This is a genomic window from Streptomyces sp. NBC_00341, assembly GCF_041435055.1.
Classification (GTDB): Bacteria; Actinomycetota; Actinomycetes; order Streptomycetales; family Streptomycetaceae; genus Streptomyces.
Map to the genome: position 1 here is coordinate 341,503 of NZ_CP108002.1, position 56,485 is coordinate 397,987.

At 69.7% G+C, this 56,485-nt stretch carries 56 protein-coding genes and 4 pseudogenes (2 of these 60 running past the window's edge); 30 read left to right on the forward strand and 30 right to left on the reverse strand.

Features of this window, described 5'->3' with window-relative positions; genetic code table 11:
- The 3 genes in view from OG892_RS01555 to OG892_RS01565 are tightly spaced (at most 10 nt apart) and all read left to right on the forward strand, a layout consistent with a single transcriptional unit that may run on beyond the window.
- On the forward strand, positions 1-807 hold the 3' portion of the coding sequence (locus OG892_RS01555) for a GDSL-type esterase/lipase family protein (RefSeq protein WP_371628235.1). Its footprint begins 354 nt before the window's first position; the window shows 807 of its 1,161 coding nt (coding positions 355-1,161); its start codon lies beyond the left edge, outside the window; its stop codon occupies positions 805-807.
- A gap of 10 nt (positions 808-817) precedes the next feature.
- The gene (locus OG892_RS01560; RefSeq protein WP_371628236.1) at positions 818-3,250 is read left to right on the forward strand and encodes a polysaccharide lyase 8 family protein; all 2,433 of its coding nucleotides are present in this window, start codon (positions 818-820) and stop codon (positions 3,248-3,250) included.
- 4 nt (positions 3,251-3,254) lie between these two features.
- Positions 3,255-4,229 carry an acetylxylan esterase gene (locus OG892_RS01565; protein ID WP_371628237.1) on the forward strand — a complete coding sequence of 325 codons (975 nt, stop codon included), beginning with the start codon at positions 3,255-3,257 and terminating at the stop codon, positions 4,227-4,229.
- Between the two features lie 9 nt (positions 4,230-4,238).
- On the opposite strand, the gene OG892_RS01570 is transcribed toward OG892_RS01565, so the two are convergent.
- From OG892_RS01570 to OG892_RS01600, 7 genes are all read right to left on the reverse strand, one after another.
- Positions 4,239-5,783: a phytoene desaturase family protein gene (locus OG892_RS01570; RefSeq protein ID WP_371628238.1), complete on the reverse strand. Its 1,545-nt coding sequence runs from the start codon at positions 5,781-5,783 to the stop codon at positions 4,239-4,241.
- A gap of 57 nt (positions 5,784-5,840) precedes the next feature.
- A complete protein-coding gene (locus OG892_RS01575; protein ID WP_371628239.1) occupies positions 5,841-8,108 on the reverse strand; it encodes a tetratricopeptide repeat protein in 2,268 nt (755 codons plus the stop codon).
- A gap of 17 nt (positions 8,109-8,125) precedes the next feature.
- Complete coding sequence (locus OG892_RS01580; protein WP_371628240.1) at positions 8,126-9,025, reverse strand: oxygenase MpaB family protein; 900 nt, start codon at positions 9,023-9,025, stop codon at positions 8,126-8,128.
- A gap of 72 nt (positions 9,026-9,097) precedes the next feature.
- Complete coding sequence (locus OG892_RS01585) at positions 9,098-9,703, reverse strand: GPP34 family phosphoprotein (protein ID WP_371628241.1); 606 nt, start codon at positions 9,701-9,703, stop codon at positions 9,098-9,100.
- Between the two features lie 193 nt (positions 9,704-9,896).
- Positions 9,897-10,046, reverse strand: a complete 150-nt coding sequence (locus tag OG892_RS01590; RefSeq protein WP_371631762.1) for a hypothetical protein — start codon at positions 10,044-10,046, stop codon at positions 9,897-9,899.
- Positions 10,047-10,156: 110 nt separating this feature from the next.
- Positions 10,157-11,392 (reverse strand): tyrosine-type recombinase/integrase, encoded by a 1,236-nt coding sequence (locus OG892_RS01595; RefSeq protein WP_371628242.1) that lies wholly within the window; start codon positions 11,390-11,392, stop codon positions 10,157-10,159.
- A 50-nt stretch (positions 11,393-11,442) separates the two neighbouring features.
- Complete coding sequence (locus OG892_RS01600) at positions 11,443-11,751, reverse strand: helix-turn-helix transcriptional regulator (RefSeq protein WP_371628243.1); 309 nt, start codon at positions 11,749-11,751, stop codon at positions 11,443-11,445.
- 75 nt (positions 11,752-11,826) lie between these two features.
- Between OG892_RS01600 and OG892_RS01605 the strand changes: the two genes are divergently transcribed.
- Positions 11,827-12,644, forward strand: a protein-coding gene (locus tag OG892_RS01605) for an IS5 family transposase (protein WP_371631554.1) whose coding sequence is annotated in 2 segments (ribosomal slippage) — positions 11,827-12,156 and positions 12,159-12,644 — 816 coding nt in all. Because the reading frame shifts where the segments join, the coding sequence is not laid out codon by codon here.
- Positions 12,645-12,803: 159 nt separating this feature from the next.
- Here OG892_RS01605 and OG892_RS01610 read toward each other — a convergent pair.
- A complete protein-coding gene (locus OG892_RS01610) occupies positions 12,804-13,172 on the reverse strand; it encodes a winged helix-turn-helix domain-containing protein (RefSeq protein WP_371628244.1) in 369 nt (122 codons plus the stop codon).
- Positions 13,173-13,777: 605 nt separating this feature from the next.
- Between OG892_RS01610 and OG892_RS01615 the strand changes: the two are divergent.
- Both OG892_RS01615 and OG892_RS01620 read left to right on the forward strand, forming a co-directional pair.
- Positions 13,778-14,625, forward strand: a pseudogene (locus tag OG892_RS01615) (IS5 family transposase).
- On the forward strand, positions 14,622-15,020 hold the full coding sequence (locus OG892_RS01620; RefSeq protein WP_371628245.1) for a hypothetical protein: 399 nt from the start codon (positions 14,622-14,624) through the stop codon (positions 15,018-15,020). Before OG892_RS01615 ends, OG892_RS01620 begins: the two are co-directional and overlap by 4 nt.
- Positions 15,021-15,028: 8 nt before the next feature.
- On the opposite strand, the gene OG892_RS01625 is transcribed toward OG892_RS01620, so the two are convergent.
- Positions 15,029-15,436, reverse strand: coding sequence for a hypothetical protein (locus OG892_RS01625; RefSeq protein ID WP_371628246.1), 408 nt, complete (start codon positions 15,434-15,436; stop codon positions 15,029-15,031).
- Positions 15,437-15,594: 158 nt separating this feature from the next.
- On the opposite strand from OG892_RS01625, the gene OG892_RS01630 reads away from it, so the two are divergent.
- Positions 15,595-15,909, forward strand: a complete 315-nt coding sequence (locus OG892_RS01630) for a hypothetical protein (protein WP_371628247.1) — start codon at positions 15,595-15,597, stop codon at positions 15,907-15,909.
- On the opposite strand, the gene OG892_RS01635 is transcribed toward OG892_RS01630, so the two are convergent.
- Positions 15,904-16,281, reverse strand: a complete 378-nt coding sequence (locus tag OG892_RS01635; protein ID WP_371628248.1) for an NUDIX hydrolase — start codon at positions 16,279-16,281, stop codon at positions 15,904-15,906. The two genes, OG892_RS01630 and OG892_RS01635, sit on opposite strands and share 6 nt — an antisense overlap.
- Before the next feature lie 58 nt (positions 16,282-16,339).
- On the opposite strand from OG892_RS01635, the pseudogene OG892_RS01640 reads away from it, so the two are divergent.
- Positions 16,340-16,584, forward strand: a pseudogene (locus OG892_RS01640) (hypothetical protein); the annotation flags it as partial.
- A gap of 767 nt (positions 16,585-17,351) precedes the next feature.
- Here the strand turns inward: OG892_RS01640 and OG892_RS01645 are convergent.
- From OG892_RS01645 to OG892_RS01655, 3 genes are all read right to left on the reverse strand, one after another.
- Positions 17,352-17,576: a hypothetical protein gene (locus OG892_RS01645; RefSeq protein WP_371628249.1), complete on the reverse strand. Its 225-nt coding sequence runs from the start codon at positions 17,574-17,576 to the stop codon at positions 17,352-17,354.
- 61 nt (positions 17,577-17,637) lie between these two features.
- A protein-coding gene (locus OG892_RS01650) for an IS5 family transposase (RefSeq protein ID WP_371628189.1) occupies positions 17,638-18,497 on the reverse strand; the annotation gives its coding sequence in 2 pieces (ribosomal slippage) (positions 17,638-18,137 and positions 18,137-18,497; 861 coding nt in all).
- Positions 18,498-19,151: 654 nt separating this feature from the next.
- Complete coding sequence (locus tag OG892_RS01655; protein ID WP_371628250.1) at positions 19,152-19,454, reverse strand: hypothetical protein; 303 nt, start codon at positions 19,452-19,454, stop codon at positions 19,152-19,154.
- A gap of 171 nt (positions 19,455-19,625) precedes the next feature.
- Between OG892_RS01655 and OG892_RS01660 the strand changes: the two genes are divergently transcribed.
- Positions 19,626-20,888: an IS701 family transposase gene (locus OG892_RS01660; RefSeq protein WP_371628251.1), complete on the forward strand. Its 1,263-nt coding sequence runs from the start codon at positions 19,626-19,628 to the stop codon at positions 20,886-20,888.
- Positions 20,885-21,073 carry a hypothetical protein gene (locus tag OG892_RS01665; RefSeq protein WP_371628252.1) on the forward strand — a complete coding sequence of 63 codons (189 nt, stop codon included), beginning with the start codon at positions 20,885-20,887 and terminating at the stop codon, positions 21,071-21,073. Before OG892_RS01660 ends, OG892_RS01665 begins: the two co-directional genes overlap by 4 nt.
- Before the next feature lie 31 nt (positions 21,074-21,104).
- On the opposite strand, the pseudogene OG892_RS01670 reads toward OG892_RS01665, so the two are convergent.
- Positions 21,105-21,975, reverse strand: a pseudogene (locus OG892_RS01670) (MFS transporter); the annotation flags it as partial.
- A gap of 189 nt (positions 21,976-22,164) precedes the next feature.
- Between OG892_RS01670 and OG892_RS01675 the strand changes: the two are divergent.
- The 5 genes from OG892_RS01675 (at position 22,165) to OG892_RS01695 (ending at position 26,955) form a co-directional block, all read left to right on the forward strand.
- Complete coding sequence (locus OG892_RS01675) at positions 22,165-22,308, forward strand: lasso RiPP family leader peptide-containing protein (RefSeq protein WP_371628253.1); 144 nt, start codon at positions 22,165-22,167, stop codon at positions 22,306-22,308.
- A 181-nt stretch (positions 22,309-22,489) separates the two neighbouring features.
- Positions 22,490-24,355, forward strand: coding sequence for an asparagine synthase-related protein (locus OG892_RS01680; protein ID WP_371628254.1), 1,866 nt, complete (start codon positions 22,490-22,492; stop codon positions 24,353-24,355).
- Complete coding sequence (locus OG892_RS01685) at positions 24,345-24,596, forward strand: lasso peptide biosynthesis PqqD family chaperone (RefSeq protein ID WP_371628255.1); 252 nt, start codon at positions 24,345-24,347, stop codon at positions 24,594-24,596. The genes OG892_RS01680 and OG892_RS01685 overlap by 11 nt, the downstream gene beginning before the upstream one ends.
- Entirely contained in the window at positions 24,593-25,027 is a 435-nt protein-coding gene (locus OG892_RS01690; RefSeq protein WP_371628256.1) for a lasso peptide biosynthesis B2 protein, read from the forward strand. The genes OG892_RS01685 and OG892_RS01690 overlap by 4 nt, the downstream gene beginning before the upstream one ends.
- Positions 25,028-26,805: 1,778 nt before the next feature.
- Positions 26,806-26,955: a hypothetical protein gene (locus OG892_RS01695; RefSeq protein WP_371628257.1), complete on the forward strand. Its 150-nt coding sequence runs from the start codon at positions 26,806-26,808 to the stop codon at positions 26,953-26,955.
- A 211-nt stretch (positions 26,956-27,166) separates the two neighbouring features.
- Here the strand turns inward: OG892_RS01695 and OG892_RS01700 are convergent, their stop codons facing one another.
- Positions 27,167-27,601 carry a hypothetical protein gene (locus OG892_RS01700; RefSeq protein WP_371628258.1) on the reverse strand — a complete coding sequence of 145 codons (435 nt, stop codon included), beginning with the start codon at positions 27,599-27,601 and terminating at the stop codon, positions 27,167-27,169.
- 1,346 nt (positions 27,602-28,947) lie between these two features.
- Between OG892_RS01700 and OG892_RS01705 the strand changes: the two genes are divergently transcribed.
- On the forward strand, positions 28,948-29,319 hold the full coding sequence (locus tag OG892_RS01705; protein WP_371628259.1) for a hypothetical protein: 372 nt from the start codon (positions 28,948-28,950) through the stop codon (positions 29,317-29,319).
- Positions 29,229-29,723: a cytochrome P450 gene (locus OG892_RS01710; RefSeq protein ID WP_371631555.1), complete on the forward strand. Its 495-nt coding sequence runs from the start codon at positions 29,229-29,231 to the stop codon at positions 29,721-29,723. The genes OG892_RS01705 and OG892_RS01710 overlap by 91 nt, the downstream gene beginning before the upstream one ends.
- Before the next feature lie 305 nt (positions 29,724-30,028).
- Here OG892_RS01710 and OG892_RS01715 read toward each other — a convergent pair whose 3' ends face one another.
- Positions 30,029-30,226: a hypothetical protein gene (locus OG892_RS01715; RefSeq protein WP_371628260.1), complete on the reverse strand. Its 198-nt coding sequence runs from the start codon at positions 30,224-30,226 to the stop codon at positions 30,029-30,031.
- 733 nt (positions 30,227-30,959) lie between these two features.
- A pseudogene (locus OG892_RS01720) lies at positions 30,960-31,284 on the reverse strand (XRE family transcriptional regulator); the annotation flags it as partial.
- 221 nt (positions 31,285-31,505) lie between these two features.
- Between OG892_RS01720 and OG892_RS01725 the strand changes: the two are divergent.
- Complete coding sequence (locus OG892_RS01725; protein WP_371628261.1) at positions 31,506-32,303, forward strand: ETX/MTX2 family pore-forming toxin; 798 nt, start codon at positions 31,506-31,508, stop codon at positions 32,301-32,303.
- A 17-nt stretch (positions 32,304-32,320) separates the two neighbouring features.
- Complete coding sequence (locus OG892_RS01730; protein WP_371628262.1) at positions 32,321-32,530, forward strand: hypothetical protein; 210 nt, start codon at positions 32,321-32,323, stop codon at positions 32,528-32,530.
- Positions 32,531-32,703: 173 nt separating this feature from the next.
- Here the strand turns inward: OG892_RS01730 and OG892_RS01735 are convergent, their stop codons facing one another.
- On the reverse strand, positions 32,704-33,207 hold the full coding sequence (locus OG892_RS01735; RefSeq protein WP_371628263.1) for a phage terminase small subunit P27 family: 504 nt from the start codon (positions 33,205-33,207) through the stop codon (positions 32,704-32,706).
- A gap of 633 nt (positions 33,208-33,840) precedes the next feature.
- Between OG892_RS01735 and OG892_RS01740 the strand changes: the two genes are divergently transcribed.
- From OG892_RS01740 to OG892_RS01780, 9 genes are all read left to right on the forward strand, one after another.
- Positions 33,841-34,149 carry a hypothetical protein gene (locus OG892_RS01740; RefSeq protein ID WP_371628264.1) on the forward strand — a complete coding sequence of 103 codons (309 nt, stop codon included), beginning with the start codon at positions 33,841-33,843 and terminating at the stop codon, positions 34,147-34,149.
- A 160-nt stretch (positions 34,150-34,309) separates the two neighbouring features.
- Complete coding sequence (locus tag OG892_RS01745; protein WP_371628265.1) at positions 34,310-34,609, forward strand: hypothetical protein; 300 nt, start codon at positions 34,310-34,312, stop codon at positions 34,607-34,609.
- 399 nt (positions 34,610-35,008) lie between these two features.
- Positions 35,009-35,209, forward strand: coding sequence for a hydrophobin family protein (locus OG892_RS01750; protein ID WP_371628266.1), 201 nt, complete (start codon positions 35,009-35,011; stop codon positions 35,207-35,209).
- A 348-nt stretch (positions 35,210-35,557) separates the two neighbouring features.
- Entirely contained in the window at positions 35,558-35,812 is a 255-nt protein-coding gene (locus tag OG892_RS01755; RefSeq protein ID WP_371628267.1) for a hypothetical protein, read from the forward strand.
- A 753-nt stretch (positions 35,813-36,565) separates the two neighbouring features.
- A complete protein-coding gene (locus tag OG892_RS01760) occupies positions 36,566-37,186 on the forward strand; it encodes a hypothetical protein (RefSeq protein WP_371628268.1) in 621 nt (206 codons plus the stop codon).
- Positions 37,176-37,556, forward strand: a complete 381-nt coding sequence (locus OG892_RS01765; protein ID WP_371631556.1) for a MerR family DNA-binding protein — start codon at positions 37,176-37,178, stop codon at positions 37,554-37,556. The genes OG892_RS01760 and OG892_RS01765 overlap by 11 nt, the downstream gene beginning before the upstream one ends.
- Positions 37,537-37,851: a hypothetical protein gene (locus OG892_RS01770; protein ID WP_371628269.1), complete on the forward strand. Its 315-nt coding sequence runs from the start codon at positions 37,537-37,539 to the stop codon at positions 37,849-37,851. Before OG892_RS01765 ends, OG892_RS01770 begins: the two co-directional genes overlap by 20 nt.
- A gap of 10 nt (positions 37,852-37,861) precedes the next feature.
- Complete coding sequence (locus OG892_RS01775; RefSeq protein ID WP_371628270.1) at positions 37,862-38,197, forward strand: YnfA family protein; 336 nt, start codon at positions 37,862-37,864, stop codon at positions 38,195-38,197.
- A gap of 1,175 nt (positions 38,198-39,372) precedes the next feature.
- Entirely contained in the window at positions 39,373-40,899 is a 1,527-nt protein-coding gene (locus OG892_RS01780) for a TerD family protein (protein ID WP_371628271.1), read from the forward strand.
- Positions 40,900-41,435: 536 nt separating this feature from the next.
- On the opposite strand, the gene OG892_RS01785 is transcribed toward OG892_RS01780, so the two are convergent.
- Positions 41,436-42,239 carry a class I SAM-dependent methyltransferase gene (locus OG892_RS01785; protein WP_371628272.1) on the reverse strand — a complete coding sequence of 268 codons (804 nt, stop codon included), beginning with the start codon at positions 42,237-42,239 and terminating at the stop codon, positions 41,436-41,438.
- Between the two features lie 108 nt (positions 42,240-42,347).
- On the opposite strand from OG892_RS01785, the gene OG892_RS01790 reads away from it, so the two are divergent.
- On the forward strand, positions 42,348-42,962 hold the full coding sequence (locus OG892_RS01790; RefSeq protein ID WP_371628273.1) for a TetR/AcrR family transcriptional regulator: 615 nt from the start codon (positions 42,348-42,350) through the stop codon (positions 42,960-42,962).
- A gap of 16 nt (positions 42,963-42,978) precedes the next feature.
- Here the strand turns inward: OG892_RS01790 and OG892_RS01795 are convergent, their stop codons facing one another.
- The 9 genes from OG892_RS01795 to OG892_RS01835 form a co-directional block, all read right to left on the reverse strand.
- Positions 42,979-44,211, reverse strand: a complete 1,233-nt coding sequence (locus tag OG892_RS01795; RefSeq protein WP_371628274.1) for a GNAT family N-acetyltransferase — start codon at positions 44,209-44,211, stop codon at positions 42,979-42,981.
- A gap of 50 nt (positions 44,212-44,261) precedes the next feature.
- Positions 44,262-45,386 (reverse strand): peptidase C39 family protein, encoded by a 1,125-nt coding sequence (locus OG892_RS01800; protein WP_371628275.1) that lies wholly within the window; start codon positions 45,384-45,386, stop codon positions 44,262-44,264.
- Between the two features lie 86 nt (positions 45,387-45,472).
- A complete protein-coding gene (locus OG892_RS01805; RefSeq protein ID WP_073737928.1) occupies positions 45,473-47,575 on the reverse strand; it encodes an iron ABC transporter permease in 2,103 nt (700 codons plus the stop codon).
- Positions 47,572-48,636: an iron-siderophore ABC transporter substrate-binding protein gene (locus tag OG892_RS01810; RefSeq protein WP_328868136.1), complete on the reverse strand. Its 1,065-nt coding sequence runs from the start codon at positions 48,634-48,636 to the stop codon at positions 47,572-47,574. The genes OG892_RS01805 and OG892_RS01810 overlap by 4 nt, the downstream gene beginning before the upstream one ends.
- Positions 48,637-48,821: 185 nt before the next feature.
- Positions 48,822-49,691 carry an ABC transporter ATP-binding protein gene (locus tag OG892_RS01815; RefSeq protein WP_371628276.1) on the reverse strand — a complete coding sequence of 290 codons (870 nt, stop codon included), beginning with the start codon at positions 49,689-49,691 and terminating at the stop codon, positions 48,822-48,824.
- A 169-nt stretch (positions 49,692-49,860) separates the two neighbouring features.
- On the reverse strand, positions 49,861-50,727 hold the full coding sequence (locus tag OG892_RS01820; protein WP_371628277.1) for a helix-turn-helix domain-containing protein: 867 nt from the start codon (positions 50,725-50,727) through the stop codon (positions 49,861-49,863).
- Positions 50,728-50,971: 244 nt separating this feature from the next.
- Entirely contained in the window at positions 50,972-52,150 is a 1,179-nt protein-coding gene (locus OG892_RS01825) for an acyl-CoA dehydrogenase family protein (RefSeq protein WP_328868134.1), read from the reverse strand.
- 105 nt (positions 52,151-52,255) lie between these two features.
- Positions 52,256-53,413, reverse strand: coding sequence for a methyltransferase (locus OG892_RS01830; RefSeq protein WP_371628278.1), 1,158 nt, complete (start codon positions 53,411-53,413; stop codon positions 52,256-52,258).
- A gap of 91 nt (positions 53,414-53,504) precedes the next feature.
- Entirely contained in the window at positions 53,505-53,729 is a 225-nt protein-coding gene (locus OG892_RS01835; RefSeq protein ID WP_073737933.1) for a hypothetical protein, read from the reverse strand.
- A gap of 252 nt (positions 53,730-53,981) precedes the next feature.
- Here OG892_RS01835 and OG892_RS01840 point away from each other — a divergent pair, with 252 nt between their 5' ends.
- Positions 53,982-54,806: an endonuclease gene (locus OG892_RS01840; protein WP_328868132.1), complete on the forward strand. Its 825-nt coding sequence runs from the start codon at positions 53,982-53,984 to the stop codon at positions 54,804-54,806.
- A gap of 33 nt (positions 54,807-54,839) precedes the next feature.
- Here OG892_RS01840 and glsA read toward each other — a convergent pair whose 3' ends face one another.
- The gene (glsA, locus tag OG892_RS01845; RefSeq protein ID WP_371628279.1) at positions 54,840-56,174 is read right to left on the reverse strand and encodes a glutaminase A; all 1,335 of its coding nucleotides are present in this window, start codon (positions 56,172-56,174) and stop codon (positions 54,840-54,842) included.
- Between the two features lie 10 nt (positions 56,175-56,184).
- Positions 56,185-56,485 carry the 3' portion of a hypothetical protein gene (locus OG892_RS01850; protein WP_371628280.1) on the reverse strand. It continues 266 nt past the right edge of the window, so 301 of the gene's 567 nt are visible here — the last part of the coding sequence; its start codon lies beyond the right edge, outside the window; its stop codon occupies positions 56,185-56,187.

Below are 56,485 nucleotides of genomic sequence, written 5' to 3' on the forward strand. Positions count from 1 at the left end.
TGGCTCGCCGCGGGCGCCTCGCTGACCAGTGACGCGGTCGCCGGACTGCGGGCAGCGGAGGGCTCCCTGCTGACCGTGCGTACCGAACTGCCCGGCCCCACCGGGCCGTTGTCCTTCCACCGCAACACCCATGCCTCGCACGACGTCGACGGGGAGCGCACCACTTCGGTGTACCTGCTGACCGGCGTGGAGGTGACGGGCGCGCACGGGCCGGTGGTCGCGGTGCTCGGTGACTCCATCGCGGAGGGCGTCGGCACGCCGGACGACTCCGGTCTGCGCTGGCCGGACCAGCTCGCCCGGCGGCTGCCCGGCTCCGCGGTCGCGGATCTCGGGATCAGCGGCAACCGGGTGCTGCTGGACGACGCCCGGTTCGGCCCCGGCGGACAGGCCAGGTTCGACCGCGATGTGCTGTCGCTCCCCGGGCTGCGGACCGTCCTGGTCCACCTCGGCGTCAACGACCTCCAGCAGCCGCCGAGCCAGACGGACCCCGCGCTCGTCCTGGCCGGCTACCGGCAGCTGGTGCTGCGCTCACGGGACGCCGGGCTGCGGGCGGTTGGCGCGACCATCGCCCCGTTCGGGGGCTGGACCCGCTGGACGCCCGAGCTGGAGACGGTGCGGCTGCGGATCAACGCTGCGGTGCGGACCGGCCGCGTCTTCGACGCCGTGGCCGACTTCGACGCGGCGCTGCGTGACCCGGACCACCCGGAGCGGCTGCGGACCGCGTACGACAGCGGCGACGGGCTCCACCCCAACCCTTCCGGCCATGCGGCGCTCGCCGCGGCCGTCGACCGCCGACACCTTCTGTGAGGGCAGCGCCATGAACCCAGGCACCACCCCCGGCACCAACGGCACCACCACCCGCCGCACCGTCCTGGCGGGCGCGGCGGCCCTCGGCGCGGCGGTCGCCCTGCCGCTCGTGCTCCCGGCGTCCGGGGCACAGGCCGCCGCAGCGGACCCGGTCGACGACGCCGCCTCGCTGCGCACCCGGTGGCACACCCTGTTGACCGGCGGCCCCGGTCTCGACCTGACGGACCCGCAGATCGCCGCCGCCGTGGCCCGGACCGGCAAGGCCGCGACGACCTCCGCCAAGGGGCTGGACCCCTCGCGTACCGACGGGCTGTTCCCGGACCTGACCAGCACCACGCTCTCCAACCACGTCACCACCTCGTTCAAGCGGCTCGCCACGGTCGCGACCGCCTGGGCCGTACCCGGCACCCCGCAGTACGGCGACACCGCGTTGCGCGATCTGCTGCTGGCGGGCATCGACTGGATGCTGACCAACCGCTACGGCCCCGAGCACACCCGGTTCGACAACGACTGGGACTGGGAGATCGGCTCCGCGCTCGCGCTCAACGACGCGACGGTGCTGCTGTACGACGCGCTGGGCGCCGAGCGGCTCGCCCGGATCACCGCGGCCGTCCTGCACTACACGCCCGACCCGAACCTGTGGCGGGCCGACCGGCAGATCGCGACCGGCGCCAACCGGGTGTGGATCTCCACCGTCGTCGCCGTGAACGCGGTGCTGCGCGACAGCGGGGACGACCTGGCCCGGGTCCGTGACGCTCTTTCGGACGTCGAGGGTTCGGGCGCCAACAGCGTCCTCGCGTACAACGACGCGAGCGCGGCGGCCGAGGGAACCGGCGAGGGCTTCTACTCCGACGGCTCCTTCCTCCAGCACTACAAGCACCCGTACAACGGCGGCTACGGCAAGGAGCTGCTCAACAACCTCTCGCGGCTGCTGAACCTGCTGGCCGGTACGGCGTGGACGGTCACCGATCCCGACCTGGACAACGTGCGCGGCTGGGTCGACGAGGGCTTCGATCCGCTGCTGGCACGCGGTGACGTGATGGCGTCGGTGTGCGGGCGCGAGATCGCCCGCCCGAGCAAGCAGGGCCACGTCTCGGCGCAGACGGTCATCGAGGCGGTGGTCCGGCTGATCCCGGGCTTCCCCGGCGAGACCGCGGACCGGTTCACCGCCCTGGTCAAGCAGTGGATCGCCGAGGACACCTACCGGGACTTCCTCGCCGTCACCGACCTCGCCTCGCTCGTCGCCGCCCGGCAGGTCATGGCCTCTTCCGTACCGGCGCGCGGTCCGCTGGTCGCCCACAAGCAGCACCCCAGAATGGACAAGGCGGCCCACCACCGCCCCTCGTTCGCGCTCGGCATCTCCGCGTACTCGTCCCGGATCTACAACTACGAGTCGATCCAGAACGAGAACCTGCACGCCTGGCACCTCTCCGACGGCATGGTGCTCCTCTACACGGACGACCTCGGCCACTACAGCGAGGACTACTGGCCGACGGTCGACCCGGCGCGGCTGCCCGGCACCACGGTCATCGCGGGCCGGCCCGCCGACGCCGCGGGGCAGCGCACCACCAGCACCGCCGACTGGGCGGGCGGCGCCGCGCTGCCGGGCACGACGCTCGGCGCGTACGGCATGGAGCTCCGGGCGTTCGGCAGTTCGCTGCAGGGCCTGAAGAGCTGGTTCTGCCTGGACGACGTCATCGCGTGCGTCGGTTCCGGCATCACCGCCGACGCCGGTACGGCCGAGACGGTCGTGGAGAACCGCAAGCTGCGCGACCCGGCGGCGGCCCTGCTCGTGAACGGCGAGGCCGCCCCCTCCGACACCGGCTGGTCGGCGCGGCTGGACGGGGTGCGGTGGCTGCACGTCGCCGGGACCGGCGGATACGTCTTCCCGGAGCCCGTCACCGTGCACGGACTGCGCGAGGACCGGACCGCGACCTGGCGCGAGATCAACCTCAAGTACGGCACGGACACCTCCGTCACCCGCCCCTATCTGACGCTGTGGCAGGACCACGGAACCGCACCGGGCGGGGCCGGCTACTTCTGGCTGCAGGCCCCGGCTGCGTCCGCGGAGCGCACGAAGCAGTGGTCGTCCGCGCCCCCGGTGACCCTGGTCGCGGACTCCACCGCCGTGCACGCGGTACGCCGCGGCGCGGACGGACTGCTCGCCGCGAACTTCTGGGCGGCGGGCACCGCCCAGGAACTCACCGCGGACGGTCCGGCCTCGGTCCTGGTCAGGCCCGAGGGGAAGACGGTGACCGTCTCCCTCTCCGACCCGACCCAGCTGCGGTCCTCCGTCGTGCTGGACCTGGCGCTGCGGGGGCTGACCGTGGTCTCCGCAGAGCCGGGTGTGAGCGCCGCACCGTCCGGCAGCGGCATCCGGATCACCGCCGACACCGCCGGACGCCACGGCGCAACCCTCAACCTCACCCTGAAGAGGAGCTAGACCCTTGCTGTTCGACATGCCACTGGACCGGCTGCGCGACTACCGGCCGGAGCCGGAGGAGCCGGCCGACTTCGACGCCTTCTGGGAGAAGACCCTCACCGAGACGTCCAGGCACGAACTGGACGCCGAGTTCGTCCCGTACGACGCCGGATTCGCCACCGTCGACGTCTTCGACGTGACGTTCAACGGCTGGGGCGGACAGCCGGTGAAGGCGTGGCTGATGCTGCCCAGGGCCCGCTCCGGTCCGCTGCCCGCCGTGGTGCAGTACATCGGCTACAACGGCGGCCGGGGCATCCCGTACTCCTGGCTCACCTGGAGCGCGCTCGGCTACGCGCACCTGATCATGGACAACCGGGGTCAGGGCGGCGGCGGCAAGAACACCGCCGACACCGTGGACATCGGGCCCGACGGCAACGGCTCCTCCTCCCCCGGCTTCCTGACCCGGGGCATCGAGGACCCCTACCGGCACTACTACCGCCGGCTCATCACGGACGCGGTGCGGGCGGTCGACGCCGTGAAGGCGCACGACGCGGTGGACGCCTCACGCGTCGCGGTGCTGGGCGGCAGCCAGGGCGGCGGCCTCGCGCTCGCCGTGGCCGGGCTGCGGGACGATGTCGTGGCGACCGTCGCCGATGTGCCGTTCCTCTGCCACTACCGGCGCGCCTCGCAGATCACGGACGCGGGTCCGTACGCGGAGATCGCGCGCTGGCTGTCCGGGCACCGGTTCCGGATCGACGAGGCGATGGAGACCCTGTCCTACTTCGACGGGGTGAACTTCGCGGCGCGGGCCACCGCCCCGGCGTGGTTCTCGGTGGGCCTGATGGACAAGGTCTGCCCGTCGTCCACGGTGTTCGCCGCCTACCACCGCTACGCGGGCCCGGCCGAGATCGAGGTGTTCACGTACAACGGCCACGAGGGCGGCGCGGAGTACGACCTGCCGCGCAAGATCGCGGCCCTGCGCGGCGCGTTCGGGCGGTAGCGCTACCGGTCACCGGCCCAGCGCCGCCATCGCGGCGTTGTGGCCGGGCACCCCGCTGACACCGCCACCGCGCACCGCACCGGCCCCGCACAGCAGGATGTTGGGGTGCGCGGTCTCCACGCCCCAGCGGCCGGTCGCCTCCGTGGCGTACGGGAAGGCGAGGTCCCGGTGGAAGATGTGGCCGCCGGGCAGCCGCAGCTCCTGTTCCAGGTCCAGCGGGGTCTTCGCCTCGATGCAGGGCTCGCCGTTCCCGTCGAGGGCCAGGCAGTCCGCGAGCGGCTCCTCCAGGTGCGCGTCGAGTTCGGCGAGTGTCGCCTTGAGCAGGGCCGCGCGTGTCGCCCCGTTGTCCGCGGCGAAGAGCCTGGCCGGGGTGTGCAGGCCGAAGAGGGTCAGGGTCTGGTAGCCGCGGGCGGCGAGATCCGGGCCGAGGATCGAGGGGTCCGACAGCGAGTGGCAGTAGATCTCGGACGGCGGGGCGGCGGGCAGCCGGCCCGCCGCCGCGTCCCGGTAGGCGTCGGCCAGCTGCCCGTACCCCTCCGCGATGTGGAAGGTCCCGGCGAACGCCTCACGCGGGTCCACCGAGCGGTCGCGCAGCCGGGGCAGCCGGGTGAGCAGCATGTTCACCTTCAGCTGGGCGCCCTCTGCGGGCTCCGGCGGTTCGTCCCCGAGGAGGGCCGCGAGTGCCTGGGGCGAGGCGTTGACCAGGACGCGGCGCGCGCCGACGGTCCGCTCACCGCCGTCCGTTCTCACCGTCACCTCGGCGTGCGTCCCGTCGGTGTCGATGCGGACCGCCTCGTGGCCGGTGCGGATGTGGGCCCCGGCCGCGCGCGCCGCCGCCGCGAGGGCGTCGGTGAGCGCGCCCATGCCGCCGACCGGCACGTCCCAGTCTCCGGTGCCGCCGCCGATGACGTGGTAGAGGAAGCAGCGGTTCTGGACCAGTGAGGGGTCGTGCGCGTCTGCGAAGGTGCCGATCAGCGCGTCGGTGAGCACGACGCCGCGTACGAGGTCGTCGTCGAAGTTCTCCTCGACGGCGACGCCGATGGGCTCCTCGAAGAGCATCCGCCAGGCGTCCGCGTCACCGATCCGCTCCCGCAGCGCGTCGCGGGCCGGCAGCGGCTCCGTGAGGGTGGGAAAGACCCGCTCGGCGACCTGCCCGGTACGGCGGTAGAACCGCTGCCACGCCGCGTACTCCCGGTCCGATCCGGTGAGCGCGGCGAAGGACTCACGGGTGCCGTCGCCGCCGACGAGCAGCCCGGTGGCGCGCCCGTCGCGGACGGCCGGGGTGTACGAGGAGACGGTCCGTCTGCGTACGGCGAAGTCGAGGCCGAGCTCCGAGACGATCTTCGGCGGCAGCAGGGACACCAGGTACGAATAGCGCGACAGCCGGGCGTCGACGCCCGCGAAGGGCCGGGTCGAGACGGCCGCTCCCCCGGTGGTGTCCAGGCGTTCCAGGACCAGGACGGACTGCCCCGACCGGGCGAGGTAGGCGGCGGCGACGAGACCGTTGTGGCCACCGCCCACGATGACTGCGTCATAGCTGTCGGGTACGGGCATGGCTCTTGGTAGCACGGACGACGGCCGCGGGCCAGAGCGGGCGCCGGGGCGGTGCGGTCAGGACGGCGGAATGACCCGCTGCCGGCGCAGCGCCGCGACCTGCCGGTACAGCCCGACCGCTTCCGTACCCCGGCCGAGCTGTTCCAGGCAGTGCGCCTCGTCGTTGCGGCTCGCGAGAACGTCGGGGTGGTCGGCGCCGAGCAGCCGGGTCCGCACCTCCGCGACCTGCCGGTAGACGGTGAGCGCCTCGGCCCAGCGGCCGAGCCAGCCGAGGCCGACGGCGACCTCGCGGCGGCTGACGAGGGTGTCCGCGTGGTCGGCGCCCAGGGCGCGGGTGCGCATCGCGTACACCTCGCGCGATTCGGCCAGCGCCTCCTCCCAGCGGGCCAGCCTGCCCAGGTTCACGCCCAGTCCGTGGCGGGCGCGGAGGGTCTCGGGGTCGTCGGGACCGCTGACCCGGGTCCGGTCGTCGACGAGCACCCGGTACAGCTCCAGCGCCTCTGCGCTGCGGCCCAGCCGGCCGAGGCTGATCCCGACCTCGTAGCGGGCCGCGAGGGTGTCGGGGTGGTCGGCGCCCAGCACCTGCGACCGGCCCCCGACGACCGCCCGGTAGGTCTGCAGGGCCTCCGCCCACCGGCCGAGCCGGCCCAGCGTGTAGCCGACCTCGTAACGGGTGACCAGGGTGTCGGGGTGGGTCGCGCCGAGCAGCCGGGCGCGGGCCTCCGCCACGTCGTGGGCCATCCGGTACGAGTCCTCCAGCCGCCCGAGCCGGCTGAGGTTGAACGCCAGGTTGTGGCGGCAGCGCAGGGTGTCGGGGTGGTCGGGTCCCATCGTGCGTTCCCGGGAGACGAGGACGGCGGCGTAGATCTGGTGGGCCTCGAAGTGGCGGTCGAGCCGGCCCAGTACGTACGCCACTTCCTGCCGGGCCGCGAGGGTGTCCGGGTGGTCGGGGCCGAGCGTCCTCTCGCGGCCCTCCGCGACGAGGCCGAACTCCCGCAGCGCGTCCGACGCGCGACCGGTGCGGCTGAGGGTGAACCCGACCTCGTAGCGGCTGGCGAGCGTGTCGGGGTGGTCGGCGCCCAGAGCGTGCTCGCGTTCGGCGGCGACCGCCCGGTGGACCTGGCCCGCCTCGTCCCAGTGGCCGAGGCGGCCCAGGTCGAGGCCGGCGCTGTGGCGGCCGGCGAGTATCGCGAGGTGTTCCGGAGAGGGCGTGGGCCGCTCGTCCCCGGCCGCCGGCACCGGTCCTGTGCCGGCCCTGGGGCCGGTGCCGGTGGTCCACTCCCCGGTCAGGCCCGCCGAGTGGTCGGGCATCGGGAGGCCAGGTGAGGTGCCGCCCATCGCCTTGATACCGCTGGTCATGCCGCGGGTCCAGTCGGGCAGCCGGGGCAGCGGGCCGGTCCGTCCGCCGGGGTGCCCGACGGGGACGGGCGGCGCGAGCAGCACCCGGCCGGACGGCTCCAGGTACGGCTGTCCGCCGGTGCGGCCGAGGGCGATGCGCCGGCGCAGGTCGCCGGCGTCGGCGGGCCGCTGCTCCGGGGTCTTGGCGAGCAGTTCCAGGACGACGCGGTCGAAGAAGACGGGGAGTTCCGCGCGGTGGCTGCGCAGTGGCTCCGGCTGGGTGTCGCGGTGTCCGACGAGCACGCCCCAGGCGTCTTCGAGGTCGAACGGCGGCGCTCCGGTGGCGATCTCGTACAGCACGCAGCCCAGCGAGTAGAGGTCGCTGCGGTGGTCGATCTGGCCGCCGCTGATCTGCTCGGGCGACATGTAGTGGGGGGTGCCCATGGCGATGCCGACACCGGTGAGGCGTGAGGTGACGCTGATGTCGTGGCCGAGTCGGGCTATGCCGAAGTCGCAGATCTTCACCGTCCCGTCGGCCAGCCGCATGATGTTGGCGGGCTTGAGGTCGCGGTGGACGATGCCCTGCTGGTGGGTGTAACCGAGGGCGTCGGCCACCTGTTCGGCGATGTCGACGACGTCGTCGACCGGCAGCGGGTGCTGTTCGTTGTCCTCAAGGAGCTGGCTGAGGTTGCGGCCGTCCAGGAGCTCCATCACCAGGTAGAGCACGCCCTCGTACTCGCCGAAGTCGTGGACGACGGTGACGCCCCGGTGCTGGAGAGCGGCGGCGACCCGGGCCTCCCGGCGGAAGCGCTCGCGCAGGACGCGGGTGAAGTCCTGGTCGTGCTGGGGGCCCATCGGCTTCAGGCATTTGACGGCGACCTGACGGCCGAGTGATTCGTCGCGGGCGCGCCACACCTCGCCCATGCCGCCGCGCCCGATCAGATCGAGCAGTCGGTACCGGCTCTGGATCAGCCTGGTTTCCGCCATCCCCGCTGTCGCCCCCGTCACTCCGCCTGCTGTTGCTGCGCCCTCCCCGGCCCGTCCAGTATGGCTGCCTGCCTCTTCAGTTTGTACGGGGTGGGGCGGCTGCCGGGACCCAGCCTCGCCATCGCGTTCAGAATATGACCCGGCGGGAGCTGCCAGCGCAGCCGGGCCGGGATGCCCCGCAGAACGGTCCCGGCGGTGCGCAGCCGCCGGTCGACGGCGGCCGCCGCGGGCGCGGGTCTGCCGTACAGCTCGTGGGCGTACGCGGGCAGCGACTGGTAGGCGAGCGTCGCGACGCGCTTCCACAGCAGGGCACGGGCGGGCACCAGCAGGGGGTGGACCGGTGGCCGTCGCAGGAAGTCGTCGACGTCCAGCGCATCGGGTGAGGCGGCCAGTTGGGGCCTTACCCGATCGAAGTACGCGGCGAGCTGTGCGGTGGTGGCGGGTACGCCGGCCGGGTCGAGGCCGACGAGCCGGGCGCCGCGGCGGTGTTCGTCGATGTACCGGTCGGCCTGCGCGTCGGTGAGCGGGAAGCCGGAGCGCCGTTCGACCTGGAGGTAGGAGTCGGCCTCCGCGCAGTGGACCCACAGCAGCAGTTCGGGGTCGTCGACGCCGTACGTCTCGCCGGTGCGCGGATCGGTGGCCTTGAGGAGGCGGTGGATCCGGCGGACCCGGGCGCCCGCCTTCTCGGCTGATTCGGTGGTGCCGTAGGTGATGGTCCCGACGAATCCGGCCGTGCGCATCAGCCGGCCCCAGGCGTCCTTGCGGAAGTCGGAGTTCTCCATGACGCCGCGCACCGCCCGGGGATGCAGCGCCTGGAGGTACAGGGCGCGCACCCCCGCCACCCACATCATCGGGTCGCCGTGTATCTGCCAGGTGACCGATTCGGGCCCGAAGAGCCCGGGGTCGGCTTCCGTCATCTCGTCCTGCCTCCCGCTCGACCGTGCGCCCCTCGCCGTCGGGTCAATACACCCGGCGCGCCCCCGTCCGGCTCACGGACCGCGCCAGACGTTGGCGAACGCCGCGTTCTCGATGGACCTCCGCTGGCGTACGGCCTCCAGCTCCATCACCGCGTCGTGGACGATGGCCACGACCGTCGTCACCGCCTCGTCGTCGAAGCCGGTCTCGTCCTCGTGGTGTTCGCCGTCGATGCCCACGACGGAGGCGAGGGCGGTCAGGACGGGCTCCCGCCGCTCCCAGCGCTCGGCTGCCCGGCGGCGCGCGGGCGTATCGGCCGGTTCCACGCGCTGCGAGCCGAAGGAGAGGCGGCCGCCGCGCTTGGGCGTCAGCTCACCGGCCTCCTCCAGGGCGCTCTGGTACGCGGCCGAGAGATCCCGGCCCCGGCGCCACAGCCAGTCCTCGATCCGCTCGTAGGGCGCCTGCCGAACGAGCGCCGCGGCGGCCTCGCCCATGAGCCGGTCGTCCTGCTCCGGCACCACACCCGGCACGATGCGGTCGCCGTCCACAGCGACCGCCTCCACCCCGATGAGATCGATCAGCTCGGCTCCCGCGAGCGCGAGCGACAGGTCCCCCTGTCCCACGGAGTTCTTCGGCCCCGCGTCCGTGGCGATCGTGAACAGGTCCTTCGCCGTGGTCATGAAGGCTCCCCTCGGAGACATCGACAATGATGCGCCCCCGCCGGGCCGGCCCGGCGGCGGAACGGCTGTCACGATCAGTATCGCTCCCGCCCTCGCGGTCCGGAGCTCTTTCGCGCGTCGGCGTCAGAACCCGACGGCACCGGGGACACCGTCCGGCCGCCGATCGGGCGGCCGACCGGGCGGCCGACCGGCCTCAGGAGGTCGCGGCACGCAGAGCGGTGACGGCAAGGGTGGTGAACTCCATCGTGTACGTGCCCAGGTCGTCGGCCTCGACGATCCCGGGGAGCGAACCACCCTCACGCAGGGGCGTGACATAGCGGGTCGCTACGACTTCTTGCAGCACTTTCCCAGGCCACCCACCTCTTCAGCCTTACAATCAATGGAGGGGCGCTGCGGGGGACAGAGACGGGAATCGCCGGTCGACGGCGCTGGGGAGAATCTGGGGAATTTCGACTAGCGAGCCGATGCCCCGCCCTCCCCAAGCAGACCGTCGATGGCGCCGCGCCCCTTGCTGCCGGCCTCCGGCATGAAGTGAGCATAATAACCGAGAGTGATCGCTGGCGAGGAATGTCCGAGCCACCGCGCCAAGGTCACGACGGACTCTCCGGCTTCCAGCATGATCGAGGCGTAGGTGTGCCGAAGCACGTGGAAACCGTCCTTCGGGGCCGCCGCCCACTGCCAGGCTTTCGCCCCCTCGGCACGTGGCGGGATGACACCGGCCTTGGCCAAGGCCGGCTTCCAGGTGTAGGTGTTCCACGCGTTCACCGCGATGGCGTTGCCGAAGCGCGTGGTGAGCAGCAGAGAAGACTTCCTCCTCTCCCCCTCCGGCTTCCCCCACGGCAGCTCCACCTCAACCGGCGGGAACGCTTCGATGTGACGCTTGAGTTCCTCGGCCACCGAGGGGGGCAGATCCACGGTGCGGATCTTCTTCCCCTTCGGCAGGGCGAAGTACAGCCTTCCGTGAATCGCCTGCACTTGGCGCCGAACGTGAAGCATGCCGCGTTCATGGTCGATGTCCTCCGGACTCAGCCCGAATACCTCGCCCTGGCGGAGTCCGCAGCCCAGACCGACTGCGACGGCGATCCTGTTCCGCTCGTTGATGGCATCGCGGACCCGCAGTGCCGTAGCCATCGGCCACGCATCGCGCCGCTCCCGTGGCGACTTGGGCCACCGCACAGATTTTGCGTGCATGGGGTTGCGCGCGAGGCGCTTGTCGTCGACGGCCGCTTCCAGGATGGAGGAAAGCTCGGACAGGATGCCGCGCTGGTAGTCGACCGACGAAACTCTCGACTCCAAGTTGGCTACGAACGCACGCAGATCCGATGCGGCGATACTCCTGAGAGGAAGCTGGCCCAGGTACGGGATGATATGGAGACGCGCTCTACGCTCCTGACCGTCCTGGGTCTTCGGAGCACCTCCTCGACCTGGCGTCCAGTGCGTCGCAATATAGTCGGCCAGCGTGATGGACCCATCGCGCGGGTCTACGAACTCGCCTCGCTCCTCGTCCGTGGCCGCCCGGCGAAGCCACGCCTTGGCGTCCTCCAGCACATCAAAGGCTCGGTCTCGCACGCCAGGTATGCCGGCGACCTTGTACCGCTTGCCCTTACCGTAGCGAGCGGTTTTCTCCCTTCTCCCGGTGACCGGGTCCTTCTTCTTCTTGAGCCAACGATCCTCGATGTAACCGGCCAACAGGTTTCCTTTCAAGATGACATGAGCGGCGCCCGACAGTGTTCGGTGCGTCAAGCACCGGTGTTCGTAGGTCGCTGCGGATGCGCACTCAGCGGGCTCAAAGCAGAGTTGGATCGAGAGTCTGCGCATTCCTGCTCATGAATCCAGGCATCAAGAGCTGTCCGCCGGTACATGACGCGCCCGCGAGGGCCCATGCGGAAGCTCGGCGGCCCCTGTCGTCGGTGCCGCCAGACGTAGAGCGTGTGCGGTGATATGCCGAGGTACGCGGCAGCATCCCTTACGTTGAGAAAGCTGGCGTCGCGTACAGCGCTCGCGGGTTCAGACACAGCCGGGGGAGCGAACGGCGATCGTGAAGGCATGGAGCACCTCCTAAGAGGTCCTAACAGAAGCCTCAGATGACGTGACTATCGGCTTGGGTGCTCGTTGGGCTGTACGTGGGGAAGAGAGAGACACGTCCGTGGATCGTCTCGGATGAACTGTGGTTGCTGATAGAGCCGTTGTTGCCTGTTCCGGCGCCGAAGCTGGTGCCCGGCCGGCCGAGAGTTCCTGACCGCCAAGCGCTGTGCGGCATCCTGTTCGTGCTGCATACCGGGATCCAGTGGGAGTACCTGCCGCAGGAGCTGGGCTTCGGTTCAGGCATGACGTGCTGGCGCCGACTCGCTGCCTGGAATGAGGCAGGCGTCTGGGACCGGCTTCACGTCGTGCTGCTGGCCAGGCTGCGAGCGGCGAAACAGCTCGACTGGTCGCGGGCGGTGATCGACTCTTCCCACGTCCGGGCCGCTCGGCGCGACCCAAAAGCGGCCCCAGCCCGGTCGACCGCGCGCGGCCGGGCAGCAAGCACCACATCCTCGTCGACGGCCAGGGCATCCCGCTCGCGGTGTCCCTGACCGGCGGAAACCGTAACGACGTCACCCAACTGATGCCCCTGCTCGCCAAGATCCCGTCGGTCCCAGGGCTCGTGGGACGGCCACGTCGACGGCCTGACGTCCTGCTTGGGGACCGCGGCTATGACCACGACAAGTACCGCCGCCTGGTCTGGGCGCAGGGCATCAAACCAGTCATCGCCCGCCGCGGAGTAGCGCACGGCTCCGGCCTCGGGATTCATCGCTGGGTTGTCGAGCGCACGATCGCCTGGTTCCACGGCTTCCGACGTCTCCGCGTTCGATGGGAAAGACGCGACGACATCCACGAAGCCTTCCTCGGCCTCGCAGCCTGCCTCATCACCCACCGCCACGTCCAACGCCTTTGTTAGGACCTCTAAGAGGGACGAGAGGGGATGGGCCCGGGCGGCCCGCGTCCGCCACGGCTCCACCGCCAAGCACAGCCGAGTGCGAACACCATCAATCCTCTGCACGATCCCCGGTTTCGGTAACCGGGGATCGTGGCCTATATTCCGCCCCTCAACCGAGAACTAAGTAGCCAGCCGGTAGGACCTGAGCGCGGGGTGTACGTCGTCTTCAACCAAGAGGACGAGCCCGTCCTCTGTGAGTCGGCTGAGGTTTCGAGCCACGACACGTTCGGGGGCACCGACGGCACGGGCGATGCCACGGGCTTCAACACCCGGGCGAGCCGCGATGTGCGCGAGCACCACGAGGTCCTGGCGATGCCCGCGCTGCACTAGGTCCTCGCCGAAAAGGCCGGCGGCGCAGACGCAAAGGCACAGGGCCGTGGAGAGGGCTGCGTAGTCGGATTTCATCTGGGCGGTCCATGCGTTCATGGCGCCAAGCGCCAGGAGGATCGGGGCGGTGACGCGGGCCGATCGAAGTGCGGCGTTCGGCATGTGGGCTTCCTTGCTGTGGACCAGTGCGCGAGACGGGAAACGAAGGCGGGAGCAGTCGTACTCGCACCGCTTGGATCGTCTCTCTGACTGGTGTATTCCGGGGAGCATGTACGTTGACATGGTCGCCGGTAGTGGTTCCAGTCCTCTGGGGCTCTTTCTCGTCTGCCGTGGGCGAATCCGCCCGCTGGCCTGCCAGGGTGAGGTCCCGGCTATCCCGGCGGGAGAAGGCCGGCTCCTCTCCCCGGAGCACTTTCGACACAGCGTTTCCCGTGCGAGGAGTGGCGCCCGCTCCTCGTCAGAGCCACCCCTCAAGGGCGGAAATGCAGGCTCGTTCGAGGCCCGGCTGGCAGGACTGGTCTTCCACAAGCCGGTCTGCGCCAGCGCGCTCTTCCCGGGCCACTGAGAGCATCTCGGAACACGCTGGTCTCATGGATCAGCCTCTCCATGTCGCACTCGCTTGTCCGTGGTGCTTTGGACACCAGGTTCCGCTCCGAGGTCTAAGTGGGCGGTTCGTTAGTCTTCGAGGGGTTTTGCTGTCACCTGATGGTGTGGTGGTGGGGCGGAACCTGCCGACCCCACGGTCGCTGATCTGGTGATGTGACCAGGTGAGTGAACGCAAGCCGTATCCGAATGACTTATCGGACGAGCAGTGGTCGTTGATCGAGCCGGTGATCACCGCGTGGAAGGGCCGGCATCGGTCGGTCAGCGGCCATCAGGGTGCCTACGACATGCGAGAGATCGTGAACGCGATCCTGTACCAGGGACGAACCGGCTGCCAGTGAGCCTACCTACCGCATGACCTGCCGCAGAAGAGCGCGACCTACTACTACTTCGCCGCATGGCGGGACGAGGGGACCGACCAGGTCATCCACGAACTCCTGCGGTGCCAGGTCCGCGAACGCGCCCGGCGATTAGAGGACCCGGCCCTGGTGGTCCTGGACACGCAGAGTGTCCATGTGGCCGCCGGGGTCCCCGCCGACACGAGCGGCCATGACCCGGCCAAGCGCGTGCCCGGCCGCAAGCGGGGATTGGCGGTGGATGTCCTCGGACTGGTCATCGCGGTCGTCGTCCTGGCCGCGAACACCCACGACAACGCGGCGGGATCGTCCTGCTGGACCAGGTCGCCGAACAGATGGGCGGAACAGTCCGCAAAGCTCTCGTCGACCAGGGCTTCAAGAACCAGGTCGTCGCGCACGGCGCCAGCCTGGGCATCGACGTCGAGATCGTCGCCCGCGACCCGCAGATCAAGGGATTCGTGCCGCAGCCCAAGCGTTGGAGGGTCGAGCAGACCTACGGAACCCTGATACTGCACCGGCGCCTGGTCCGCGACTACGAGCACCACCCCTCCTCCTCCGCCTCACGCGTCTACTGGGCCATGACCCACGTCATGACCCGCCGGCTCACCGGCACGAACACCCCCACCTGGCGCGAGGCACAGGCGGTCGCAGCATGAACATCCAGCCCTTGCTCGACGCCCTGGAACTGCAGGAACAAGCTGCCCGGGTTCTGGCCGGCGACCTCCGTGAACAGATCGACGGCCTGCAGAACCGGCTGCGGGAGGCCGAGACCCATCTGGAGCATCTCGCGATCACCCGCACCACCGTCACCAGCCTCGCCGACCGGCTTCCCGCTGCCCCACCGGACCTGCCCGAGCACCCGGACTACCCCCGCATCCTCGACGCCTTCAACCACGCGACCGGACCACAACGGGCGAGGGACGTCTGCCAAGCTCTCGGCCACGAGCTGCTGCCGAAGAACGTCGAAGGCACCCGCGCCAAGCTGAAACGCCTGGTCAAGCTCGACATCCTCACCGAGGTCGACACCGGCATCTTCGCGAGAAGGCCATAGCCGGACACCTATGGCCAGCAATCACTGGCCACAATCTGGTGTGCGTACCTGTTCTCCGGGTCGATGTCTTGGATCACCTTCAGTGCTTCATGCATCCGCTCCGTCTCGCACATCAGCCGGACAAGGACGTACAGGGCGTAACGGTCACCGTCTTCGGCGCGCTCGCGCAGCGCGGACTCCATACCTCGCTCCCGAAGCGACCTGTTGAGTCTCCGAAGTGCGTGGCGATCCCTGAGGGCGAGCTCCGTAAGTTCTGGAATCCGTTCCGCTTGGACCAGCAGATCCATGTGCCACAGATGATTGTCGTGCTTGTCCGGATCATCGGAGAAGCACTCGGCATGGGCGCTTACCAGCGCGATCGCTGCGTCCCAATCCTGAAGTTGCTCCGCAGCTCGAGCTCGCTCCAACCAGTCCACAGGCCGATTATCGTCCGTTGCCCCAGCGAACAGCAACGGACAGCATCTTGAAGCAACCCCTGCGGAGTGCTCTTCAGGGCAAGTCGCGGTCAAAACCTCTCAAACCTCCCTCTCAGGGCCCGGGGGCCGGGTGGCGGCAGCTGAGTCGGCGTCGCGCCGTGAAGTGCGCGCCCGACACCGGGGGCCCCGATCAGCCCGAGGCACAGCCGGTGCAGCGGTACCTGTTCGGCACGGCGTGGAACACACCCGGTACGACCGTGGCGGCGACCACGGTGCGTTCCCGCTATCTGCTGGGCTCCTCGCGCGGTGTCGGCATCCGCCTCGTACGCAACCCCGGCACCACGGACGCGGCCGGGCTCGGAGCGTGGGAGCTTGCGCACCGCCTCAACCGGTGGTCCGACGCCGCCGACCGCGGAGCCGCGTCCACGCCGGGCGGCCTGGACCGCCTCCTGCTCAGCGCACTGGACTCATAGGCCGATCGCGGACTTCGGCCCCATGTACGAGCCGACGCCCGGGAAGTTGTCCCGGGCGAGCTTCACGAACAGATCGCTGAACCCCAGCTTCGGTAGCGCGTCCAGCGCCACGAACTCGACGCTGCGGATCGGCCTCGTGTCCGCGCCCTCCTTGACCGCCCCCATCTGCCCGCCTACCCGGCGGGCCTCGAAGGTGATGTGAGTGACGTGCGCCTTCTGGTTGTCGCACAGGTACAGCAGTCTGCCGACCTCTACCTCGACGCCGGTCTCCTCGGCCATCTCTCTGACCAGAGCCTGTTCAAGACTCTCCCCGTCCTCGACCTTCCCCCCGGGCAGGGACCAGGGCCGGGAGGAGTCCGTGTCCTGGTCCAACAGCAGAATCCTGTCGGCCTTTGAGCTGGGGTTTGTCGAGTCCGGGCCGCGCCGTCGGCTGTCGTTGGGCCAGGGCTGGGAACCGCCGGTTCGAGAGAGCCGATCCGGTACGGGAGTTCCGCTGGGCCAAGGGCGGGGAGAGTTTCGCGGGTCTGTACTACTCGACCACGACTCGTAGCCCACGTGGGCTACGAGTCGTGGCTGGAGCGGGATCGGCTGATCCCGCTGGGCCGCGATCCCGAGGTGGTCGGGATCGCGTCGCAGCCGTTCTGGCTGCATTGGCACGACGGGAAGCGGCGGCGCTGCAGCCCCGAGAAACGGACAAACAGGGGCAGGATTTGGGCGGCGTGACACGTAAGAGTTGACATCACGAAGGGGTGTGACAGTCACCCTCCGTCAGCGTGACACTGGTTCCGGAGGGCCTGCAGGTTGGCGGCCGGTGGTGGGACTGGCCTGCTTCTCCCAGGCCGCGCGCCAGGCCCTCAGTTTGTCCTCGGTGTACCGGACGGTCTGCCCGTCCAGTGCACCCTCGGGCACCGGGATGAAACGCTCTCGGGAGCGTTTCAGGTAGGTGCGCATGGTAGACGCCTTCCACGGCAGGATCCCCTTCCGCCACGCCTCCTCCAGCAAGTACCGGACCGGCACAGGGTCGCCGAAGGCATCGTCCGCCGACGGCGGCTGGCGGATCACAGGCGCCGCGTCGGCGGCCTGCTGCGGCGGGGCCGGGCGGAACGACGGGGCCTGGTCCGCACACGTGCGGGCGCTCCTGTTCGAGCAGCGGTTCCATCCCGGCCAGGATCCGGCGCAGGGGCGGACCCGGGGCGCCGGCCGCGAGGGCCTGCGCCGCGAGTTCGGTCACGGTGGAACCGGCGGTACGCAGGCTCGCCACCCCATCAAGAGCGGATTTCTGACACCAGCCCCGACACAGAATCGCCGTGTGGGGGCTGGGCGAGAGTGACCTTCGGTAAGGCCCGTCGTGTCGCGACAGAGGACCCGGACGATGTCACGGTCCTTGCACCAGGTCCGGGCGTCTCGGAGCGAATCAGCCGGCGGGTGGGCTGTTCCTCGGGCTAGTTGGGGGAGAAGAGCAAGGCGGCGATCTTGTTGTCGTGGAAGTCGTTCTTGTTGGCGATCCCCGATAGTCCGGTGTTCGGGTTATAGCTGTTGGCGTTACCGCCCTTGATCTGCTGTTGCGGCTTGATCAGGCTGTTTCCCGGGCGGCGGCCCGCGTTGTACTGCTGGTCTCCGGCCGAGGAGGGGAGAATCGCCTCGGGGTTGGAGCCGTTGTCTGCCATGGCGGGTGAGCTAATGATGCCGGCCAGGACAAGGCCGAGACCTAGAGTGTGTCTTCAAAGGTCAGATCCATAACAGGATTGAGGCGATGGTGACGGTGGCCTGGAACGACTCGTGGGTCTTGTCGTAGCGGGTGGCCAGGCCGCGCCATTGTTTGAGCCGGTTGAAGCAGCGCTCGACGACGTTGCGGAGTCGGTAGACCTCCCTGTTGAAACGCGGTGGTCGGCCGCCACGTGAGCCTCGGCGTAGGCGGCCGCTGGCCTGGTCGATGCGTTCGGGAATCGTGTGGCGGATGCCGCGCTTTCGCAGGTAGGCGCGGATCTTACGGGAGCTGTAGCCCTTGTCCGCGATGACGTGGTCGGGCCGGGTGCGTGGCCGGCCTGGACCGATGCGGGGAACGCAGATGGCGTCCAGGACCTCCTCGAAGCGAGTGCAGTCGTTGACGTTCCCGCCGGTCAGAACGAAGGCGAGTGGGCGGCCGTGTCCGTCGCAGACCAGGTGGAGCTTGGTGCTCAGTCCGCCTCGGGATCTGCCGAGGGCGTGATCACCCGCTTCGTCCCCCTCGGTGACCCCTTTTTGCCGCCGGCGGCGTGCTGATGGGCCCGCACGATCGTGGAATCGACCGACACCAGCCAGTCGATGTCCCCGGCCGCATCTTTCTCCGCCTGCAGAGCCCGCAGCATGCGAGAGAACGTGCCATCCAGCGCCCACCTGCGGAAACGCGTGTAGAGCGTCTGCCAGGAGCCGTAGCGTTCCGGCACATCCCGCCAGGCCGACCCCGTACGCAACTTCCACACAATCCCGTTCAGCACCACGCGGTCATCCGACCGCGGCCGCCCCGCCGTCCCCGAACTCGGCAACAACCGCGACAGGACAGCCCACTCAGCATCCGACAGCTCATGACGACGCACCACAACCGACATGATCCCTCAACACCTAAAACAGCTTTGAAGACACGGCCTAGGGCCGCTGCTGTGGTCCGAATGCGCATGTACATCTCCAGATGTTTGAACGGAAGGCGACGACAGCAATCGGATCGCAGGTCCCGCACTCTCGGCGGCATTCACCCCTCGGGCGGCGCGTCGGGCAGCTGAGGGCCGACAGGACGGCATCCCCATACGCCAGCGCGGCAACCGCCACGGTCTCCCCCACCAGACGAGAGGCACCGGTCAAGATCAAGTGGCAGAAACCTGCCGGTCGTCAAGATCACCTGACAAACGAGCAAGATCCTTTGTCAGAGGTCATCATTCCTGACCTCTGACAGGTGATCGTGACCGATTGCCAGGTGACTTTGACCGGCTCCGGTTTCTGTTGGGCGGCCTGATGTGCTGCCCGGTCTCCGGCCTGGGCCCAGGCCGGAGACCGGGCAGTGTCTGTCAGGGGCGTGGACGTCACGATCCTCGGATGACTGAGCCGACAGGCCGTCCCCCTGGAAACCGAAACCGGTCAAGATCCTTTGTCAGAGGGCAATTCCCCGCACGGCGAGGCCGGATCCCGCTGGCTCGGCGAACTTCGGTGCGGGCCTAGTACTCCAGTACGACTTCGTGATTTGACGTCACGTGGGGCTGCCGTAGTGGCTAGCTGACGGTGTTCTGGCCGATCGCCCGGATGACGTCGGCAAGCCAGACCAGGTGGTAGCCCACGGCCCGGTCCTCGTAGGCGAGCAGGCCCTCAAGGTGTTGCCACGACTCGGATAGCTGCCCGATCGTGATCGTGCTCGGTTCGTTGGGGACGTCGTAGAGTTCATCGCCCGGAACAGACCAGAAATAGTCGTGTTCGAGTGTCACCGTGTTGCCGGCTGACGCTTCAACGTGTCGAAGCGCCAACTCGAAGGCGTGCCGGAGCTGATCGAGCGGGATCTGCAGTGGTTCGCTGGTCATGCGCTCATCTTGGCCGGTCAGGAGCCGCGTTGGGTCCACCGGTTTGGCGTCGGCGGGTACGAGCGGCCGACGGGCGAAGCGAGGAGATCAGCACTGAGGTGGACCCGGCCGGGAACGGGAGCGGCCACCGCGTGATCATCAGAGGTTGTGTGGACTCCTGAAGATGGTGCGATGGCCGCGGGCCACAGCGTAGACCCCGCCCGTTGGCGGGCGATGTTCGACCAGGCCATGGCCCGTATCGCGGGTCGGTTCCGGCGCGTTGAACCCCGGGCGACGGCACGGGCGTTCGTGCTCGGGCTGCTGTCCGGCGTCGAGCGCAAGAACTGCTGGCAACTGGCCGAACAAGCCGGACATACCCGCCCCGGCCCGATGCAGCGACTGCTGCGGAGCGCCCGCTGGGACGCCGACGAGGTCCGCGACGAGGTCCGCTCCTACGTCCTGGACCACCTCGGCGGCGACGGGGTGCTGATCGTGGACGAGACCGGGTTCCTGAAGAAGGGCGACCGCTCGGCGGGCGTCCAGCGGCAGTACACCGGCACTGCGGGAAGAATCGAGAATGCACAGGTCGGGGTCTTCCTCGCCTACGCCTCTGCACAGGGACGGGCGCTGATAGACCGTCGGCTCTACCTCCCCGAGCACACCTGGTGCCAGGACACCGAACGCCGGTCGGGCTCCGGCGTCCCCGAGGACGTCGAGTTCGTGACCAAGCCCCGCCTGGCCTGGCAGATGATCGAAGCGGCGCTGGACGCTGGGTGCACCGCCTCCTGGGTCACCGGCGACGAGGTCTACGGCCAGGACCCGCAGCTTCGCTCCGCCCTGGAGGCACGCGGGGTCGGCTACGTGCTGGCGGTCGCCTGCACCACCCGCGTGCGGATCAACCAGGACCGCACGGTGGTCCAGGCAGACACAGCCGCAGCCGCACTGCCCCCGGGCGCCTGGCAGCGACAGAGCGCCGGCGCAGGGGCCAAGGGCCCGCGCTACTACGACTGGGCTTGGGTCCAGATCGGCCCCGACCACAACCGGAGCCTGCTGATCCGCCGCAACCCCGCGACCAGCGAACTCGCCTTCTACCTGTGCTGGTCACCGGGAGAGGTGGCCCTGTCCGCGCTGGTGCTCGCAGCCGGGATCAGGTGGTGCATCGAAGAGTGCTTCCAAGCCGCAAAGTACATCGACTTGGACCGGGCGGCGTCGGCCGAGGGATACCGGTGGCGGCCACCGTGGCGGCTCGGTGAGCCGATCCTCGTGGAGGACCCGGACTGGGAGGGCGCCACACTCAACGGGCGGCGGCGCCCCTGGGCTCCGTGCGGCCGGGTACCTACAAGCACCTGGCCGAGGAGTTCGAACGGCGCCGCACCGAGCTCCAGGCGGCCGGCGAGATCACCGACCCACGCGACGCCCAGATCGAACGCCTCAAAGCCGAGGTCTCCGAGTTGAAGAGGAGGGTCACTGCCCGCGACGAGAAGATCGTCGACCTGACCGGCTTCAAGACGTTGGCCATCAGCAGCCTCGCCGCCCAGCACGACGAGATCGAGCGGCTGCGCCGGCGGCTGGCTCAGCACGGAAACGTACGAGCGCTCCCAGTTGCTGGGGCAGGTCAGCAGCCGGAGGGGCATGGATGAAGACCCGGGCGGCTGAGCGGCGGATGCCGGTTCAAGGCGGCCCTGCGCGCAGGGCCGTCGCCTCTACTGCTGTGGAGCGCGGTGCCCTGGCCGTGAGAGCGACGAGGGCTGCGAAGGCGGAAATGAGTGCCAGCAGTCCGAAAAGACGGGGGTAGCCACCGAGCGGCACGGCCAGGGCAGCGCCGACGAACGGGGCGAGGGCGGGGGCGGCCGGTTGCCGGGGCGGCCAGGAGTCCGGAGAGGCGGCCGTAGTGGGTGGTGCCCCACCGGTCGGTGATGGCGGTGGCTTGCAGCAGGGTGAGGTTACCGCGGACCATCCCGGCCGCGACGGACAGGACGACCAGCAGGGCGTACGGACCAGGGACGAGCGCGAGCGCGGCTGTGGTGAGTCCGCCGAGTGCGATCAGCGCGACGGTACGGGCCGTCACGCCGGTGCGGCGGGCGAGCGTCGCGTAGAGGGTGCGGCCGAGGGTCTGTCCGGCGCCGCCGAGACCGAGGGCCCACGCGGCCATGGTGGTCGTGAAGCCGCGTTCGAGCAGGAGCGGGACGAGAGCGACGACGACGGCGTACACGGTGAACGCGGAGAGCGTCAGGGCCGCGGCCAGCAACCAGAACTGCCGGCTGTGCGCCACCTGATCCGCCCTGCCGACGGCGTGGGCGGGTGCCGGAGGCGCCTTCGGCCACGGTGCGTTCAGGGCGAGCCCATGCGCGGGCACGGTCACCACGGCCAGCACCAAGGCGAGAACGGCGTATGTCGCCCGCCAGGACAGGTGATCGGCGAGCGCCGCGGTGAGAGGTGCGAAGAGCGTGGAAGCGAGGCCCCCGGCAAGGGTGACGATGGTGAGGGCACGGACGTGGTCGGGGGCCCACCAGCGGGTGATCGCGACGAAGGCGGGCTGGTATCTCGCCGGTGGGGGAGTTCCGCAGTCTCATTCGGTGACGTTATGTCAACTGTTCCGAAGTGTGGAGGCGGTGGTTTCCCTCGTTGGGATGGTCCTCCGTGGGGGGTGTGGCGTGGCGCGTTCGCTTCGTGAGTCACTGTGGGTGTCGGGTGGATCGACTGCCCGCGACGACCGGGAAGGTGACTTTCTGTGATCAATGCGTTGGAGTTCGAGGCTGAGGACGTGTACGAGGCTCCGCTGCTGGCGGAGGTCGGCGACTTCGCCAACCTCACCCAGGGTGGCGGCTCCTTCTACCCTGAAGGTACCGGGGATTACTACTCACAATTGGGCTGATCGGCCTGCGGTTGAAGGCTGTTTGATGCGCGGGTGCCGGCGCGTGGCCGTCTACGGTGCGGGCCGGCACCTGCCGCTTCTTGGGGGGTCCTTTCTCGGGGGCGCCGGGCGTGGTGTTGCTTGACGGGCGGCGGTGTGTCGGGGGGCAGCAGGGGTGTCTACGGGAGGCGGGGTTGAGGGCGTGGTGGACGGTGTGTCGGCGGGTTGGTTCGTGGTGGTGCCGGACCGGGAGCTGCCGTCTGGTGTGATGGCGCGGCTGCGGGAGCGGGCGAGCGGGGTGCTGTCGTACCGATCGGGGCGGCCGTGGCTGCTGGGATCCTGGCGGGCGGACGGGATGGTCGCGGTGTCGGCGGGCGGGCGGATGCTGGCCGTGGTGGGGACGTCCTCGACCACTGCTGCGGATCTGGCGGCCCGGCTGAAGCGAGCGGGTTCGATCGCCGGCCTGGAGCAGGCGATGGACGGAGTGCACGGCAGTTTCCATGTGGCCGCGTTCTTGGACGGGCGCGGTTACGTGCGCGGCAGTGCCGCCGGGGCCCACCGCCTGTACCGGGCGGTGGTGGGTGGGGTGACGGTGTGTGCGGACCGGGCGACCACGCTGGCCTGGCTCACCGGCGCGGAGCCGGACCCCGTCCAACTCGCGGCGCGCCTGGCCGCCCCGAACCTGCCCTACCCGCTGGCCGGTGCGGCGATGTGGAGCGGCGTGGACGCCGTCCCACCGGGCGAGGCGCTGCACTGGGAGCCCGACGGAGCCTGCCGTACCGCCGTCTGGTGGCAGCCACCGCCTGCCGAACTCCCCCTCGCCGAGGCCGCAGCACGCCTGCGCGGAGCCCTGCGCGAGGCGGTGGCGCTGAGGGTGCGCCCCGGACAGATGCTGGGAGCCGACTTGTCCGGCGGCATGGACTCAACCTCCCTGTGCTTCCTGGCCGCCGAGGCCGGAGCATCGCTGATCACCTCCACACTGCACTGGGACACACCCGGCAATCAGGACCACCACTACGCCGCCCACGCGGCCGAGCGCCTGCCCCGGGTCGAAGCCCTGGTCTTCCCCTCGGCCGAACTCCCCCCTTTGTTCACCGGCCTCGACGAACGCCGCGAACCCGGGCAGGAGCCCTCGGCGGCGCTGCGCGACCTGGCCCGCCGCCAGCACACAGCGCGCGAGATGCGCACCCGGGGAGCAGTGCTGCGCCTGTCGGGCCACGGCGGCGACCACATGGTGGTGCCCCCCGCCGCCTACGTCCACGCCCTTCTGCGCCGCAGCCCGCACACCGCGCTGCGGCACATGGCGGGTCACAAGGCCCGCTCACGGTGGCCGCTCGGCGCCACTGCGGGCATGCTGCTCCGTACGCAGTCCTACCCGTCCTGGCTGTCCGCGGCCGGCAGCCGGCTACGGGAACCGGCGGGGAGCGAGCCCCGGACCTGGGGGGAACGGCCGGCTCTTCCCCCATGGGCGAGCGGGCAGGCCGTCGACCAGGTCGCCGGGCTGCTGTGTCACACCGCCGAGCAGGCCCAGCCGCTGGACACCGATGTCGGGCGCCACGCCTGGATTCACCAGATGCGCGAAGCCGGACGGATCGCGGGGCTGCTCCGCGCGGCCGGAACGTCGATGGACCTGCCGGTGGACAGCCCGTTCTGCGACGATGCGGTGATGAACGCCTGCCTGACCGTCCGGCCCGAGGACGCGGGCAGTCCCCGCTCCTACAAGCCGCTGCTGGCCGCGGCCATGGACGGCCTGATGCCCCCCTACCTGCTGGAGCGCACCACCAAGGACCATTGCGGCCCTGACTGGTACCGCGGCCTCAAGACTCACCGCCGTCAGCTCGCCGACTGGGCCGACACCTCCCACCTGGTCGCCGCCGGCCTCGCCGACGAGGACAAGCTGCGGCGTGTTCTGCTCAACCCCGGTATGCACCGCGGCGGTGCACCCGGGCTGGAGAACACCCTCGGCGTCGAGGTTTGGCTGCGCGACCTGTCAGCACATCCCGTCCCCGCCCACCTCACCGACCGACACCCCCACGAAGAGGACACCGTTGACACAGTTGCGCTCTGACGTCGCCTGCTGCCCGACTGAGGACGGCACGGTCCTGCTCGACGAACGCGACGGCCGCTACTGGCAGCTCAACGCCACTGGCACCACCGTCCTGCAAGCCCTCCTGGACGGCGCCACCCCCCACCAGGTCGCGGAGCGGCTCGCCTCCACCCGCCCCGTCACCAGCGAACAGGCCGCCGCCGATATCACCGCCCTCATCGACCATCTCTCCCGCGCCGGGCTGATCGAGGACGCCCGATGAGCCAGGTTCTCGACACGACCGGAATCCGGCCCCCGCTACACCGCCGGCTCGCCGCCTACCCGGCCGTGGCCGCAGCCCGGCTGCTCGCCCACCTCCCGCCCAAGCGCCTGCAAGCCGTCCTGCGCGCCGCCCGGCACGGCGCTGAGGCCGCCGACTACCCCACCGCCCTCCAAGCCCGACAGGACGTCACGGCCGTCAGCACCCTGTGCTCCGGCCGCTACTGCCTCCAACGCTCCCTGGCCACCGCCCTGTTGTGCCGCCTGAACGGCACCTGGCCCACCTGGTGCACCGGCGTACGCACCCCGCCCTTCGCCGCCCACGCCTGGGTCGAAGCCGACGGCCGACGCGTCGGCGAACCCGAAGATGCCGCTACCTACCGGACCATGCTCACCGTTCCCCCGCGCACCCGCACACCCGCGGCACCTCGATAGACGTCCGCCCCCCCCCGGCCTGGTCATCAGCCGGGTACTCAGGGCCGTGAGGGCAGCGGGCGGAGGACGGCCGCGTGTTCTGCCCACTGCGGGCCGGTTCTGCCTCCTGGGGGACGCGGTGTTCGGCTCCGGAGGCGAAGGCGCGGCATGTGCAGGAGAAGCAAGCATGATACAAGCGAGGGAGAGCACCGTAGCGGTGACGATCTTCTTCATGTCGCCCACCGCTTGTCGAGGACGCAGGCTGACGACCGACGCCGGTCGGCCTGTCCATCACCCCGGTCGCCCAACCGCCTCAACTGCCCAACTGCTCTGTACTTCCCGTTCGTTGGCAGGACTTTCGGAGTGAGCGCGGGGGCGGCAACCCATCTGGAGGGGAGGGGAAGGAAGTTCCCTTTTCGCGCAGAGGAGTTGTTATGCGTCGCGTCGCTCTTGGTCATCGCTGTGGTCTTCGGTGCCCCGGTGGCCATGGCCGCCAACGCATCGGCAGCCCCCTCGGTCAATATCGTTGAGCGTATCGGTTCAGGGAGCGTGGTGGCCGGTGTCGACGCGAAGCTCGTCTGCGGCGGCTGCCCCCGTACGGCGTGACAGGGATGCTCCTCAGGCCCCGGCGCCCATGTCACCGCCGGCAGGACGGGCACCTGGCCGGCAGACGCCGACCAGCACCACGGCCCGTGGCCGGAGGCCGGCATGCCCGCGGACGAGGGGCCGGACCGTAGATGCCGGGCGGACTAGACACCGGCCGACGAGAGGAAGCCCGATGCCCAACAACAACTACAGCGACCCCGACATCAGCGACAACGACGGCGAGGACTGACATCCCCGCCGCCGCACACCCCAGCCGCGCACTCCCGCCGGCCGGGGGGCGGCCACCCGCCCCGCCGGTCGGCAGGATGCCGGCGACCCCGACGGCGAGCGCCGTCGCCGTCGGGTGTTCGCCCCACACCGCCCACGGACGGGACCAGTCCGGCGTCCTCGCGGTCCCGGAGACCACGACGGTGGTGGTCTCCGGGACCAGTCCGGCGTCCTCGCGGTCCCGGAGACCACCACCGTCGTGGGGCCGGACCCCCTGCGGTCGGCCACGGAGGCCCCAAGGCCCGTCTCGTCGCTGGGCGTAGCACAGGTGGCGAGGGGTTCGGCCACGCGGTGGTCCGGGCGACTGCACCGCGGTCAACATCGCAGGGCCGCCACGCCACCGCCGGAGGGACGGTGCCGGGCGTCCGGACCGCCGGCCGATACAAGGGACAGGTCATCCGGGACACCGGTGTCCGGCGTTCCGGCCACCCGTCTGTGTTTCGAAGGAACGTGATCCCGTGAACCGTGCCCACCGCCTGACCGCCGCTCTCGGCGGTATCGCCCTCGCTCTCGGCGGTGTCCTTCTCACCGCGCCTCGCGAACGCCGACGACTGGGCTCCTGCGACGGAAGTGATCAACGTGAACGCCCCTCAGGACACTTCCTCCTGCGGCGCGACCGGGAGCGACACGGGGGTGGTAAACATCGGCTGCACCCCCAGCGACTCCTGACACCGGCAACCCTGTGCCGGGCGCCGGCAGCTCGGTGCCCGGCACGGAGTTCAGGAGGCGTAGTTCTCCGCACACGGCCTTTGTGCTGCAAGGGACGGTCGGCGGAGGTGTCGGGGCGGCTGCGCACGGACCGGGTGACGGCGGGCCGACGGCACGCTCAAGGGTGGCAGCGGTCGGGCACCGAGGCCGTTCGTGGCAGTACCTGAACGGACAACGCGGCACTGCTCGCCTACCACCTCTGGCAGAGCTGGCAGCACGTGGGAACGGTCAGCATCGACAGGGCGGGACACCTGCTCGAAGTACGCGCCGTCGCCCGCGACGACCTGCCCGTGGTCACCCAGGGAGATGTCTTCCTGGCATCGGGCCTCCACACGAACCAGACATCCCACGACGGCGCGAACCCGTAGGACAGGAACCGCCCCGGCCCACGCCACGGCGCCGGCGACGAGCACGCCCGCTCGCGCACCCCTCAACCTTGTCCGCTGCCGCTCCGACCGGCCCTGCATCACGATCCACCGAAAGCTTTCCGGCCAGGCATCACGAGCGGGACGCCGCGCGGCGCCGTGAGCAGCGGACGGTTCCGGCGGCCGACGTGAAGTCGCCGCTACCCGGCCGGGGTCAGAGAACGACCAGCGTGAACGGCTGGTCCTTGCGGCCGCCGTTCTGGATGGTTACCACCAGGATCGACTTGGCGCTGTTCCCGCACTCGGGCCGCTTGGAACGCGTCAGCTCGAGGATGGGGTTCCGAGAGGTGCCCAGGTTCGGGGTCGCCTGACTCACCCCGGTGGAGATGTCGAAACCGGAGGCGGAGATCTTCACGCAGTACTCGCCCACCGCGACGCGCTGGACCGACGCCACGCCCTTGCCCCGGAGCAGCTTGCCCGACGCGTTGACGACCGCTGCGGCCCGCGCGTACGGCGCCACCGCGACCGGCGCGGCAGCCCGTGCGGCGGACGCCGTGTCCGGCAGCGAGACCGCGACCGCACCCGCCGCGAGAGCGCACGCCGCACCCGCCGCCACCGCAACGACACGCGGTTTTTTGAAGACCCTCATGGGGAACCTCCTGTAAAAATCCAGCACTTGACTACACACAGTGCCGAACAGCCCTCAGGGAAAACCAGGGCATATAGGTATGTTCACCCGAACGAGAGAGACCCTCCGTCAGCGACCTCGCCACCGCGGACCGCCATCAGGAGCGGGTGTCCCGGGCGGCGAGGGAAGGGCCAATCGGGGTGCACCCGCGCCCCACGGTCACCTCGAGGGAGTCGCAATTGGCGGGGACGCCCGCGCACTGGCTCGGGTCGCCGGAGCTCGGATGAAAATTCGAGCACGACTTGGCCAGCTCGTGGTGGGGGCCATGCTGGCTGGCGTAGGCGCTTTCCCGGCTGTGGGCAGGAGGCAGCGCCCGAAGAAAGCAGAGGCTCGGCGTGTCGTGCAAGTCAGACATGACCAAACTGACTTGGATGAGAGTTATCTGCCCCTATGTGAGGAGTTTCGATGCGTTCCTGTCGAGTGCTGGTGATGGTTGTGGTCGCAACTGCTGCTGGACTGGCCGGTGTCGGATCTGCGAGTGCGAGCGTCGCAGCGCCTGTCCGTCACTCAGTCGTCAAGGCAGACGGAGACGGCGGTGGCGAGCTGCAGGACCCGTACGAGGACACGCGTGACATGGTGGGTATCTACAAGACTCACAGGCTGACCAACTGACGCGGGACGCCCCGGTTGGGGGAAACTTGCTGGTCAGACGGCTAGTTTGGCCAGACGCTTGGCTGTGGGGTTTCCCAGCCAAGTGGCACCTCTGAGCGGCCCTTGATGCGGTTGTGGCACCCGAGTGCTCTGCGTGTGGCTGCTCGGGCTCGGGGCTGTGGGGCAGCACCACCACAGATGGCCCGTGCGTCTTCCCCATCAAGCGATGTAACCAGCGTCGCCACGGGGCATGGCGATCGGCGGTCCTCTTTGCCCGCCGCTCAGTGAGATTTCGTGAAGCGGTGACGAGGTGGCCTTTGGTGTTCGGGAAATGTGGAGCAGGTCGCCGGGAGCCCGCAAGTCCGGCGGAAGGTGGCAGCGTGCCACCCCGTGCAGCGGGTGGTGTTCCTGGCCTTGGGCATATCGGGGTGCTGCGCCGGGATCCTCTGGGATTCTTGCGGTCGCTTCCTGCTCAGGGTGATGTGGTGGAGGTGGGGCTGGGCCCAGTGAAGACGTTCGTGGTCTGTGACCCTGGGCTGGTGCGGGCGTTGTTGCTAGATGACCGGACGTTCGACAAGGGCGGCCGGTTCTTCGACAAGGGCCGGTAGGTCGTCGGTGACGGTCTCGCCACCTGTGTCCACGACCGGCACCGGCGTCAGCGGCGCCTCCTGCAACCCGTCTTCCACCCAGGCCGGCTGCCCGGCTACGCCCGGGTCATGACGGAGCAGGCACAGCTGGTGGCCGACTCTTGGAGCGATGGCTTCGTCATCGACGTTGACGCGCAGATGAGGAAGCTGACCACCGCAACGGTGGTCAAGACGCTCTTCACCCCCGCGGCAGGGGCCGCCGCGGAGACACTGACCGCGGTGACGCAGGATCTCCTTCGAGGCATCGACCGGCGCCTGCGCAACCCGATCAGGGCACTGGAAAGGCTTCCCACGCCTGCCAACCGGCGTTTTGAGCGGGCGAAGCCCGGCACCCCGGCCTCCAGCAGCGGCTGCACGAAGCCTGCGCCGCCGTCACCGGCGGGCGCCGTTCGCCTCAGTTCGAGGATCCTCCCCGACTCGGCTTCATCGAGCGTTTCCTGACCGATACGCAGCGCCTGTACCCGCCGGTCTGGGTCGTGACCCGCAAGGCCCGGACCGCCGCCACCCTGGGCCCGTACACAGTGCCGGAGGGCACCACCCTCATCTACAGCCCCTACCTGATCCACACCAGAGCCGACCTCTACCCGAGTCCCGAGGTGTTCGATCCCGACCGGTGGGCCGACCGGACGGTGCGGCCGTCCGCGGACAGCGCCTACCTCGCCTTCGGCGCCGGGCCCCGCAAATGCATCGGGGACCGCTTCGCCATGGCGGAAATGACCCTGGCCCTGGCCCAGATCACACAGCAGTGGACGCTGGAACCGCTCGACTCGGCGCCTGTGCAGCCGCGCGCACGCGTCTCCCTCACTCCCCACGGCCTGCGGCTCCGCGTACGCACCCGCACCTGACGTCCATGTCCCTGTTGTGGGCGTTGGAGTTGCGGCCGGCCTGACGTGCATGACCCGCCGGACGACTGCACCAGGCAGGCGAAGGGAGTTCGCACCGAATAGGGGGTAAATCTGGTGTGAACTGATTCGCGGAGACAGCATGCTCCGGCCGGAAAGGCCGGGCACCGAAGGTACCCGGCCTCTCCTGCGTCAACGACTACCGGGGAACGACCGGCAGGATCCCGGCCAGGGAGCATGCCCTGGGGGCCACTGCGCGTGATGAGAACTGAGAGGATGCCGGTGCGGGATGGGAAGGGTGCGCTCTTCTAATTCGACAGTACAAACTCGCCGTTGAACTGTCCGCCCTGGCAGATCAGGCCCGTCGGGGACTGGACCAGCTCCACCACCTTCCCACCGCCGAGCCTGCATTGGGCCGCAACGATGGCATTATCTGCGGCAGCGGGAAGGACGGTGGCGCTCAGCGCACCCGCGGTCAAGGCGAAGACCGTAAGCAGCTTCTTCATGACGAGCCTCCATTCGTTCCTGGACACCGGACTCTCCATGAGCCGGGTGCCCTGAAAACCTACCCTGCCCGTAACCGTGAGTACCCACATGTGACACGAAGTGATGAACGGGGGTCGTTGCGCACTCCGGAAGATCCAACGACCGGTTGCCCGAAGGCTGACAGGGCCACGAGGGCGAGTCCGCGCTCGAGTTATGGCGCAATCTCTACTCGTAGCCGCAGGTTCAGCTTGATCCTTACCCTCGGGCTTTCACGTGGCTGGGATCCGATGCGTGATCGGAAACGCGAAGAGTGCTTCTGACCTGCAACGACGGGACTTGTCTAAGGTCCAGGTCGTCGCATGAAAGAAGCACTCCTCGGGTGAAGAAACGCATCCGGTCCTTGCCGCGTGTCCGCGTCGAGGGCGGCGGTCGGGCGGAGGTCTCCTAGGCCGGATGGGTGCTGTCGGTCGAGACGGTCCGCAAGAGCGGCCTGGACACCAGCGGAGGTCGCGGACTTCGTACGCCACCGACGGGCATCCCCGATGCGCCGGGATTCACCGGCCTGGCCTGGCCTGGTACCTGCACAGATTCGTCCGACCCTCATCGCCGCTTTACTCCGGGATGCGGCGGTCGCGCCCCCATGGTGCCGACGACTGAGGCTGGTACGGCGGCCGGAGGTTCATGGACGGGGGTCTGCATTGGCCGGTCCGGTGGGCGTGAAGCGCACGGGGCCCTGGAAGCGGGCGCGTCGGGCGGCGCGGTGTAGCCGAGACGGGCGCGGGTGTCTATGACGATGCCGCCCGTGGACGCCGCGCTCTGCCGGGCCCTGGCCCGGACCTGCGGCTGCCACTGGGCCTTCACCTCGCGGTCTATGCGCGCGGCGAGGTCCGGGCGCGGCTTCCCGATCTGGTCCTTCACGTACCGCTCGGCGGCCCGCCGAGAGACCCGCAGGAGTGGAGCGACCGCCCTGGTACCCCCGAGCCGCCGTACCAGATACCGCATCTGCGCCCCGCGCTCTTGGGGGGCGGGTGAACGTCTTCTGCACGGCGGCATCCAGGCCGTCACCGATCAGGCTCATCGTCGGCTCTCCCGCTCGCTGCGGGGGTCCTGGCCGTGGCTGGAGGCGCGGGGTCTGCTCACCCGGGGCAGGTGCCAGGGCAAAGCTTTTCGCATCGAGGCAGTCGAACCTATTTTCTGCACGTGACCCATAAGAGGGAGAAACCCTTCTGCACACGTCTGACGGTGAGAGGCTTTTCTGAAGGCTGTTTAAGTCGGCCGTCGCGAAGTGAAACTAATCGCATGAAAGAGGTTGGCATGGTCGTTCAGTACACGGATATCGAGGGAATCATCAGGGGACTCCCCGACACGAAGCTTGGCAAAGTGACAAAACCGACGATCACGCCGGCCGAAGAAATCGTCTACAGCAAGGATGATTTCAAGGCGGATGAATCATGGGATGACGTATACACCCAGGTATATGACAACCGGACCAAGGTGAGTCCTCTGGTCATGACCTTCAAGCACACAGAAGAGACCCACCACAGTGTCTCAACGACGGTCAGTCAAACCGTTCTCCTGGGCGCCGAACTGTCCATCGAGGGTTCCTGCGGCGGTCCTCCCCCCATCCCTGGCTACAAGCTGGGAGCCAAGTTCAAGGTCGATGTCTCCAAGACAACGTCCAAGCAGGAAGTCTGGAGCGAAAAAAAGGGCTGGGAAGTCGACCAGCAAGTCACGGTTCCGCCGAACAAGAAGTACCAGGCGGTCATGAAGATCATGGTGACCCATCAAAAGACCACCTGGTCCGGAAAGTGCCAGCTTTCCGGCCCCTTTGGAACTGTAACCCAGGGCGACGAAGTGGTGGTTTCCTATGACTTGACGTGGGGTGCGGCTGTCCTGAAAGCCGCCTACGAAGGGGGATCCAGGGACTGGTCAGGCTGGGATATGGAGAGTGGGGGGCAGGACGACGTGTACGCCGTCATTAGTGGAGAAGTCGCAGCCCAGTTCGGTGTAAAGGTCCTGGTCGAAGTTACCGACATCACCTACCCTGAAAAGCCACACACCATCGACATTTACGCGGGAAGCCCCAAGAACGCCTGAGCGGACACGTCCTCGGCGTGGGCGAAGCAAGGGCGCCCCGGCCTCGTACGTCACAGAAGGAACAGGCCCGCACACAGCAGTCCTCAGAGCGGATCTGCGTCGAGCACGCCAACGCCGAGCACAAGCAGTGGCGGACCCTTCAGCGGTACATCGGACGTCGCGAGTACTACGACGACACCCATCTGGCGATCGCCGGTCTGGTCTCTGACCGCACAGCAATGCGGTGATCACACAACAGCCGAACCGCCAGGACGGCACATTTCACCCTCAGTCGTGCACCACGTCGTTAGTCCGACCAAAGCTCTTTACTCGAAATGGCCTCCCTTCACCCTGCAAAGGAAAATAGCTCCGTACTCGCCACTCTGGTATGAGTGGCGAGCGCGAGGGCTCTGTGATGCGTTCAGTCCCACACGCCCGAGTCGTCAGCGTCAGGCTCGGGGCTCGTGATGGCTGTGCGGGCACTCGGCGAGAGACCCAACTCTCTGATATGGCGTGCGAGTTGGGAGCGGTATTGTCCCGCGATGGTGGTAGCGCCGTTCTTCTGCCACCCTCGCTCACCCCGGACGAGCAAGCCGTGTTCTGATAGCTCGCGCTCGCATTGGTCGATACGTGCGGCAGATATGCAGTAGTTCTTGAGGACCGTGGTATCTACCTCGCCGAGTCCGACCGCGATTTTCAGCACGGGGACGACGCGTCGCCATTCGTGCGAGGCGACCGCACTACAGCGAGATTTCACCGCTTCCCGTTCTGGGTCGTCCACAGTGCGGAAGGTCTCGCGCCAATCGGGCTCGGTCAGTTCCGAGGGTGGTACGGCAGCAATATCCGGGACAGGATGCTTTCCGGGGTTGCCTTCCCTGAACGCTTGCAGTGCGGGTTTCTTGCGCCGTGGGTCGGACAAGGTCACTCCCGTTCGATATGCAGGCGATTTTTCGGGCCCGCGCAAATGGCTTTAGCTGCGGCGAGAGTCTTCTGCCTCCCGCCCGTGCAACTGTGGGGAGGCTCGGGAGTACCCCCCCCTGGTCAGAACGGCGGTCGTTCACCCGACTCACGACGCGAACGGAACTCCGCAGCGAACCCACCCGGCTGATTACGCGCCGCCTCCCCGTTATGGCACCTCACAGACAATGGACGCAGATGTTTTGCGGCATCCGGATTCCTCTCACCTCGTGCGATAGGCTCCCGCCGGTTGGCGAGGAAATGGTCCGCGACATTCGCCGCCCGACCACACAGCACACACCACGGATTCGCGTACAGATACGCACGACGAATGCACGGCCACACGGGCCCGTACGCGCTCGTCCCTGGTGTCGCGCGCTGTTTGTTCGCCATCCGCTCATGGGCTGCACAGCGGCCACCCGTGGTCAGCTCGGGGCACCTGGGGACTGAGCAAGGGGGGCGGGGCTTACGCGGCATGGGGCACCTCCAAATGGGTGAGGGGGATCGTTTCTCCAGGGGCCATGCGGGTGAACTTATGAATTCGGTTCATTCAAGTGGTCAGACTGAGAGTGCCACGCCCAGACCTAAAAGGAGAAAGACAATGAAAACTCTTGGACAGGCGCTGATCTCTGTCGGTGCAGCTGCCACCCTGCTGTTCGGAATCTCAACCAGCGCTCACGCTGCGGAAGGGCAGTTCCACTACGGAAAGCAGCAAGGCTTGGAAATCCTGGAGAACCCCCAGAATGACCGTTGTTACAATCTGGGGGGATCCAATGGTGCAATCAATGCCACCGACGCCACAGCCGTCCTCTATGACCGCGGAGGGTGCCGCGATGAGGTGGGCGCGCTTCCCCCCGGAGAGCAACAAGGTGGCGCCGCCTTCTCTTCGGTGAAGTTCGTCACCGAATAACAGCGGCAGGTGAAGGTTCCGCCCCGGTGCGAGCTTTAGATAGCCCGTACCGGGGCGGAGTACTGTCCGGCAGCGGCCACCACCCGTGGTCAGTTCGGGGCACCCGGGGGCAGAACACGGGGGGCGGGGCTTACGGGGCAGAGGGGATTGCCTCCTTCGAGTGAGGGCGAACCGATTCCCCTTCTCCGCGAAGAAGGGCACCGACTTCTCCGCCCCCCTCACCGTCGTCGCCCGGGACACCAGCGGCGCCCTCGTCCCCGGCGTCTCCCTCCACTTTGCAATCGAGGACGGCACCCGCCGAACCGGGTCCAGCTTCAAGAACGGCAAACTCTTCTGTGTCGTCACCACCGGCTCCGACGGACAGGCCACCCCCAGCCGGTCACCGCAGGCACCACCACCGGCGACTTCACCATCCAGGTCTCCGCAGAGCACGGCCCCGGCGTGTGCACCCTCGACATGATCGTCACCGACTAGCCAGGTGCTGCCCGCCGACCACAGCCTTTCTACTGAACTGAGAGCGAGCAGGACCACCCGGTCCTGCCAGCCTCCGCCTTGATCGGCGTCGGCCCCGACACGCATTCCTGGGACCGGATCGCGTGGTCGGGCGCCGTCGGCCGCAAGGCCCGCATCTGCGGGACGGACGGCCCGGTCCCCGGGGCCCAACACGGACGCGGTGACGCGCGTGCAGGAGGCCGGACCGGCCCCCGGGGGTGAGAGCCACCCTGGTGGCCCAGCCGCCGCCCGTAAGTCGTATCCCGGGCCCGGGGAACTCGTTGTTGTCCTGCCGGGCTGTGATCACACGGCCCGTACATACCGGCGGGAAGGACCTGCCGGGACGACACGAAGGAGGACACCTGTGATGACCCGTCGCCTCGCGGCCTGCGCTACCGCGGTTGCCGCCCTGACCATCGCCTTCGGCGGAGCCGCACACGCGGACGTCAACACCGAGTTCCAGACCACCTACACCGGCACCGGGTCCGGCGAAAGCCCCACCTTCACCTGCGAGGGCACCGCCGCGAACGGACTCGTCAACGTCGGTTGCTCTCCCATTTCCCTCTGAGGGATCCCTCCCACGGCGGCGGGCTGCCGGGCGGGCACACCGACACGCACGAGACCCGGCCGGCACCCGGAGCGACAACCACCCCGTGACCACCCGCCGTCCCCTGGGCACGGGAACCGCCACACCCGCCGACAACACGCAGTTGTCGCCCACCGCCGTGCCCCGGGCAGGCTCACGAGGACTCGCCTTCTTTCTGTGAGGCGCGGCGGACTGCCCCGTCGGCGCGGCCACCATGGGCGGTATGCGGGTCATCGGGATGTCGGTGTTCTCCAATGGAGGAGGAGGGGACCCCGGCGGAGACCCCGCCGGTTTCCGGGTTCCCCCCTTGTTCGGTATGGAGGATTTCGCATGCTTCGTCGCCTCATGGGTCCGGCCGCCGCCGGCAGTCTTGCCGTGCTTGCCCTGACGGGCGTGGCCGCGGCGGCCGCACCCCCACCCGTCACCCTTGAACAGTGCGTCGAGGGCGGGGGAGGAGCGAACTACGCGTACGAGCACAACAAGCTGGTCGCGTTCTGCAGCGGAGGCACGTACGACACCCGCCCGGTGTCGACGCCGCCTCCGTCGATCGGCCCCGGATTCGACCTCAGCGGTTTCCGTCCCTGACGTCCCGCCGCCGGCGAGACTATGCGATCTTCCACCTCGTTCATGCATGAGTGCCTTCCCAGGCGGAACGGTGGGGGCCGGGTTGCGGCGGACGACTGCCGGGAACGCAGCCCGGTCGCTGGCGAAATTGCCCAGCGCACTGTCCAGAGAAGCGCCGTCAGCAGCGCGACGATCGCAGGCGCAGTGGAGCGGAGCGGTAGAAGACGTTATGCGCCGTGAGACGGCACGTCGTGTGCGGCGACGTCACCGTTCGGCGTACACCTCCCGACTTCGGGCTCGGAGTGGACCGGGCGACGGCCGAGGCAGGCGCGGTCAGGTGATCGTGGAGGGCCTGGTGTGGCCCATGCACTCGTACGCCGGGCCCTCTTCGTCGTACTGCTCCAGGGCGGTGATGCGGCCGAGTGCCTCCACCAGCAGGACCACGGTGCAGATCGCGATGGTATGGACTTGGTCCCTTGGGTCATCAGCCGCAGATCCTCCACCGCGTCAACGACGAACCCAAGGGCTTCACCTGGCAGGACTACCGCGACCTCATCGTGCGGGCACACAGCCAGCTCGGGCCCCATCGTCCTGATCTGGGAAAACTTGCGTACCCATCTCATGCCGCAGATGAAGGGCCTCATCGCCGTAAACGCTCGCACCCGAAACCCGCCGGCCCTGCTCCCGGACTTCGTACTCGCTGCGTAACGCGATTCGCGCGGGCGCGTTGATCACACGCACCCTTCCGATCATTCGCAGCACAAGGAGCTCTCCGTGCAGTACACCGTCCTCCGCACCCTGACGGTTGCCCTGCTGGCCGGTGCTGTCACCGCGCCCCAGGCCACGGCCACCGCCGCCCAGGGCCTGTTGCCCTCCCTGCCGCTGCGCGGCGGCTCCACCTTCGACTTCTGCCTCACCGACACCTCCGCCTCAGCGCTGTCGAAGGCCGGGATCACCATGGAGGCCATCGCCCCCTCCACCCTGGTCAGCGACCAAGGTCACCGGTGTGTCCGCACGGTCCTGGCGGGCGGGAAAATCAACTCCGACCTCTCCGGACTCACCGCCACCGCCAAGGACGGCGGGTTCGCCTTCCACCGCGGCAACCGGCGGGCCGAGTTCACCGCCATCGCCGCGAAGATCTCACCCGACCGGACCGGAACCATCACGGTCACCCACCGCAAGCAGCGGATCGACGTACTCACCACCAAACTCACTGGGCTCAAGCTGTCGCTCACGAAAATCACCGCGAAGAACGTCCCGATGAGCCTCACCCCGGCCGGCGCGAACGCACTCGCCAAAGAATTCACCACCAGCCCACTCCCCGCCGGCCACGTGCTCTTCGCCGGAAACTCCACCGCTCAGGTCCTGCCCCTGACCGCCTCCACTGGGAAGTAACACCACCCCGGCCACCGGGGCGAACCCCGCACAAGAAGGCCACCGCCTCTACGGCGAGGACGCGGTGACCGCGCTTCGGGTGATCAAGGCGGCCCAGCGGCTCGGGTTCACGCTGGAGGAGGTCGCCGCGCTCCTGGAGGCTGGCCGCCACCGCCACGGCCGCCCGGTCGCGGGGCTCCAGGAGCGGGCCGCGGCCAAGCTCGCCGAGGTCGACTCGAAGATCGCCGACCTCACCACCATCCGCACCGCCCTGGCCACCGCCGTCGAAGCAGGCTGCGACGACCTGACCGTCTGCGCGTTCAGCCCGTGCTGCCCGATCCCCTTCACCGACCTCGCCGAGGAGAACCGCCATGCCGGCCCCTGCTGCTGACTTGCGCCCCTACCGCACGCCGAAGACGCTCGGGGCCCTGGCCGCGCTGGCCTGCGTAGCCTGCTGCGCGGTGCCGGTCCTGATCACCGCGGGCGTCCTGGGCGCCGGTGTCGGGGTGGTGGTGGGCTGGCTGCCCGCCCTCGCCGGCGTATTGGCCGTGCTCGCAGCCGGAACCTGGTGGCTCGGCCAGCGCCGCCGCTCGTGCTCCTGCGGTACGAAGAGCACAGGTGAGGGTGGGTGCGGCTGTCAGAAGCGTGCCGACCCGCTGAAGATCACAGGCGCGGGCCGCCCGTAGGGTCGCGGGTATGACTGTCGCTCGTTCCCTTGCCCTGTTCGCCGTCGCCGCGCTCTTCGAGATCGGAGGGGCCTGGCTGGTGTGGCAGGGCATCCGCGAGCACAAGGGCTGGATCTGGATCGGGGCCGGCGTCATCGCGCTGGGCCTGTACGGAGTGGTGGCCACCTTCCAGTCCGACGACAACTTCGGCCGCATCCTCGCCGCCTACGGCGGCATCTTCGTCGCGGGGTCCATCGCCTGGGGCATGGTCGCCGACGGCTACCGTCCCGACCGCTACGACGTCATCGGCGCCCTGGTCTGCCTCGCGGGCATGGCAGTGATCATGTACGCGCCCCGCGGGAACTGATCCCGACCCCAGCCGTCCCTGGGCTGGCCAAGTAGAACGCTCAGACTGGCCAAACTGTGGCGCTCAGTCACACCATGCGTCACGGGACAAGATCGTGAGACAGAAATGCTGTGTCCCGCGAATGAGAAAGCCGGAAGCTCCCAGGTCGCCGCACCGGAACGGGACATTCCAAATGCGGACCTACAATTGGCGCTCTGCATGCGCAGTTGCCGTACCGTGCCCCTGGCCTGGCCGAGGGCCTTCGCTGCGTTCTTCTGGAGCCATGAACGCTCGATGGCGTCGTCCTTGGGCGGCACTGTGCGGCGTTTGCTCTGGAGGACCGCTCCGCGGCCTCCGGACAGCAGGAGCCGGTCTCCCTGCTCGCGCTGGCCGGAGCCTTTGACTGCGTAGGCAGGTTCGAAGACGAAGTCCGGCATCCCCCAGGTGGCAGCCGCCTGGTGAATCGCCAGCTCCACTCCAGTCCCCGGCACGACACCGGGCGGCAGAGGGAGCGCCGGAGATATTCGGCGCAGGTAAGGCCCGTTGGGCGTCTCGACGATCAGTGTCAGCTGAGCAGGGTGATCATCGTCAACGAAGCGCCACAGCCCCGGCGCGGGGATCCGCTGGTCCATGGCCAACATTAGACGCGCAGATCCCGTCCTCATCATCTGATTCGCTAGAACCTGCAGGCGCAGGACACTTACCGCTGGACACCGCAGACGGCGTCACCCTGCCCCCTCGATGGCAGATCGGACAAGGTTGAACACTTCCTATGGAAGTTCGCGTATTTCCCCAGCCCGCTGCAGGCCGCGATTCCCGAACAACGGAGCCCGAGTACTGACAGACTCGTCGCCACAGAAGGGAGACCCATGAGCTTCGGATTCCGAGTCGGTGTGCCCGGAATGAGCGTGCGCGTCTCGACCCGAGGGGTACGAACATCCATCGGGCCGAGAGTTGCCAGGGTGAATGTGGGCGGCGGGCGGACGACAATCTCGTCCGGGATGGGCCCGTTCTATGCCTCCAGCGCCCTGGGCAGCGGGCGCAGCCGGACCAGTACGAGTCGCTCCGGCTCACGTCCGCGGGCTGCCGCACCTTCGGGTGCGCAGCTGGAAAGGGCTCGCCGACAGGCCGAGCGGGCTCAGCAAGAAGCGGAACGCGAAGCGGCCATTGCGCAGTTGCGGGAATTGCGTCACCAGATGACGAGCGTGCATCTGCAGTCCTTCTCCCCCGCGCACCCGCCGGTTGTGCCCGGCCCGCCACAGCTCGGGCTGCCCTGGGCGCTGGCCGAGGCGAAGACCTTCCACCTGGCAGGTCTCGGCGTGTTCGCGCGTACTGAACGCACGGAGGCAAAGCAGCGGGCGGAGCAGGATGCTCAGGGATACCTGGCCGCCGAGCTTGCCAGGTTGCAGGGCATCCAAGGGGGGTTGACGACCGAGGCGCATCAGTGGTGGCAGTCCCTCGTCGCGAACGACGAGGCGACGGTGTGCGAAACCGTCAACTACGCCTTCTCCGACAACCCCGCCGCCGGCTGCGCTGTCGGGGTCGACGGCTCCGTCATGTCCGTAGTAATGCGCCAGCAGGACATCGACTCGCTGCCCAACCAGACCCCCGGGGTCACCTCCAGTGGGCGCCCCACGCTGAAGACGCTGACCAAGCGCGACCGAGTCCTTTGGTGGCTCACGGCCATGGGTTCCAACATCATTACCACCCTCAAGGAGGGCTTCGCCGTCGCCCCGGGGATCACCGCGATCGACCTCGCGGTGATCACCCGCGTGCCGGACACCCAGCGGCTAGGGTTCGTGGCGTACGGCAGGTGGACCCGCCAGACCATCGAGTCAGGCCCCTGGCAGCAGCCCGAGGACGCACTCCGGTTCCTCGACATCGGCCAGGACGTGGTCTGCGCCGTCGCCACGACCGCCTCCGGAAACCTGTCGAGCACCATCAAACCGCTGGACACCAGCCGTCTGTCCGGCCTGCAGAGCCTGCTCGACCACGCCCAGGACGACGCTGCCACGGCCGCCGCCACACTCGCGGGCCTGGACGGCGACCTCAGCGCCAATGTCCCGGCAACCCCCAATGCGCCGACCCCAGACAGCTATCGGATCCGCACGTTCACCGAGTGGAAGAACCAGGTCCCGTCCTCGGCCCACCCGCCCGCTACCGGCGAACCCGTTACCCCTCCTCCAACGATCCTCACCCCCGGCCAGAACCTCACATTGCCCGCCGAGGCACGTGAAGGGCTGACCATCGCATTCAGGTTCGGCGGCGCAGACGCCGACCTCACCCTCTTCCTCACCGACGCGCATAGCAAGGTCTCCTCGGACGAAGACTTCGTCTTCTACAACCAGCCGTCCGGCGCCTATGGGGCCGCCAGGATGCTGGGCAAGCTGAACGACGGCGCGCACACCGTCGAGCGCGCCGCCGTCCACCTCTCTGCCCTCCCAGACCACGTCCAACGCCTGACAATCGCGATCAACATGGATGTCGACACCGGGTTGACGTGCAGTGCCCTCACCCACGCCAAATTGGCCATGGAATGCGCTGCGGCCACTTGGACCTTCCAGCCACCTGCCGACCCTGCCATCCGCGCAATGGCCGTCGCGGAGCTGTACCGCCACCGGTCCCCCAACGGTCTGCCGGTGTGGAAACTCCGAGCGGTCGGACAGGGCTGGGCTGACGGACTCGACGGCTTGGCCAGAGCGCACGGCGTCGACGTGGGATAGCCCACCATGTGGACACGTACGAGTATGGAAACTGGCCGAGGCCCACTGGGTGGGGGCGCCATGCACCCGGCGGGCCCTCTGGCCGGGATAACCCCTCCCATGCCAGCCGCCCACCGTGCCACGCGCTATCACATCGCTATCACCAACAGCGTGGACACACCTGGACCACAGGACCCTGGCCTGCACAAACACCCCTGCGCTGAACTGGCTGGACTCCCGGAGACGCCATCTCCGACCTGTGCCATGTGGGACTGGAAACCGCCAGCTTCTGCCTCGCAGACTCAACTCCGTCAGTCGCGACGGACGCTGGCACAACGCGCCGCGATCACTCAACGTGCTGGGTACAGCCAAACGAACACCCTCCCGCCGCAGGCACAGCGCTCGCGGCGCTAGCACCCTTGGGGAGAATCTGGGGAGTATTCGAAGGCTTGGGGAGCGCGTGGGGAGAACCGGCTACATAACGCAGCACGAATCCGAAAGACGGCGAAAGACACATCCACGCAGGTCAGGGGCCCATCGGATAGAGAATCCGCAGGTCAGCGCCACCAAGTAGGCAACTTCATCGTGAAGCGTCCGCCGAGGGAATCGATGGCCGCCCCGACCGCGTCCAGCACCTCGGCCAGCTGATCCGGACGGAGCTGCGTGAGGCCACCGGTGGTGGGCAGCAGATCGAGCCATTGGTCGCGTGTGTAGGACTGCCGCCAGTCGAACCGCCACTGTTCGGGCTCCTCGAACCCCCCGGTCTCACGGATCGTGTCGGCGGACTTCACGTACGCCGCCCGGTAGAGACCGAGCGGTCGCCGGGCCGGCATGCCGTTGAACGGGGAGTCGGGCACCACCCGGCGGTATGCGGCGGCGAAGGGTTCGGCCACCTCGGCAGGCGGCTCGTACGCGTGCCCGAAGATCGCCAGCCGTCCCCCCGGACACAGCACGCGCGCCGCCTTCACGGCGCCGGCGACCGGATCCACCCAGTGCCACGACTGGGCGGCGATGACCGTGTCGAACCTCCGCCCGGCCGGCTGCCAGGCCTCGAACGCCGCCACCTCGACCGGCAGCCCCCGGGCCCGCGCGACGTCGGCCATCCGCGCGTCGGGCTCAACGCCGAGTACGGCGCAGCCCGCGGCCTGGAACTGCCGGGCGGCGATTCCGGTGCCGCAGCCGATATCGAGCACCTCACGTCCGGGGCTCCCGGCGACGATGCGCGCCACCAGCGCGTCCGGGTATCCGGGCCGGGCCGTGTCGTAGCGCTGCGCGTCCACGCCGAACGACTCCGCCATCCGCCGGGCCCGGTGCGGCTCCTGCGGGGACGGTTCCGACTGCTCTCGCGGTAGAGTGGGCATGCGCCCACTTTAGTGGGCAGGTGCCCACTGGGCAACGGTCCGCCTTGGCGGACGCGTGCCCACTGAACAGCGGATGCCGAGGGGCAGCCCGCACGGGAGGAGCCGCACGTGCCGACCGGGGTGCACATGCGCGACGCGCGGCAGCAGTTGTTCGACGCTGCCGAACGCGTACTTCTGCGGGCCGGGGCGATCGGCCTGACCAGCCGGGCCGTCACCGACGAGGCGGGCTGCGCCAAGGGCGTCCTGCACCGGCACTTCAGCGACTTCGACGCCTTCCTCGTCGCCCTGGTGCTCGACCGGGCGGCGCGGCTCGAACGGGAGTCGGCCGCGCTCGCCGGGTCCGTCGGCACCGGCACGGTGGCGGACAACCTCACCAGCGCGCTGACCACCCTTTTCGGCCCGGTCCCGGTGGCGATCATCCCGCTGATCACCTTCCGGGACGAGCTGCGCGCACGGCTGCGGCAGGCGATGCCCGGCGGCGGCATCGTGATCCTGGCCCAGGCGACGACCGCGATCTCCGCCTGCCTGGCAGCCGAGCGCGACCTGGGCCGCGTCGCGGCCGACGCCGACATCGACTCGCTCACCCTCTCCCTGGTCGGCGGCGGCCATCTCCTGTTCGCGGACCGCGCCGCAGGGCCGCCGTCCACGGAGGCCGTCAACAAGCTGGTGACAGCGGTCATCGCCGACGCCGTGCGGAGACGGCCGGCCGGGTCGAGCCCTTAGGCCGTCTCGCCAGGGCCTAGAACCAGTGCAGGCAGTGCGGGGCGCTTTCCGTGCGGAAGAGCCCGTCCGCGAGGGCGGCGGCGCCCGGCCGGCAGGCCCGGATGTGTCCCGCGCACACGAGCGTGCTCGGGGCGATGCCTCCCAGGTAGAGCGAGCCCAGGTCGCGCACGTCCAGCGCCAGGTCGGGCTGCCGGTCCGTGGGAACGCAACTCGCCTCGCCCGCGCGGACGGTCAGCAGGTAGCGGCCCCGCTCACCGAGGAACGGGTCGTCGACGTCGAGGACGAGCTCACCGTCCGCGAACCAGCCGCGCGCTGTCAGGGCGCGCGGGACATCGAGGAGACGCACCCACAGCCAGTCGGCGTGGTCGCCGACCTCACCGGCGCGGATGTCGGCGAGCTGCCAGCGCAGCGGGTGCTCGGGCGGGACATGACGGAACACGACCTGTGAGACCAGGTCGTGTCCGAGTACGAACCGGGCCAGGGCCGTGAAGACCGCGTCGTCGGTGGCGATGGTCTCGTCGACCGTCAGGGTCGTGTGCTCGCCGATCGAGTAGCCGGCATACCCGTCCGCCGCTCCGTCGGCGTCCCGGTGGACGGCGACGTAACGCGGCGCCGAGGAGACCGGCGGCTGCCCCGCGCCCAGGGCCCACCAGCGGTGCGGCCGGGACAGCGCGCCCGGCTGGGCGCGGCGGTACCGGTCGTAGACCTCTTCGAGGATCTCGCCGCACTCGGCGCGCCGCAGCACCTCGACCGTTCCGCCGTCCGTCCCGGTCGCCGGTGCACCGGCCGTCGCACGAGCACGGGGAGCCGCGAGGGCGGCTCGGTGACGCGGCACCGTCAGCCGGGTGGTGAAGGTCGCCGGTCCGTAGCCGAACCTGCCGTAGATCGGAGCCTCTGAAGCCAGCAGCACCGAGAGGAACTCACCCCGGGACCGTACGTCGGAGAGCTGCCGCCGCATCAGCTCGCCGAGCACACCGCGCCGCCGGTGCGAGGGCAGGACGCCGACCGCGCTCACTCCGGAGACCGGAGCGAGGGTCCGGCCGGGCAGGGTGAGTTCGAAGGAGTACGCGGCGGCGGTGCCCACGGGCCGGCCGTCCTCGGACAGGGCGAGCAGGCCGCGGTCCATTTCGAGCGCGGACCACCAGCGTCCGCCGCCCGCGACGGGGGTTTCCGGGAACATCCCGAATGCTGTGTGGACTGTGTCGACGAACACGTCCAGGTCCGCATCGGTCGTGGGTCGGATCTCCATCGCTGTCGCTTCCCTCTCGCAGTACCGGAACAGTCGGTCATGGTGTTCATTCACAAGGATGGCGCCGCGTCCCCCGTCTGCGGGCGGCCGATCGTCACCGCGCCCCTGAAGCCCTCCGGCGAGATCACCGACATCGTGTCGAGCGACGCGTCGGGGACCGGCAGGAGGTGGGCGTCGACCCAGGTGTCCCCCGTCGTCGCATTGGCCCAGGGATCCTCGATCACGACGGCGCCGGGTACGGTGCCGTGGCAGAGCACCCAGTGCGGCACGTCGAATCCCTGCATCCCCGCGAGGGAGAGCAGGAGCAGCACGTGTTCGCGCCGGCCCATCGCGTCCCGGACCGCGGCCAGGGAGAGGCGGCTCGGGTCAATGGGGACACCGGTGCGCTCCGCCTCCGTCCTGGAGGCGCGCTGGAGCAGGGCACGCCACTCCTGGTCGTTCTCCGGGAGGTGGCCGAGCAACACCGGCCGGTCGGTGTCCAGATGGATCGTGACCGGGGACGAGGGCCAGGCCCGGCGCAGGGCGACGCCCAGCCCGACGGGCTCGCACGCGAGGAAGTTGGTGGCGTCGCGCCACAGCGTCAGCTCCGCCTGCCGGTCGAGCGCCTCCCATGCCAGCGCGCCCGCGTGCGCCTGCGCGACCAGAGCGGTGACGGCGCCGCAGGTGAAGTGCGTGGTCTGCCCGTAGTACGCGGGTGCGCTCGTGACGCCGTCGCACAGCCAGCGGACGTATCCGGCAGCCGGTCCGGCCGCGCCCTCCGGCTGCGTGAGCGGAGGGGTCAGGGCGGTGAAGCCGGTGGCCGCGACGTCCTCGTAACGTGCCGTCCACCCTTCCCACTTGACCTGCGCGAGCTCTCGGCGGTCCGCGTGCGCGACGACGGCCTCTACGGCTGCGCGCACGTCACCGACGGCATCGACGATCTTCAGATAGGCCGTGCCCGGACGTGCTGTCACGAGCGCCGCAGCGGCCCAGTCCTCGCCGTCGGCTCCGGGAACGGCCACGAGGTGAGGGGCGTGGGCGGAGCGGTCGACCGCACGCCAGCGCTCCGACACCTCACGGTCGAGCAGCCCTGCCAGCTGGGCCGGCGGGCTGTCGGGCTCATAGGGGACGACGATGCTTTTCGCGGCTCGCACGGGCTCGGCGAGCCGAGCGGGCGATTCCTGATGGGGCGGCATTCCGGTGCTCCTGAAGGGACGGGGAGGATGAGGGAGAGGGGCCGGAGCCCGAACCTGTCGGCGCGGACCCGGCCCCTCCCCCCGGGTCATGCGCGGGACTTCCGGAGCACCCACACGAAGTACGGTGCGCCCACCAGCGCGATCATGAGGCCCGCCGGCACCTGGGCGGGGGCGACGAGCGTGCGGCCGAGGGCGTCCGCCACGCACACCAGCAGTCCGCCGAGCACCATCGCGACCGGGATCGCGCGGCCGTGCCGGGCGCCCACCAGTGAACGGGCGAGGTGCGGGGCGACGAGCCCCACGAAACCGACGACGCCGACGGCGATCACGCTGAGGGCCGCGAGCACCGCGGCGATCGACAGGGCGGTGAAGCGGGTGCGTTCCACCCTGACGCCGACGATGCGCGGGGTGTCCTCATCGACGGCGAGCAGGTCGAGCCGGCCGCGCATGAACAGCAGTACGGGAAGGGCCAGAGCCAGGGCCACCGCGACCGGGACGACGTCGGGGAACGTGCGGCCGTAGGTCGTGCCGGAGAGCCAGGTGAAGATCCGGGGCGTGTTGTACGGGTCCGCGCGCAGCAGGAGGAAGGTGGTGACGGCGCTGAGTCCGTACCCCATGCCGATGCCGATCAGTACGAACCGGTCGGGCAGGAACCCGCCGCGCCGGGCCAGCAGGGCGATCAGCGCGAAGGTGGCCAGCCCCGCCGTGACCGCTACCGCGATGAGTACCGGCCTGCTACCGGACAGGCCGGAGGTGGCGACGCTCGCCGCGCCGAGGCCGGCGCCCGCCGAGATGCCGAGCACGCCGGGCTCCGCCAGCGGGTTGCGCACCGAGCCCTGCACGACGCAGCCGGCCAGTCCGAGCGCCGCGCCGGCGAGGATCGCGGCGGTCACGCGTGGGACCCGGTCGTCGAGCGCCTGGCCTATCAGGTCCGGGGCGGCGCCCTGGAGCCACAGCACGATGTCCCCGGTCCGCAGCCAGAGGCTTCCCGCCAGGATCGCGGTGAGGGCCGCCGCGACCAGCAGGACCACCGCGCCGGACGTGACGAGGAGGAAGGCACGGCGTGAGCGTGCGGCGACCCGCGCCCTCGGTGGCTGCCGGAGGCCGCCCGTGTCGCGCAGCCGCAGGGCGAGGACCACGATCACGACGGAGCCGAGCAGCGCGGTCGGCACGCCGGTGGGGATGGAGGCCGCCCCGTCCGCCCCCTGCACCGCGCGCAGGGACGCGTCCGCGAGCAGGACGAGCAGCGCGCCGAGCAGTCCGGCCGCCGGGATCAGGAGCAGGTGCCGGCGCAGCGCGCGAACCCGCCCCGCGATCAGGCGGGCCACGACGGGCGCGCCGAGACCGACGAAGCCGATCGGGCCGGCGAGGGTCACCGCCGTGCTGGTCAGCAGCACCGCGCAGATCACGGCGGTCACGCGGGTGGTCCGGATCGGCACGCCGAGGGTGGACGCGGTGTCGTCGCCGAGGTTCATCACGTCCAGCCGCCGGGACAGCGCCAGGGCGGCGCAGAGCACCACGACGACGAGCGGGGCGGCGCGTACCGACGCGTCGATGTTCAGCTGTGCCAGCGAGCCGCTCCCCCAGGCGAAGAGACCGGTCGTGTTCTGGTTGAACAGGATGAGGAGCATCCCGGTCGCCGCGTCCAGGGCCATCGCGGTCGCGGAACCGGCGAGGATGAGGCGGGTGCCCGCGGTGCCCGCGGCACGGCCCGCGAGGAGCAGTACGAGTGCCGCCGCGACGAGGCCGCCGGCGAAGGCGACGGCGCCCGACGCCCACAGCGGGACGGTGAGGCCGAAGGCGGCGACGAGCGTGAGGGTGAAGTAGGCCCCGGCCGTGACCGCGAGGGTGTCCGGCGAGGCGAGCGTGTTGTGGGTGACGGACTGGAGCAGCGTGCCGGCGCAGCCGAGGGCGAAGCCCACCGCGACGCCCGCGAACAGGCGCGGCAGGCGCGAGCCGGTGAGGATCTCGCCGACGGGCGCCCCGCCCGCGCTCTCGTGCCCACCGGCGAGATGGCGCAGCAGATCGCCGACGCCGACGCCCGACGTCCCCTGCGTCAGGTGCCACAGGCCGACCAGGACGGTGAGGGCGAGAAGGAGGGCCAGGACGGCCGCCCCGGCGGGGCCGCTGCCGCGCTTCGCGCCCGGCAGCGGCCCGGCCTCGGGTGCCGCTGTGCGTACAGTGCTCACTTCTTGTCGAGTACGTCGACGTACGCGTCGATCGCCTGCGCGCAGGAGCGCGGGCCGCCGGCGCCCCAGACCCGTGCCGGGAACGCGTGGGCGCGGCCTTCCTTCACGGCGGGGAGCTTCTTCCAGATCGGGTTCTTGTTCAGCGCGGCGACGTACCCGCCGGCGCCGTCGTCGTTCGCGTAGAAGAGGTTGGCGTCACCCACGGCGGTGAGCCCCTCGACGTCGGTCTGCGCGAGGCCGTAGGCGGCGTCCACGCCTCCGTCGCCGTGCTTCTTGTTGATCTCGTTGCTCCACGCCGGGGTCATGCCGAGTTCCTTGCCTATCTCGGTGAACAGGGCGCCGTTCGCGTAGGGGCGTACGGTCAGGTTGCCTCCTTCGAGCCAGCCGTCGAAGAACAGGAAGTCCTTCGTCGGCAGGCCCGCGTCGGTGACGCGCTGCTTCGCTGTCGCGAGGTGCTGGTCGAACTCCTTGAGCACCTGGTCCGCCCGGTCCGTGCGTCCCGTCGCCTCGCCGATCATGCTGAACACCTTGCGCATGTTCCCGATCGGGTCCTTCGGGTCCGCCCCGCGCGTGGCCATCACGGGAACCCCCCTCTTCTCCAGCTTCTTGATCATCTCGTCCTTGGCGTCGAAGGCCTCCACGACGATGAGATCGGGCTTGGCCGCGTAGAGGGTGTCGAGGTCGGGCTCCTCGCGGGTGCCGATGTCCGTCACGCCACCGGGCAGCTTCTCCGCGCTGGTCCAGGTGCGGTACCCCTTGGCGTCGGAGACGGCGGTGGGGGTGACGCACAGCGTCAGCGCGTCTTCGACCTGCTGCCATTCGAGGACCGCGATCCGCTTGGCGGGCTTGTCGAGCTTCACCTGCCGGCCGACGCCGTCCTTGAAGGAGACGGGCCCCGTCGAGGGGGTCGTGGTGTCCTGGGCGCAGTCCTTCGATGCGGGGGACGCGGCGGCGCTGCTGCCGGCCGTTGCCTTGTCGACGTCGGTCGTTCCGCAGGCCGTTGCGGCGAGCAGGGCGAGCCCGGTCGAGGCTGACGCCGCCAGGCGACGGGCACGGTTCATGAAGGTTCCTCTTTCACAGGTGAGGTGCGGGCGACGCGGGGACGGTGCGTCGGTGTTTTCGGGTCGGCCCGGCACCCGCCCCCGGAGCGGCCCATGTGCCGTTCCGCGGAGGTGCCGCCGTGTTCGGGGGGCGGGAGGGGTGCCGCCGTGTTCAGGAGCGGTGGGAGGTGAGAGGTGTCTCCGTGTCAGGAGAGGTGGCGGCCGAGTGGGTCGATGCGGAGGCGCCCCGTTCGGGGGTCGACGGCCACCTCGACGCGAATGTCGTAGACCTCGCCGATGTTCTCCGCGGTGAGGACGTCGGCGGGTGCGCCGGCCGCGTACACCCGGCCCGAGCGCATCAGGACGAGCGTGTCCGCGACGCGGGAGGCCTGGTCGAGGTCGTGCAGCACGATCCCGACCGCGATGCCGTGTTCCTCGACGAGGTCCCGCACCAGGTCGAGCGTCTCGAACTGGTAGCGCAGGTCGAGGTGGTTGGTCGGCTCGTCGAGCAGCACGACGCCGGTGCCCTGGGCCAGGCAGGCCGCGAGCCAGACACGCTGCATCTCCCCGCCGGAGAGTTCTCCGACCTGCCGCGCGGCCATGTCGCGTACTCCGGTGACCCCCACGGCGTGGTCGACGGCGGTCCGGTCCTCCGCGGTCGGTCCGGCGAAGCCACGCCGGTAGGGATGGCGCCCGAACGCGACGACCTCGGCGACCGTCAGCCCCTGGGGAGCGGGCCTCGACTGGGAGAACAGCGTGACCTCGCGCGCGAACCCACGGGAGCTGAGCAGGGCCGCGTCACGTTCGGGCTCTCCGTCGGGGGCGCCGAGCGTCACCCGGCCGCCGTCCAGCCGGTGCAGTCGGGAGAGTGCCCGCAGCAGCGTGGACTTCCCGCTGCCGTTCGGCCCGACCAGGGCGGTCGCACGGCCGGGTTCCAGCGCGACCGAGACGCCGTGGACCACGGGTTTGCCGCCGTAGCGCAGCACCAGGTCGTGCCCGATGAGCGCGGCCACCGGAGCGGTGGCGGCAGGGGTGGCCGTGGGTTCTCCGGCAGACCGGAAGAGGCTTGTGAACATGACGGTGTCCGGACGATCGGAGGGGCGGGGGACGGCGGTAACCTCCGTCCGGTCCGACCGGCACAGGACGCGCGCGCTCGCCCACGCACGGACAGCGTCCTGCGCGGCGAGCACCAACTAAGGGTTACCTAACTCCGTGAAGGTAGCATTCCGCTTACCGCGTGGACAATCAGGAGTTCTGGTCACGCGATACGGAATTCCGGACATCCCGCGACGGCTCGGCGGCCGCGTCGAAGAACGCACCCGGCGTGACTCCCGTGACCCGCCGGAAGGCGACGATGAAGGAGCTGGGCTGCGCGTAGCCGAGCACCTCGGAAACCGTGGCCACCTCGAAGCCTTCGGCGAGGAGCATCAGCGCACGGTGCACACGCAGCATCTGGCGCCACTGCGCGAAGGAGAGACCCGTCGCCTGCCGGAAGGCCCGTGTGATCGTGCGGTCGCTGATCTCCAGCCGGCGCGCCCAGTCCTCCAGCGAGCGGCCGTCCGAGGGATCGTCCAGCAGGGTTTCTGCGATGGCGTCGATCCGTGGATCGCCGGGCAACTGCAACGCGAACTGACGCTCCGAGGGCCGGATCACATCGAAGACGACCGACTCCGCCCGCGCCCTGGCCTCGGCGTCGAGCCGCGCGGAGGCCAGATGGGTCAGCAGCGACTCCAGCAACGGCGTCATCGCGATCGCCATGGGTTCCGTGAACGCGAACGGGGTGCGATCGGGGACGAAGAAGGCGTCGGAGAACTCGGCACCCGCCGTCGCCCGGCCCCCGTGGACCATCCCCGCGGGCATCCAGAGCCCGTGCCCCTCGACCACGGTCAGCACCCGGTCCCCCACGCGGGACGTCAGCGTTCCCCCGCGCACCCAGACGAGTTCGTGCAGGGAATGCGAGTGCGGCGACCACTCCGTGGGGCCGGGGACGATACGGGACCCGGCAAGGATGGCACCCGCCGCCTCCGGGAGCGGTGCGGCCGGCCGCACCACGGTGCCCGCCTCACGCCGCCACATCCCGGGGGTCACCGCACCACGGGACGCTCGAACCATGACGAGGAGTCTATCGGTGCCGGTCAGCGCCGGTTCCGGGGCCGTGGCCCGCACCGCGTGCCGGGCATCCGTCGGCGAGCGTCGGACGGTTGGACGTCCTCGGTCTCCTGCTCCTCTCCCCCGCCTGTGGCGCGGTGGTGTTCGGGCTCATCCGGACCAGCAGGTACGGACCGTTCGCGGACCGTCACGTCGTGATTCCGTTGTGCCGGCTGGTTGTGCCGACTGAGATTCTTCGTCTCACCGCTCAGCGCCGTACGCGCGGCATCCCGAGGCCGATCCACGAGATGATCTCCCGCTGGATCTCGTTGTTGCCCCCGCCGAAGGTGAAGATGACGGCGGAGCGGTATCCGCGTTCGAGTTCGCCGTGCAGGACGGCGCCGGCCGAGCCCTCCTTGAGCGGTCCGGCCGAGCCGACGACCTCCATGAGCCAGGCATAGGCGTCACGGCGTGCCTCCGAGCCGTAGACCTTGACGGCGGAGGCGTCCTGCGGGGTGAGGGTGTTGTGCTGGACGGCCGACACCATCTGCCAGTTGAGCAGCTTCATGGCGTCGAGGCGGGTGTGGGTGCGGGCGAGGCGGGCGCGGACCCAGCCGAGGTCGATGACGCGGCGGCCGTCGGCGAGTTGGGTCTCTGCGGCCCAGCGGCGGACGTTGTGCAGGGCGCGGATGGCCATGGTGCCGTGGGCGGCGAGGGTGACGCGTTCGTGGTTGAGCTGGTTGGTGATGAGCCGCCAGCCCTTGTTCTCCTCGCCGACGCGGCGGGAGACGGGGACGCGGATGTTCTCGTAGTAGCTCGCGGTGGTGTCGTGCGAGGCGAGGGTGTTGATCAGGGTGCAGGAGTAGCCGGGGTCGGACGTCGGGACCAGGAGCATGGTGATGCCCTTGTGCGGCGGCGCTTCCGGGTCGGTACGGGCGGCGAGCCAGACCCAGTCGGCGGTGTCGCCGTTGGTCGTCCAGATCTTCTGCCCGTTGACGACGTACGTGTCGCCCTCGCGCACCGCCCTGGTCTTCAGGGCCGCGAGGTCGGTGCCCGCGTCGGGTTCGCTGTAGCCGATCGCGAAGTCGAGCTCCCCGGCGAGCACCTTGGGCAGGAAGTAGGCCTTCTGCTCGTCCGTGCCGAACTGCATGATCGTGGGGCCGACGGTGTTGAGGGCCATCAGCGGCAGCGGGACACCGGCCTGCGCGGCCTCGTCGAAGAAGATGAACTGCTCCATCGGTGACAGGCCGCGTCCGCCGTACTCCGTGGGCCAGCCGACGCCGAGCCAGCCGTCGGCCCCCAGGCGCCGGATGGTGTCCCGGTAGAAGCGCTTCTGGGCCGCGGGGTCGGCGTAACGCGCGTAGGCGTTGTCGGGGACCAGGGCGGCGAAGTAGGCGCGCAGTTCGGCTCGCAACTGCTGCTGCTCAGGCGTGTATTCGAGGTGCACGGCCCCTCCAGGAGTCTCGCGTTCGCGTCGCCCGTGTGCGGCGGCGCACACAGTAGAACGTGTTGCAAGAATCCGGAAGGGGCACGGAGCCCCGGCCGCCGGACGTCAGCGTTTGACGGCGCGCAGCACCACGAACTTGGGGTCGCCCGCCACCGTGGTGCAGTTGCCGAACGTGCGGCGCAGCTGGTTGTGGTAGCCGAGGTGCCGGTTGCCCACGACCCACAGCTCGCCGCCCTGGCGCAGTGCGGCACGCGCCCCGTGGAACATGTTCCGGGCGGTGGCGTCCGTGGTGGCCTGGTGCGAGTGGAACGGCGGGTTGTTGAGGATCAGGTCGACGCTCGCGGGCGCGGTGCCGGCCAGCACGTCCCCGACGACGAAGCGGGCCTCGGCGCCGGCGTCGGTATTGGCCCGGAAGGTCGCCTCTGCCGAGGCGACCGCCTGGTACGACTCGTCGATGAAGGTGAGCTCGGCCTCGGGGTTGGCGAGTGCGGCGGACAGCCCGAGGACGCCGTTTCCGCAGCCGAGGTCGACGACCCGTTCCGGGCCGCTGCGCACCGGCAGGTGCTTCAGGAAGAAGCGGGTGCCGATGTCGAGCCGCTCCGCGCAGAAGATGCCGGCGTGGTTGATGACGGTCCGGCCCGCGACGGCCCCGACGTCGTCGGGCAGCTCGTAGCGGTGGGGCCACGGGCTGCTCGCGCGGACCGGGGCCGGGTCAGGTGTGCAGTGGATGAGCCGGGCCTTCTTGACCGCGAGGGAGGTGCGGGTGGGGCCGATGATGCGCTCGAACAGCTTGAGGGTGGAGGTGTGGATCTCCTTCACCATCCCGGTGCCGATGACGACGGTCCCGGCGTGGACGGCGGGCGCGAGCCGGTACAGCTGGTCCTCCAGGAGCGCGAGGCTCTTGGGCACCCGTACGAGCAGGACATCAACGCGTTCCGGCGGGGTGTCGCGCGCGGACAGCAGCCGTACGGCGTCCGCGCCGGCCCCGTTGCGTTCCAGGTTCGCCGCTGTCGCCCGCTGCGCGAGGTAGGAGTCGGTGATCTGTACCGGCCGGTGGCCCGCCAGTACCGTGCTCAGCGCGCCCCAGCGGTCACCGACCACGACGACACTGCCGGACAGGTCGACCGGACTCGCCCCGTCGATCCCCTCCAGGTGCCGCAGCAGGTATTCGTCGGCCGCGTCCCAGGCGCGGAAGGGGTCGCGGGGGTCCTCGGGGAATCGGGCGAGGTCGTAACCGGCCCCTGACGTCGTCAAACGGTTCATATAGCGTTCAGGCTAACCGAGCGGCGGGAGACACCCGAACACTTCCGGCCGCCACGAGGGCACGCAAAGCCCCCGCACCGCCCGGCCGGGGCTACGGCAGCTGCTTGTCGATCGCCGACCGGCCCTCCCTGGCCAGCCTGCGCCGCGCCCACTCAAGGGTCTGCGGAGTCACGTCACGCCCGGAGGCGAGCACCAGGTCCTCGGGCGACGGATCATCGCTCGCGCCGGTGTGCAGGAGACTGTCGGGGGTCACGCCCCGTAGTGCGGATGGGTCCGCACGCAGCGGTACGGATACGGATTCGGGCTCGTCGCTCATGCCGCCTCCTCGTCCTTGCGGCAATTCTCGCCCCGCGCCGACGGGGGCGCATCCGATGCCCGGCCGCAGCGTCCGACCGGCCCGGCACCGGCCCTCACTTGACCTGCACATGATAGGTACGCAGCGTTCACACCCGGGTCACGGTGCGTGTGGAAGGCTCCCGCTGACCACCCATCACACGACCACCGCGGCAGCCGCCCCCCACCCCGCACCGGCGCCGCGGTGCCCGTATTTCCGGAGAGGACACCCCACATGTCCCGTCGTCACCTTTCCTGCCGGCGCCCGCTGCTGGCCACTCTCGCCGCCTTCGCGGTGCTCACCGGCACCGCGGCCGCCGCACCGGCCGCTACCCCGCCGGCTCCGGCGACCGCCGCCACCCCGCTCCGCGCGCTGGACGACACGTACTACCAGGACGCGCTCGGCAAGACCGGCACCGCGCTCAAGGGCGCCCTCCACACGATCATCAGCGAGCAGTCCACGCTCACCTACAGCCAGGTCTGGGACGCGCTCAAGGACACCGACGAGGACCCGGCGAACTCCTCGAACGTCATCCTCCTCTACTCCGGAATCTCCGAGCCCAAGAGCGACAACGGCGGCGGCACCGGCCAGTGGAACCGCGAGCACGTCTGGGCCAAGTCCCACGGCGACTTCGGCACGGCCACCGGCCCCGGCACCGATATCCACCATCTGCGCCCGGAGGACGTGTCGGTCAACTCCGTCCGCGGCAACAAGGACTTCGACAACGGCGGCAGCGCGGTGAGCGGGGCGCCCGGCAACTACACCGACGGCGACTCCTTCGAACCGCGCGACGCCGTCAAGGGCGACGTCGCCCGCATGATCCTCTACATGGCCGTGCGGTACGAGGGTGACGACTCCTTCGCCGACCTCGAACCCAACGACCAGGTGTCGAACGGCTCCGCCCCGAACATCGGCCGGCTCTCCGTACTGAAGGCGTGGAGCCAGGAGGACCCGCCGGACACCTTCGAGAAGCGGCGCAACGACGTCATATTCGACCAGTACCAGCACAACCGGAATCCGTTCGTCGACCACCCTGAATGGGTGGACGCCATCTGGTAGGCCGTCGGCCGGCGTGACGGGGCGGGCCGGTTCTCAGCCGGTCCGCCCCGGCGCGCACCAGTCCACGGCGTCCTCGCGGGAGACGAAGTGCCGGGGAGCCCCGGCGGTGACGTCCTGTCCCGCGAGACGACCCGCCGGGTCCACCACGGCGGTGCGCCGGCCGCCGGCCATGAGCCGGGCCAGTCCGCCGTTCAGCATCGTCCGGGCCGCCGTGTCGATGTCCGTCACCCGGCGCAGATCCAGCACCACGGCCACCGTGTTCTCCGGGCCCGACTCGTCCAGGGCGAACAGCACCCGCTCGGCCGCGGTGAAGTCCAGCGCGCCCTGGGCCGCGACGACCGCCACCCGCTCACGGCGGGCGCGCTCCCGCTCCCCCGCCGGCGCGGAGGGCAGATCGTCGGCCGTGGTGACCAGGGTGACGGTGGAGCCCGCCAGGGCCGGGTTGTGCATGAGGTGCAGCCCGAAACGCTCGGAGAGCGCGCCGAGCGCCCGTCGTCCCCGCACGGAGGTTCCGGCCGGGTCGAGGAGCGGGCTGTACGCCGCGAGTCCGAACCGGGCCGGGCCGGCGGCGATCAGACCGCCGGACACCCCGCTCTTGGCCGGCAGCCCGACCCGGAGCAGCCAGTCGCCCGAGGCGTTGTACATCCCGCAGGTCGCCATCACCGCCAGGACGTGCGCGGCGACGGGCTCCGGCACCACCGCGTCCCCGGTGACCGGATGGACTCCCCCGTTGGCCAGGGTCGCCGCCATCGCGGCCAGGTCCAGCGCCGTGACCCGTACCGCGCACTGGCGGAAGTACGTCTCCACGGCCGCCACCGGGTCCACGGGCAGCGGACCCGCGCTGCGGATGAGATACGCCAGGGCGCGGTTGCGGTCGCCGGTGAGCGCCTCGGAGGCGTACACCTGCTCGTCGACGTCCAGCCGCCGGCCGGCGAATCGGCTCAGGAAGTCGAGGATCCGGTCGAACCTCGGAGCGTCCCGGGTGTCGGGGACCAGCGCGGTGGTGACGATGGCGCCCGCGTTGACCATGGCGTTGGCGGGACGTCCGGTGCCCGGTTCCAGGCTGATGGCGTTGAACGCCTCGCCGCTGGGCTCCGCGCCGACCCAGCGGCCCACCTCGTCGAGCCCGAGCGTGGACAGGGCCAGGGCGTAGACGAACGGTTTCGAGACGGACTGGGCGGTGAACGGCACCTCGACGTCACCGGTGCTGTAGCGGTGGCCGTCCATACTGATCAGGGCCAGCCCGAACGCGTCCGGGTCGGCCAGCGCCAGTTGCGGGATGTAGTCGGCGAGCCTTCCGTCGCGCAGTCCGCCGAACCGGGTGTGCAGTTCGCGCAAGGCGTCCGTGACCGCCTCTGCGGCGCTCACCGGCCGGCCGTCAGCCGCGCTCGGCCTGCGCGACCCGCGGGAACGTCTTGACGCCCGCGGCCTTGCGGCTGTTGGCGTGCTGGCTGACGGTGCGGCCGGGCGGGGCGTCCGCGAAACCGAGCACCACCGAGTCCAGGACCTTGCCCGAGGAGTCGGTGAAGTCCACCTTGACCGCGTAGAAGGCGGCCTTGTCGGTCGGGTTGGTCACCCGGACGAGGGCGCTGCGGAACTGCTCCGAGGGCTTGACCGCGAGGCCGTTGACGGAGACGTCCTTGACCGCGTCGCCCTTGCCCTTCACGCCCTTGAGCGTG

Bases quoted from the DNA above. Each gene is read 5' to 3' on its own strand.
- OG892_RS01560 (WP_371628236.1), top strand. From the start codon at position 818: ATGAACCCAGGCACCACCCCCGGCACCAACGGCACCACCACCCGCCGC.
- OG892_RS01570 (WP_371628238.1), bottom strand. From the start codon at position 5,783: ATGCCCGTACCCGACAGCTATGACGCAGTCATCGTGGGCGGTGGCCAC.
- OG892_RS01575 (WP_371628239.1), bottom strand. From the start codon at position 8,108: ATGGCGGAAACCAGGCTGATCCAGAGCCGGTACCGACTGCTCGATCTG.
- OG892_RS01580 (WP_371628240.1), bottom strand. From the start codon at position 9,025: ATGACGGAAGCCGACCCCGGGCTCTTCGGGCCCGAATCGGTCACCTGG.
- OG892_RS01585 (WP_371628241.1), bottom strand. From the start codon at position 9,703: ATGACCACGGCGAAGGACCTGTTCACGATCGCCACGGACGCGGGGCCG.
- OG892_RS01600 (WP_371628243.1), bottom strand. From the start codon at position 11,751: ATGCCTTCACGATCGCCGTTCGCTCCCCCGGCTGTGTCTGAACCCGCG.
- OG892_RS01610 (WP_371628244.1), bottom strand. From the start codon at position 13,172: ATGCCGAACGCCGCACTTCGATCGGCCCGCGTCACCGCCCCGATCCTC.
- OG892_RS01620 (WP_371628245.1), top strand. From the start codon at position 14,622: ATGAACATCCAGCCCTTGCTCGACGCCCTGGAACTGCAGGAACAAGCT.
- OG892_RS01645 (WP_371628249.1), bottom strand. From the start codon at position 17,576: ATGGCAGACAACGGCTCCAACCCCGAGGCGATTCTCCCCTCCTCGGCC.
- OG892_RS01655 (WP_371628250.1), bottom strand. From the start codon at position 19,454: ATGACCAGCGAACCACTGCAGATCCCGCTCGATCAGCTCCGGCACGCC.
- OG892_RS01660 (WP_371628251.1), top strand. From the start codon at position 19,626: ATGGCCGCGGGCCACAGCGTAGACCCCGCCCGTTGGCGGGCGATGTTC.
- OG892_RS01690 (WP_371628256.1), top strand. From the start codon at position 24,593: ATGAGCCAGGTTCTCGACACGACCGGAATCCGGCCCCCGCTACACCGC.
- OG892_RS01700 (WP_371628258.1), bottom strand. From the start codon at position 27,601: ATGAGGGTCTTCAAAAAACCGCGTGTCGTTGCGGTGGCGGCGGGTGCG.
- OG892_RS01705 (WP_371628259.1), top strand. From the start codon at position 28,948: ATGACGGAGCAGGCACAGCTGGTGGCCGACTCTTGGAGCGATGGCTTC.
- OG892_RS01715 (WP_371628260.1), bottom strand. From the start codon at position 30,226: ATGAAGAAGCTGCTTACGGTCTTCGCCTTGACCGCGGGTGCGCTGAGC.
- OG892_RS01725 (WP_371628261.1), top strand. From the start codon at position 31,506: ATGAAAGAGGTTGGCATGGTCGTTCAGTACACGGATATCGAGGGAATC.
- OG892_RS01740 (WP_371628264.1), top strand. From the start codon at position 33,841: ATGAAAACTCTTGGACAGGCGCTGATCTCTGTCGGTGCAGCTGCCACC.
- OG892_RS01750 (WP_371628266.1), top strand. From the start codon at position 35,009: ATGACCCGTCGCCTCGCGGCCTGCGCTACCGCGGTTGCCGCCCTGACC.
- OG892_RS01755 (WP_371628267.1), top strand. From the start codon at position 35,558: ATGCTTCGTCGCCTCATGGGTCCGGCCGCCGCCGGCAGTCTTGCCGTG.
- OG892_RS01770 (WP_371628269.1), top strand. From the start codon at position 37,537: ATGCCGGCCCCTGCTGCTGACTTGCGCCCCTACCGCACGCCGAAGACG.
- OG892_RS01775 (WP_371628270.1), top strand. From the start codon at position 37,862: ATGACTGTCGCTCGTTCCCTTGCCCTGTTCGCCGTCGCCGCGCTCTTC.
- OG892_RS01780 (WP_371628271.1), top strand. From the start codon at position 39,373: ATGACGAGCGTGCATCTGCAGTCCTTCTCCCCCGCGCACCCGCCGGTT.
- OG892_RS01785 (WP_371628272.1), bottom strand. From the start codon at position 42,239: ATGCCCACTCTACCGCGAGAGCAGTCGGAACCGTCCCCGCAGGAGCCG.
- OG892_RS01795 (WP_371628274.1), bottom strand. From the start codon at position 44,211: ATGGAGATCCGACCCACGACCGATGCGGACCTGGACGTGTTCGTCGAC.
- OG892_RS01800 (WP_371628275.1), bottom strand. From the start codon at position 45,386: ATGCCGCCCCATCAGGAATCGCCCGCTCGGCTCGCCGAGCCCGTGCGA.
- OG892_RS01810 (WP_328868136.1), bottom strand. From the start codon at position 48,636: ATGAACCGTGCCCGTCGCCTGGCGGCGTCAGCCTCGACCGGGCTCGCC.
- OG892_RS01815 (WP_371628276.1), bottom strand. From the start codon at position 49,691: ATGTTCACAAGCCTCTTCCGGTCTGCCGGAGAACCCACGGCCACCCCT.
- OG892_RS01820 (WP_371628277.1), bottom strand. From the start codon at position 50,727: ATGGTTCGAGCGTCCCGTGGTGCGGTGACCCCCGGGATGTGGCGGCGT.
- OG892_RS01830 (WP_371628278.1), bottom strand. From the start codon at position 53,413: ATGAACCGTTTGACGACGTCAGGGGCCGGTTACGACCTCGCCCGATTC.
- OG892_RS01835 (WP_073737933.1), bottom strand. From the start codon at position 53,729: ATGAGCGACGAGCCCGAATCCGTATCCGTACCGCTGCGTGCGGACCCA.
- OG892_RS01840 (WP_328868132.1), top strand. From the start codon at position 53,982: ATGTCCCGTCGTCACCTTTCCTGCCGGCGCCCGCTGCTGGCCACTCTC.